This window comes from Bradyrhizobium sp. cir1, assembly GCF_014198245.1.
In the GTDB taxonomy this organism is placed as follows: Bacteria; Pseudomonadota; Alphaproteobacteria; order Rhizobiales; family Xanthobacteraceae; genus Bradyrhizobium.
On record NZ_JACIHE010000001.1, the window covers coordinates 113918 to 169956 of the forward strand.

Sequence of the window (56039 nt, forward strand, 5' to 3'; positions counted from 1 at the left end):
GTGCGTAGCGCCTGCATGCTGTCGGTTGGAGGAACGGGAAAGTACCCCTCTTTCGGGCGCGGCTTGTGGCCGAGATTCGGTCCTTCATCCGTGCCGGTGTTCCAGCTGCCTTCGCTGGAGTCGATTGCGTGCATGGCGAAGTTGATGCCCTGTCCGTAGCGGACTTCGTCGAAGACGAAGAACTCGGCCTCCGGGCCGAAATAGCTCGTATCGGCACGCCCGGTACCCTTAAGGTAGGTCTCGGCCTTCTGGGCGATGTAGCGGGGGTCCCGGCTATAGGATTGGCCGGTCACGGGGTCGCGGATGTTGCAGATGAGAACCAGGGTCTTGGCCGGACTATAGGGGTCGAAGAAGGCCGTCGTCGGATCCGGGACGACGAGCATGTCGCTTTCCTGGATCTCCTGGAAGCCGCGGATCGATGAGCCATCGAATCCAATGCCCTCATTGAGTGCATCGGCATTCACCGCGCTCGGCGGCACGGAAAAATGTTGCCACGTCCCCGGCAGGTCGGTGAACCGCAAATCGATCATCTGGACTTTCTCGTCCGTAATCGCCTTCACGAGGTCTTCGGTTGTCGTACATTTCGCAACCATGGCTTCGCTCCCAGGTCAGCGTCCCGAGATCGCGTAGCCGTTCGGCCGCAACCTAGCGGCTCGCGACGGACTGTGGTCCACGTTCGGCGTTGTCGCCGCAGTCAGGCAAGCTTTGCGCGCCGGCAGTCAGCTTTGGTGCGGCCCGCGCATCAGCTTCATCGCATCTTCGATGTGCCGCCAGGTTTTTGCCAATTCGAGCTCGCCCTTCTGCTCGAGGTCGATGGCGTTTTGAGCGGCTTCCGCAATGGCCTTGGGGCCATGGGCTTCCAGCAACTGCCGCGCATAGTCGTGGATTTCCATTTCTCGCATGGCGTCATCTCCCTCTGCTCCGGGCGCGAACTTCCGCGGCACCGGGAACGGTCGACATTGACACCTGTCTAGCGGCGACAGTCTGCATCCGGGTGCGCCGCACTCGCAAGGGCCCTCTCCGGGCATGGGCGGCTGGCCTTGGACGCCGGCTCCCGGACCGGCCCTCGCGGCAACACAACGCAGGCCGGACGGATGGTTCATCGTCGGTGCGCCCCCATATGAATACCAGAAGGGAGGTGAGCATCATGCGCATCCAACATTGGCAAGACGCTGCCAGCCTGTTGGTGGGCGTATGGCTGGTCCTGTCATCCTTTGTCCTCGGCTTGTCCGGGGCGGCGGTCTGGATCACCATCGCGCTCGGGCTCGGTGTCATGCTGTTTGCCGTAGAGGCCTTTGTCATCCCGTCCTACCTGGAAGAGTGGGGCGAAATGCTGCTGGGCCTGGCGCTTGTGCTGGTGCCTTGGACCATTGGCTATGACCAGGCAGCAGCCACGGCGAGCAGCGTATTGTCGGGCCTGCTGGTGATCTTGTTTGGTGGCTGGGAGCTGACGACCGATCGTGACTTCAGCGCCTGGTGGCACGATCGCTGGCATCACCCGGCCGGCTGACAAGAGCAATCGGTCAAACTCTCCGCCGACCGCTATTGGCTGGCGGCCGGAGGCGCACGCGAGGACAACGCCTGGGCGTGACGGGGTTCGAATGATCTCGTCGCGCTGATGGCTTGGTGCAGGCCTTGCGGATCCTACACCAAGACCTGCACCAAGACCTGCACAAGGCTATTCCGTCACGATGCGGTTCGGGGCTCGATCGGCTGCCAGATGCTGATCTTGCGCGTCTCCGGCATCAGGAACAGCGCGAGCAGGAAGCATACCGCGGGGACCGCGATCGGGTAGATCAACGCGTAGCCGATGCTGCCGGTCGCCGCGAATGCCGCCGACGTAATGAACGGCACCAATCCACCACCCCAGCCATTGCCAATGTGGTACGGCACCGATACCGACGTGTACCTGATCCTGCCCGGAAAGAATTCCGCCAGGAACGCACCGACCGGCCCGTAGACCATTCCAACGTAGCAAACGAGGATGAAGATGATGAAGATCGCGGTCGGATAGTTGATGTTGCCGGGCTGCGTGACCGCTCCCAGCCACAGATACAGCGGATAGTAGGTGATCGCGGCGAGCAGCATGCCGCCCAGGATTACCGGCTTGCGGCCGATCTGATCCGACAGCCAGCCGAAGAAAATCAGGCTCGGTGTCGCAATCAGCAGCGCGGCTCCCACGATGTAAGCGGAGTTCAGCGGGTCCACCTTCGAGACCTGCTGAAGGAAGTACAGCGCCCAGAACTGACCGCTGTACCAGACCACGCCCTGTCCGATCAGGACCACGATTGCGATCCCGATGAATTTGACGTTCGAACTGAGGAAGGCCTCCTTCCACGGATTCGCCGTCATCTGGCCGCGGGCCCTGATTTCCTGGAAGATCGGCGTCTCCTGGAGCTGGAGCCGAATGTAGATTGCGATGGCCACAAGCAGGAAGGACACCAGGAACGGAATGCGCCACGCCCATTCGTCGAACGCCTGATTGCCGGACCAGGTCCGTGTCAGGATGATCACGGCCAGGGACACGACGATGCCGAGAGTGGGAGAGGTCTGCAGCCAGCCGGTGTAGTAGCCGCGCTTGTCATCCGGAACATGCTCTGCGACATAGGTGATGGCGCCGCCATATTCGCCGCCCAAACACAGACCCTGAATCATGCGCAGACCGAACAAAAGGAACGCCGCCGTCAGACCGATGGACTGGTAGGTCGGGATCAATCCGATTGCTCCCGTACCCAGTCCCATTCCGCTCAGCGTGATGAGGAACGTATATTTTCGCCCGACCCGGTCGCCCATCCATCCAAAGAGGAAAGCTCCCAACGGACGGATCAGGAATCCTGCAGTGAACAGCGCGATCGTGCTGAGGAGGGCTGCAACCGGGTGGGACTGTTCGAAGAACTTGACCGACAGAACTGCGGCCAGGCTGCCAAAGATATAGAAATCATACCATTCGATGACGTTTCCCACCGACGCAGCAACAATCACGCGGCGAAAATCGCTTGGTACTTGAATTGCCATGTGCTGCTCCTGTCAAATTCGAGCGCTAATCTTGGCGCTTGTCAGCGCCCTTCGCTCGCGCAGTACGCTTGGTGCGTGACGCCACAGGCGAGATTTGCGAGTTGCGTCCGCAACGCCAAATCTCAGGGAGGCTTGAGCCACCTGAGAAAGAGCTCCAGCGGTCGTTTCGGTACCGCGAGCTATCACAACCTGCCCGTCTGCCGGGGAGGCGGAGAACCAGTGTAGTCCCGCCGGGGCTGGCGTCTTATGAGACTTTCGGCTCAATCGACCGAACCGGGGCTGCCCCGTCCTGAGATGGAACAGTCGCCCATCGCATCCGGCGGTTTTGTCACGAACGAACAGAAAGGCCTCTCAGGCGTTGTGTGGGCCAACGAGGATCCCACCATGCAGAACATCGCAGAGCATATGGAAGTCATCGGCGCCGACGGCGTCCATGTCGGCACAGTCGATCGCGTCGAGGGCAACCGCATCAAGCTGACTAGAAAGGACAGCGGCGAGGGCAGCCACAAGGGCCACCATCACTTCATCGACAAGGGCCTCGTCGCCGATGTCGAAGGCAACAAGGTCCGCCTGTCGGCCAAGGCGGCTGTCGCCGTGACGATGGAAGAGGAAAAGTAGGGTGCACCCTCTTCGTTCCTGATCTGTACCGCTATTCGGTCGCCTGCACGTTCCGGTAGCCTCTGCGCCTGTCGCGTATCTTAGGGGTTGCCAGGGAATGGCGGAGCCGGGCCGGCCGCAGCGTGTCTCGCAAGGGATCGCAGGAACCTGGCCGGCGGGCCGCAGCGCGTCGGCCGGCGGCTTTGCACCGGCGGGCTTTGGCGCCTGGTCCGCGCTCGTCGAGACGCTGCGCCAATGGGCGAGCGCCGAGGTTGGCGCTGGCCGGCTGTTGCCGTGGGTACCTGTCGCTTTCGGCAGCGGCATTGCGCTCTACTTTGCGGCCGATCACGAGCCGGTGCTGTGGGTGGCCGCCGCGACGGCCATGGCGCTGATGCTCGGCGCCGTCCTGTTGCGGCGGAGCCGGCTGTTTGCCCCCGCGATCATGATCGCGGCGGTCGCGGCAGGCTTTGCCATTGCGACCTGGAAGACGGCGCGCATTGCGCACACCGTCTTGGCGAAACCGCTCTATTCGGTGTCGCTGTCGGGCTTCGTCGAGACCCGCGACATCCGCGAGCGCACCGATCGCTTCGTGCTGCGCGTCACCGCGATGGAGGCGCAGCGCAGCGACGTCACGCTCGAGCGCGTGCGCCTGTCGGTGCGCAAGGGGACCGCGCCCGAGGTCGGCAGCTTCGTGCAGCTCAAGGCGCGGCTGATGCCGCCGATCTCGCCGGTGCGCCCCGGCAGCTATGATTTCTCGCGCGACATGTTCTTCCAGGGCATCGGTGCCTCCGGCTTCGTGATGGGCGCGATCACCGCCGCAGCGCCGCCGGATGCCGGCGGCTTGCGGCTGCGCTACGCCGCCTTCATGCAGGGCCTGCGCGATGCGATCGACGCGCGCATCCGCGCAACGCTCGAAGGCGACAACCGCGCGATCGCGACCGCGCTCCTGACCGGCCGGCGCGATGCGATCACTGCGCCCGTCAATGACGCGATGTTCGTCTCGGGGCTCGGCCACGTGCTTTCGATCTCGGGCTATCACATGGCTGTCGTCGCCGGCGTCGTGTTCTTCGCGGTGCGCGCGTTGCTGGCCTTGATCCCGGGACTGGCGGTTGGCTTCCCCATCAAGAAATGGTCGGCGGCCGCGGCGCTGGTTGCCGCCGCGTTCTACCTGCTGCTCTCGGGCGCGGAGGTCGCGACGCAACGCTCGTTCTTCATGACCGCGGTGGTGCTGATCGCCGTCATGGTCGATCGCCGCGCCATCACCTTCCGCACGCTGGCCGTGGCCGCGCTGATCGTGCTCGCGGTCGCGCCGGAGGCGCTGGTGCATCCGAGCTTCCAGATGTCGTTTGCGGCAACGCTCGGGCTGGTGGCGCTGGTGCAGATCGGCATGCCGAACCTGTTTGCTTCGCCTGACCATTCCGCGACCGCGCGCATCGCGCTGTGGGGCGGCCGCGAGATTGCCATGCTGTTCCTGGCCTCGCTGATCGCGGGGCTTGCGACCACGCCCTATGCCGCCTTCCACTTCCATCGCGTCACGCCGTACGGCGTGCTGGCCAATCTCGGCGCGATGCCGGTGGTCTCGGCGCTGGTGATGCCAGCCGGATTGCTCGGCCTGCTCGCTGCTCCCTTCGGGCTCGATGGCGTGTTCTGGTGGCTGATGGGGATCGGAATCGACTGGATGGTCGCGGTGTCGCGCTGGGTGGCGGCACTGCCGGGCGCGGTCGGGCGTCTCCCGGCGTTCGGCATCGCGCCGCTGATCGCGGCCAGCCTCGGCATCATTGTCATGGGCCTGTTGCGCACGCCGTTGCGCTGGTCAGGCGGGTTGGTGCTGCTGGCTGCGATCCTCTGGGGCCTGTCGGTGCGGCCGCCGGATATCCTGATCGCCGGGGACGGCCAGAGCGTTGCAGTGCGGGGCAGGGACGGGCGCCTCCACATGATCCGGGTGGGCAAGGACAGCTTTCTGCTGAAGGAGTGGCTGGCTGCCGATGCCGATCCGCGCGATGCGGGCAGTGCCGCGCTGGCCGACGGCGTGTCGTGCGACGAGGCCGGCTGCGTGACGCCGCTCGCCGACGGGCGCCTGGTCGCGCTGGCGTTGCGGATCGATGCGCTGGCGGACGATTGCAGCCGCGCCGCGCTGGTGGTGACGGCCCGGCCCGCTGCGCCGGATTGCGCGGCGATGGTGGTGGACCGGCAACGCCTCGCCGCGCAGGGCGCGCTCGCGCTGGCGCGGCAGGGCGACGGCTTTGCGGTGCAGGCGGTGAAGGCAAGAGGTGCTGACCGCCCGTGGGCACCGGCAACCGCTGGCGAGGGCGATTTCGGCGCGAGCCTTGCGCCACCGTCGGCAGCTCCCCGCAACCGGGATGCGACGCCGTCCGAGGCGGACATGCAGGCTGAGGATTGAGCGGACGAGCTACAGGTACCAGGCCAGCACGGCGTCGAGCCCGGCCTTCCCGATCACCGGCAAGGCCACCATCTGGCTCAGCCCGGACGCGCGCGCTTCAGTGGCCGCGATCGAATTGTCATGCGCCAGGTCATCGTTGAGGGCGGGCATCCCGGTGGCCCAGGCGCCGCCGATGCTGCCGTCGCTCCTTCCGATGGATTTGTCCGCATAGAGCGCGGCAAGATCGGTCTGGGCGCTGCAATCCCCGGCGCGGAAGACCAGCGCAGAACGGGCCTCGTTCGGCACCCAGATCTCGAAGCGCCGTGCAATCGGCGTCGCCTGCGCGGAGAGGAAGGTCAGCACCCAGGTCTGGTCGGTGCCGGTCCGGTAGGGCACGCCGACGCCGAGGTTGATCCCGACCTCGGCGGCGTCTTCCCAGCGCAGAAAGCTCTTGGCGTTGTGCAGATCCTTGATGATCAGCGGCAGGCCGGCTTTCCAGGTGCGTCCGGGCAGGCCGAAGCCGCGCGGAAACCTGGTGTGGCGCGAGTTGAACTCGAACATCTCGGCGGTGCCATAGTAACCGTCGACCAGTCCCATCTCGTGGGAGGTATCGGGATCGTTCTGCCAGAGCTCGATGGCGCCGACATGCGCTTCGTCGTCGCCGCAGAACAGCACCATCACGGCGTGCAGGAATTCGCCGGCAAATACTGGCACTGCCACGCCGCAGGTCAGGCCCGCCGCGAGCGCCTGGTCGGTCCGCTTGAAATAGGAGTTGGCGAATTTGGTGAGGATCACCGGGTGCCCAGCAGCCCAGGCCTTGCCCGGAAGGCCCTCGTCGTAGCCGAAGCGCAGCTCTTCACTTGCGGCCTTGAACGCGGACAGCCCTTCGCCGTAGAGGCCGCCGCCGAACTCCAGCCGCATACGCGTCCGGTCGGGCACCCAGAGTTCAACGACGCGAATGAAGGTCTTCATCGAACGTGCCCGCTGCCTCAAGCCTTTTGGCAGCATCGGCCATTTGCCTGCAGAACGGACGTTCAAAATTCAGGCAGGGCCGCGCAAACTTCGTGCGACGGAGAACTGCTGCGGGTGATCCGGCAAAGGTATTTTCGAAGATAACAAACCGCACCATCTCGCCGGCCACGGCCGGCGATGGCGATTTCATTCCTGGCCCCGACCCGTGAGCCGGGGTGCAGCTACGTCAGCCGATCGGCAGGCGTGTGATCGTCGGCCTGTCGGCGGTGATCTGCGGCTTGTGCTCGCGCTCACCAAGTGGCTGGGTCACCGGCAATTGCAGCACGGTTGCGCGCTGGCCTTCGACGAGCTGCGTCACCAGCACGTATTTGCCGTCGGGGAATTCGATCGCATCGTGATGGCGGTCCGGAATGTGCGGATCGATCTTGCCGAACTTGCCGACGCGCGAGTTGATGGTGCGCGTCCAGATCCAGCGATTGTCGTAACGGACGTTGTCGGCGAAAGCGAGCTCCGTTCCCGGCAGCAGGCATACCGCAACGGACATGTCGGCTTCGGAGGCGAAGCCGCGCGTCGAGGTGCCGCGGAATGTTGTCGTGACGATCGTCTCGCCGACTTCGGCGGGACGCGTCGCGACGGCGTGCAGGCTGTAGTCACACATCGGGGTGCTCCTCATTCGAAGATAGCAACCCACGCCTCTTTTCGAGGCGCAGGCCTCTATCAGAGTGGAAGCATACAACGGTCTGCTTGGTTGTGGGCAAATCTGCGGCTTGGGTCCGCAGCTCGCCATCACAATATCTTTTTCAGATGCACGAGGAACAAAGTCCGCTTCCGTGCATTCGGCATGCTTCTCCGTCAGTGGCCAGCAGGTGCCGACCAGCCCGAATACGGCCAGGTGGGTTGCGACGGCTGTGCAATGGCGTCGTGTGCATTGCGGAATTGCTCGCTCGTCGTCGCCGGCGTCGTCTTGCGGACATGATGCGGCCGTGCGGCGACGGCCTGTGACACTGACGTTGCGATCAGCGCCATCGTGACGGTGCTCAGGACGATCTGCGCATGATTATCTCCTCGGTTTCTCAAAGGCCCGCAAAGCGATGAGCGCCTTGCGCGGCGTGCCGAGGATCTAGAGCGGGAGAGGTGGCCGGATAATCTGTGCAGAACCAGAAAGACTATCCAGCCGGAGCGGACAATTGTCCGCTCCAACGGGGGTTGAACGATCGCGAGGTCGGCTCAGTACTTCCGGTACAGGCCGATCAGCTTGCCCTGAATCTTCACCCGGTTGGGCGGCAGGATGCGGACCTCATAGGCGGCGTTGGCGGGCTCGAGCGCGATCGAGGCGCCGCGGCGGCGGAAGCGCTTCAGCGTCGCTTCCTCGTCGTCGATCAGCGCCACCACGATGTCGCCGGTGTCGGCGCTCTCGTTGCGCTGGATCAGCGCCATGTCGCCGTCGAGGATGCCGGCCTCCACCATCGAATCGCCGCGCACCTCGAGCGCGTAGTGCTCGCCGGCGCCGAGCATGTCAGGCGGGACGCTGATGGTGTGGCTGCGGGTCTGCAGCGCCTCGATCGGCGTGCCGGCCGCGATACGGCCCATGACAGGTACGGCGACGGGACGCTCGCCCTCGTCGGCGGACGGGCTGGAAGTCGTGCGCACCTTGCCGAGATTGCCCTCGATGACGCTCGGCGTGAAGCCGCGGCGGCTGCCGGCAGCCGCCTGGAGCTCGGGCAGCTTGATGACTTCGATCGCGCGGGCGCGGTTGGGCAGGCGCCGGATGAAGCCGCGCTCCTCGAGCGCGGTGATCAGGCGGTGGATGCCCGATTTCGAGCGCAGGTCGAGCGCGTCCTTCATCTCGTCGAAGGAGGGCGGCACGCCGCTTTCCTTCAGACGCTCGCTGATGAATCGCAGAAGCTCGTATTGTTTGCGCGTTAACATCTCGACCAAATCCCCCGGTTGATGTCGTTCGATTCCGAGACGTTCACTTCAGCGGCGAGCCGCTAGATGCTCGAAACAAATCATGAACGGACACTATATGTTCGATATGTGTTCCGCAACTGCTTAATTTACCGTGAACGCGACAAACTTCGCGGAACACGTGTGGTGGCAGCGCTCAGACGGGCAGGAGCAGCACCTCGCAAGGCGTGCCGGCTGCGGCCTTGGGTGCGAACGGCGGGCGCACGAGAAGTACCTGTGCCGCAGCGAGATTCGCAAGCAGTGACGAATCCTGATGATTGACCGGCAGGGCGATCAGCGTGCCGTCGTCGCGCCGCTCCAGGCGCGCGCGAAGATAATCTTCGCGCTGGTCGTTGGCATTGAGGTCGCGGCCGAGCAGGGCGCGCTCGCGGCGATGGTGAATCGCCTGTTGGCCCGACAACGCGCGAATCAGCGGCACCATAAACAGGAAGCCGCACACATAGGATGACACGGGATTGCCGGGCAGGCCGATCACGCGCATCGCCCCTAACCGCCCGTGCATCATCGGCTTGCCCGGCCGCATCGCGATCTTCCAGAACGTCATCGCGATCCCCTCGGCCTTGAGCGCCTGCTGGACCAGATCGTGGTCGCCGACCGAGGCGCCGCCGGTCGTGATCAGGATGTCGGCGCCGCTCTCGCGGGCCCGGCGTATCCCGGCGGTGGTGGCTTCCAGCGTATCGGCGGCAATGCCGAGGTCGACGGTATCGGCGCCCTCCTGGCGCGCGAGCGCGTGCAGGGCATAGCCGTTGGAATAGACGATCTGGCCGGGGCCGGGCGCTGCCCCCGGCATCACCAGCTCGTCGCCGGTGGCGAGGATCGCGACCTTCGGACGGCGCTGGACGGGCAGGTGCGGGTGATTCATCCCGGCAGCGAGCGCCAGGTCGCGGTCGGTGAGCCGGGCTCCTTTCCGCAGCAGCACGTCGCCCTCGGCAAAATCGACCCCGGCGCGCCGGATGTGCCGTCCGGGAATCGCTGCTTCCTTGATCGTGATGCGCTTGCCGTCCGCGACCGTATCCTCCTGGATCACGACCGCGTCCGCGCCGGCGGGAACGACGCCGCCGGTGAAGATCCGGACCGCTTCGCCGGCGCCGACCGACCCGGCAAACGGCCGCCCGGCCGCGACCTCGCCGATGACCGTCAGCTGGGAATCGATCGTCGCCGCATCGGCCGCGCGCACGGCATAGCCGTCCATCGCCGACATCGCCTCCGGCGGCTGCGTCCGCCGCGCCGCGACGTCGCGGGCGAGCACGCGGTGGAAAGCTGCGTTGAGGGAGACCGTCTCCTCAGGCAGCGGCTCCGCGCCGGCAAGCACAGCGGCAAGCGCGTCAGAAACCGGCATCAAGGCCACGGGTGAAAACTCCTGCTGAGCACGTTCGGCAAATCGGCGGCGAGAGTTCTAGCCGAGTGCAGGCGCAGAGGCAAAACAGTGTGGATGCAGGATGATTCAGCCTGCGCCGTCAGCTCCGTCATGAAAGATAGACGTCAAATCCTCCGCGGCATGATCCGGAAGGCGAGACAGACCGGTACGAGGACGGCCATGGCAAGCACGAGAAGAACGAGCGCCACGGCCAGCATGGGTCAACTCCTGGCCGGGTCGTCCGGACTGACGTCCGGCGCTTTGGGGCCCTGGTCCTTGTCGGGCAGCGGGTCGGCCTGAGATTTCAGGTCGGCGGCCTTGCTGATCAGCTTGGCGGATAGGTCGGAATCCGAGGTGGTTCTGGCGAACTCGAGCAGGAGAGAGGCTTGCTTGGTGAGGTAGGATTTGCCCAGCACGTCGATCCGTCCAGTGTAGAAGTCCCCAACGGACTCAAGAGTCCGGAAGGACGGATTCCGTTCCCGGAACTCTGTACAAAAATGCACAAAGTGCTTTGGTTCCTCCTTTTTTGGCAGACGAGTTCCCGGAACCGCTCCTGCCGGGAGATGGATCCGTCAAATCCCGAGCTTTTTCAGCGCATCGCCGACGTCACGGGGCGAGGTCACATGCACCGCGGTCAATCCGCGCGCCCGTGCCCCTTCGATGTTCTCTGCGAGATCGTCGAAGAACACGATGCGGCTCGCCGGCACGCCCATGGCCGCCACGACATGGTCGAAGGCCTCCGCGTCCGGTTTGCGCAGGCCGATGCGGGACGACAGATAGAGCTCGCGGAAATGGCCGAGCAAGCCGGCATATTCCTTCGAGAAATGGTCGACATGCGGCCGGTTGGTGTTGGAGAAGGCGTAGAGCGGCATCTGCTTGGCCGCACGCGGCAACAGGTCGGCGATGTCAGGCATCTCGCCGGCGAAGATTGCGTTCCAGCCTTCCAGGAACTGCGCGTCGGAAATGGCGATCCCGAGTGAGTTGCGCAGCGAGGCGAAATAATCCTCGTCGCTGATCTTGCCGACCTCGTGCAGCCGGTAGGCTTCGCTGTCGCGCACATAGCGCGCGACGATGGCTTCGGGCTTGCAGCCGGCATGTCCCGCCCAGCAGGCGATCGCCCTGGAGAAATCGATGTCGAGCACCACGCGCCCGAGATCGAACAGAAGCGCATCTGCGCTGCCGGGAGAGAGCGGGGTCACCTGCATCCTTTCACTCAGTATCGATAGGGATCGTGGTCGAACAGCGGGAACGCGCTAAACACGCTCGGCGCGTTGGTCGCGATGGCCGGGTGCAGGCAGGACTTGCCGACCTCGGCGAACGAGGTGGCGCCCAGAAGGCCGAGACAGCGCAGCACCTCGTCTTCCAGCAGCTCCAGCATCCGCGTCACGCCGGCTTCGCCGGCCGCCGCCAGGGCCCAGCATTGCAGCCGGCCGATGCCGATGAGGTCGGCGCCGGCCGCAATCGCCTTGACGATGTCGGTGCCGCGGCAGAAGCCGCCATCGACCATGATCTTGGCGCGGCCTTTCACGGCGTCGACGATTTCAGGCAGCACATGCATGGCACCGCGCCCGTGATCGAGCTGGCGGCCGCCATGGTTGGAGACATAGATCCACTCGACGCCGTGATCGAGCGCGATCAACGCGTCCTCGGCGGTGGCGATGCCCTTCAGGATCAGAGGGATCTTGAACTTATCCTTGATCATCTTCACGGTCCGCCACTCCAGTCCCTTCTGGTAGTCGCCGCCGGTGGCGCGCAGGCGGCTCTCGCGAACATAGCGCTTGGCGATGTCACGTTCGCGACGGCTGTAATGGGCGGTGTCCACGGTCAGGCAGAAGGCGGCGTAGGCGTTCTTCTCGGCCCGGCTGACGACATCGGTGACGTAGGCGTCGTCGCCACGCACATAGAGCTGATAGAGACGCAACGCATCGGGGGCGGCCTCGGCGGTCTTCTCCAGGCCGGGCTCGGACACCGAGCTCAGCATGTGCGCCGCACCGAAGGTGCCGGCAGCACGCGCGACGCTCGCGGCGCCATCTGGATCGAAGATCTCGAGCGCGCCGACCGGGGCCAGCAACACCGGCAGGCGCATCTTGCGGCCGAACTGCTCGACGCTTCCGTCGACCTTGCGCACGTCGCGCAGCACGCGCGGGCGGAATGCGATCTCGTCCAGCGCCATGCGGTTGCGGCGCATCGTGGTTTCCGTCTCCGCGGCGCCGACGATGTAGTCCCAGGCGTTCTGGTTGAGGTTGGCGCGCGCCTTCCGGATGAATTCGTGCAGATTCTGGAACGGCTCGTTGCTGGCGCCGAGTTCGACGTTCCGTTCCGGCCGGATGCGGGGCGCTTCGTTCATTGTTACCCTCCCGAGAATTTGAAGCCTTGTGTCATCGCCTAACCCGTCCGGCTCTCCAAAACCATCCTAAAATCGCATAGCTGCGAGGCGCGGGCCGGCCGGCCGATTCCCGTCTTTCGCGCGAGACGGTTTCGGAACGTTGCCAAAAGTTTAGACCCGAACGAAGGGCTTTTTGCAGGTGCCCGCCGCCGTGGCAGGGCGGCCTTGAAGAAACCTGAATGGTGTTGTGAGAAGCGGGCTGGATCGCCATTTGCATGGCACCCCAAGCCCCGAGCAAAAAGGCAAGCCTATCCATGCGGAAAACCCTGCTGTTCCCCCTTGGCGCGCTCACCGGAGCGTGTCTGACCCTTCTGGTATCCGTTCCGCAGGGCGGGCTATGGGCGGCGAGGGCGGCGGCGGGCGCGGACGATGCCTATTCCAGGCTCAACCTGTTCGGCGAAGTGTTCGAGCGGGTGAAGGGGAACTACGTCGAGAAGCCTGATAATGCCAAGCTGATCGAAGGTGCGATCACCGGCATGGTGACCTCGCTCGATCCGCATTCGCGCTACATGAACGACAAGGCCTGGACCGAGATGCAGGAGACCACCTCCGGCGAGTTCGGCGGGCTCGGCATCGAGGTCACGATGGAGGAGGGCCTCGTCAAGGTCGTCTCGCCGATCGACGACACGCCGGCCTCGAAGGCCGGAATCATGTCCGGCGACCTCATCAGCAAGATCGACGGCGAGGCCGTGCAGGGCATGACGCTGGAGCAGGCGGTCAACAAGATGAAGGGCCCGGTCGACACCAAGACCAAGCTCACCATCGTGCGCAAGGGCGCGGACGCCCCGCTCGACGTCGCGATCACGCGTGAGATCATCCATGTGCGCCCGGTGCGCTTCCACGTCGAGAACGGCGACATCGGCTATATCCGCGTCACCTCGTTCAACGAGCAGACCACCGACGGCCTGAAGAAGGCGATCGCTGCGATCTCCAAGCAGGTGCCGCAGGAGAAGCTCGTCGGCTACGTGATGGACCTGCGCAATAATCCGGGCGGATTGCTCGACCAGGCCGTGTCGGTGTCGAGCGCCTTCCTGCAGCGCGGCGAGGTCGTCTCGACCCGCGGCCGCAATCCGGAAGAAACCCAGCGCTTCACCGCGCATGGCGGCGATCTCACCAAGGGCAAGCCGCTGGTGATTCTGGTCAATGGTGGCTCGGCTTCGGCCTCGGAGATCGTGGCCGGTGCGCTGCATGACCACAAGCGCGCCACGATCATCGGCACGCGCTCGTTCGGCAAGGGCTCGGTGCAGACCATCATCCCGCTCGGCTCCGGCAACGGCGCACTGGCGCTGACCACGGCGCGCTACTACACGCCGTCGGGCCGCTCGATCCAGGCCCAGGGCATCGCACCCGACATCGAGATCCTCCAGGACGTGCCGCCCGAGCTGAAGGGCCGGATGGACACCATGGCGGAGTCGCAGATGCGCGGCCATCTGCAAGCCGCCGACGGCACCGAGCAGACCGGATCGCAATCCTACGTCCCGCCGGAAGAGAAGGACGACAAGGCCCTGCACGCGGCCTATGACTTCCTGCACGGCGTCACCGCCAATGCGGTCGCCGCCAAGCCGGCGCCGAAGGCGGCGGTGCCGAACTAGAATTGTGACTCTCAGAGATCGCCCGGGAGCGGATCGCCGCTCCCGGGCGAATTCGTTTTGAGCTCAGTTCGGGTTCATGGCCGCAAAGGTCGCCTCGTAGCGGCCGTCGCGTTCGGCCCAGCGGCGGGCGCGGTCGCGCTCGACCAGCACTTCATCGCGGGGATGGACCCGCAACTCCAGTAATTGCATGACCTCCGCGATGTAGGCGGCGAGCGGCATGGCGCGCGCATCGCTTGCCTGCGCGGCGCCGGTGAGCTCGGTCTGCACATAGGGCGGCGTAAGCTCCAGCACCTCGATTGGGATCCTGCGGAGCTGATGCCGCAGCGACTGCAGCCAGGAATGCAGGAACGCCTTGCTGGCGCAGTAGGTCGGGAAGTCGGCGCGGGGCACGAAGGCAAGGTTCGAGCTGGTTGCGATGATCGTCGCGTTCGGCTGCTTCTTCAGAGCCGGCAGGAACGCCGCCGTGACGCGCAGCACGCCGAGAATGTTGGTCTCGACGATCGCCTCCGCGTCGGAGGCATCCCAGCCGGCCGCACTCATGTCCTCGGCTCGCGAGATGCCGGCGTTCGCGATCAGCACATTGAGCTCGGGAAATCGTGCGCGCATTTCGGCCGACAGGCGCGGCAGGCTCGCGGGATCGTCGAGGTCGAGCGACATGCCGATCAGGCCGGGGCGCCCAGCCGTGATCTGATCGAGCAGAGCTTGCCGTCGCCCGGTGACGATGACGCGGTTGCCGCGGTCGTGGAAGGCTTCAGCGAGCGCGCGGCCGATGCCGCTGGTGCCGCCGGTGACGAGGATCGTGTTGCCAGTCATCTTCATGGTTGCTGCCTTTCGGTGGAGGTGAAGGCCACGGCAACCCTGGGAGTCCCGATGGTGCGCGATCCGGCAAGACAACGAACATCCAGGCGTGGTTGGGCAGCGCCGGAATGGGCATCTTGAACGGGGGAGCGTCCGCAAACAGGACGAGTGATGGCATGACCGTGGCGTCTCGTGAATCGAGATCTCCCTGCTGGGATCCTCCCGACAAAGGACGCGTTGGATGACGGTAACGCCTACGGCAGCACCGTTTCGGCGGCTGCAATTCAGGAAATACGTTGGCCGGCCACGATCGTCAAGTCTGCAGCAACGGGAGTGGCTCGGCCCCGGGTTGATCTGGGAGGCGGTGATCCCGCAGCACGCAAGCCACGGGATCACGGCGCGATCGTCATTGCTCCTTCTTCGAGCCCATGTGATGCGGGACTTCGGTCTTCGGTCCGCCGCCGTAATGGTGGCTGCCGCCAGATCCGCTGGTCGAGCCGCCGTCGCCCTCCTTCTTGCCCATGTGGTGCGGGACCTCGGTCTTGGGCCCGCCCGAATAATGGTGGCCGTTCTTCTCGTCGGTCGTGCCCGTCGTGCTCGTCTGCGCCACGGCGGGCAACGCGACGAACGACATGATCGCGGCGGCGACGATCAGCTTGCGGTGACTCATTCTGGTTTCTCCTGTTTTGAACTTGTCGAGTTGGTGTCAATCAAGTCCCGGTGGCTTGATTGAGTGCAAGCAAACCCGGAGTGTGTTCGCGCAGGTTGAGCAAGATCAAATAGGAACGCGCGCGCTGGCGCGGGCCCTTGCGTAGATCGTCGAGTTGCAGCGGGCGACGAGAAGCATCGATCTTCTTACAGAAAAAAATTAATCCGCAGCGCGAAGTCGCGAGCGGCGCGCAGGGGCCTCGATCGTGCAGCGACATGGGCGCGAGATTGTCGTGGACGACAGGCGTCTCGATTCATTACGCGATTGAATCACAAAAAGATTTGGCTGGTGCCGCGATCGAGTTTGATGTCGGTCAAATCGGGATCAATGACACAACCTAGCGTGCCGACGCGAATGAGCGGCGACGAGGTTGCGATCCGAAAGGCCGACCGCAAAAAAGGAGAACGCGCCGTTGACTGACGAGACTATTCACGACCCTGGTCGGCCCCTGCAGATTGCGCTTCTTTTGCGTCGGCGTCTCTGGGAGACGATCACGATCAGGTCGGTGCTGGTCAAGTCCCGGCGCGACGTGCGGCTGGATCTGTTTCGCGGCCTCGCGAACTGGCTGATCTTCCTCGGACACATTCCGGATTCGGCGCTCGCCTGGTTCACGACGCGAAACTATGGCTTCAGCGATGGCGCCGACCTGTTCGTGCTGATCTCCGGCTATACCGCGACCTTCGTGTTCGGCTCGATGATGATGGAGCGCGGCTTCGTCATCGGAGCAACTCGGCTGCTGCGGCGGGTATGGCAGCTCTATGTCGCCCACCTGCTGTTGTTCCTGGTTTATCTCACGTCCGTGCACTACGTCGCGCACAATTTCGACGAACTTCATTTGATGGATCAGTTCAACGTCGCGCCGCTGATGAACTTTCCGGTCGAGACGCTCTCGCAAGGTCTGGTCCTCAAGTTCAAGCCGCTCAATCTCGACGTTCTACCGCTCTACATCGTGTTGATGGCAGCATTTCCCATCGTGCTCTGGTTCATGCTGCGATGGCGCAATGCGGTGATGACCGGCTCGCTTGGTCTCTATCTGGCCGCCCGACATTACGGCTTCAATCTGCCGTCCTATCCGGCTGGACTCTGGTATTTCAATCCGTTCGCGTGGCAGCTGCTCTTCGTATTTGGAGCCTGGCTGGCCTTGGGAGGGGCGGCAGCGAGCCGCTGGCTGCTGTCGTCCCGCACGCTGCTTGTCCTATGCGGTGGCTTCCTGCTCTTTGCGCTCGCGATGACGCTGGCTGAACGGATCCCGGGCCTCCGGGACTACATTCCCGGCGGGCTCGCCGCGATCTTCATTCCGAACGACAAAACCAATCTCGGGCCGTATCGCATCATCCATCTGGCGAGCCTGGTGCTCATCGTCGTCTCGCTCATTCCAATCGACTGGCCCGGTCTGAAGTCGCCGCTGCTCCAGCCCCTGATCAGATGCGGCCAGCAGTCGCTGTCCGTGTTCTGCGTCGGCCTCTTTCTGTCCTTCGTCGCGCATTTCGTGCTCGAGTCCGGATCTGAGGGACTATGGGCCCAGTTGCTGGTCGGTGCCGCAGGCCTCTGGATCATGACGATCGTCGCCTATTACCGAACGTGGTCGAAGGACGTCGACAGGAGCCGCTCGGTCGCGGAGGCGGGCGGATGATAAATTCCGAGCTGATCTTCACGGACGAGATTCAGGGCCTCGTTCTGCACGGCCTGCACTGGACCGCATCGACCATCGAGCTGCTCGGGGTGGTGGTGATCGTCTGCGGAGTGCCAACCTCGATGATCAGATGACCATCCGAATCAAACTTTGGAGAATGACCATGAACTGTTCGAGAAAAATCGCCATGAGCGCAGCCGCTTTTGCCGGCCTCGCCCTCGGGCCGGTCGGGTTGTCGCCCGCAATCGCCGCTGGTCTTACGCGGACCGCGATGATGGATGACGACAAGATGTCGAAGATGCCGAACCCGTCGGATTCCAGCGACAAGATGAACATGGGCCAGCCAGCGAGGCAGCCGCAGAACACGGGCGGCGGCCGGATGAACGACGACAAGATGAAGATGCCGCAGCAAGGCCAGATGCGGGACTGCCAAGGCGCCGGCTGTCAGGACAATTCCGGCATGACGCCGATGATGCAAATGATGGAGAAGATGATGCGCGGCCAGATGAGTTCATCCGGCAGCAGCGGCGCGATGAGCGGTCCTGTGGACGTGACCGAGCGGCTCGAGGGGCGGATCGCCTTTCTGAAGGCGGAGCTGCAGATCAGCGACAGGCAGACCGCGGATTGGAACAGTGTCGCAGACGCCTTGCGTTCGAGCCGGCAGCACTTGCTGGAAGCACGCAAGATGCTTGCAATGGATGACAGGCTCGGAAGTGCCGATCGTCTGGAGCATTACGAGCGGCACTTGTCCGAGCGTCTGGAGGCAATCAAATCGGCTCGCCTTGCCTTCACGCGGCTCTACGCGTCGTTGAACGAGAACCAGAAGCAGACCGCGGATACGATCCTGCTGCCACTGATTGCGTCGTTCTGACCGCTGAAGTGAACGCGGGATCATGTTCGCTTTGTCTCTTCGACAACGCTCCGGCGTGCTGGCCCTTGTTGTCCTGGCGAGCCAGCTTGCGGCGATTGCCGCGCCGGCGTCGGACGTCGGCCGCGGCGTAACGCATCCGGCCGGGCAAATCGCCCAGCGCTGGGAGGTGGCGGAGACAGAAGGCGACCACGCGGCGCACCATCCCGCAGCGTCCGGCTCCACAGGCGATGCGGCGCCGAAGGGGGAGGGATCAGCAGGGCCGAGCGAGCGCCAAGCCGCCGGCCCGCCGCCCAGCGGCGCCACGTCGGGAATGATGGGGGGCATGGACGGCATGATGGGCCGGCCGCGCAAGGAGTTCTATCCGGCATTGATGGACATGCCGGCGCTGTCTGCCGAGCAGCGGAGCAAGCTGGCGGTCCAGGCGCGCGCGCGGATCAGCGCCGAGGCCGATCGCCTGGCGGGTGCAGAAATGGATCTGCGGCACGCCATGGCCGCGGGCGACATCGTTGCCGCGGATCAGGCGTCGCGGCGGCTTCGCGAGTCCCTGAACACCGTCCAGAGCGGCGTGATCGCGCTGCGCTCGCTGCACGTGGGCAGGCCGCCGCAGCAAATCGCGCAGGCCTGGTTCAAATCGCAAATGAACCTGCTGCCTCAGCAAGGCGGTGCAGATGTCGATAACGGCGCGCCGGGAGTCTCGTGGTTTCACGTCACGACCATGGCGCTGTTGGCGCTGTTCGCGCTGGGGATGCTCGCGATTTACGTCGCGCGCATGCGCCGGGCGAACGCGCTGGTCGACCGGCTGACGCGCGCGGCGGTCGCGCCGGCTGCCGTCATGCCACTCGTGTCGATGCCAGCTGCCGGCTCGCCGAATGACAAGGTCGGGACGACATCTTCTTCTGAGACAAGCCGCCAACCGCGGCGCGATGAGGCGAGTAGCTTCTGGAAGGGCTCGCTGAGGATCTGCGCGATCTATCAGGAGACGCCAAACGTGAAGACCTTCCGTCTGCAAGCACCTGGCGGCGGGGCGATTCCGTTTGCGTTCCTGCCCGGCCAATTCCTGACCTACGCCATCGAAATTGGCGGAGCAACAGTCAGGCGCTCCTACACCATCGCATCATCCGCAGCCCAGACCGCCTATGTCGAGACCACGATCAAGCGCGAAGACGGCGGGCTTCTGTCCGACTACATGCATGGCCAGCTGAAGGAGGGAGACCTCGTCGAGGTTGCGGGCCCCTCCGGCGCCTTTACGTTCACGGGCTCGGAAGCTGACAGTGTCGTCCTGATCGGTGGCGGCGTCGGCATCACGCCGCTGATGGCGGCGATCCGGTATCTGTCGGACATCGCATGGCCCGGCCAGATCTACCTCGTCTATGGTGCGCAGACGACCGAGCAATTCATCTTCCGGGACGAGCTCGAGTATCTCCAGCGCAGGATGATCAATTTGCACGTCGCGGCCACGATGATGCGGGCCGCAGGCACGTCCTGGATGGGAAGCGAGGGTCAGATCACGGCCGAGTTCCTGACGCAGGCAGTGCCGGATCTTGCGAAACGGCGCGTTCATCTGTGTGGTCCGCCCGGAATGATGGAGGCGCTCCGGAAAACCCTGATCGGCCTCGGCGTGCCGCGCGAGCAGATCAAGACGGAGGCCTTCGGACCGGCCCGCGGAGCCGTTCCACCTCCTGGCAAAATCATCGCCGAAGCGCCGATGGCGCAAGGTGAGGGCGGCAATCGAGAAGCCGCGGCGGTCGGTCCTGCAACGGCCACGATCCACTTTGCGAGATCGGGCAAGGTGGCGGCGCTGCCTCCGGACAAGAGCGTCCTGGAGGTGGCTGAAAGCGCCGGCGTGTCGATCGACTATTCGTGCAGGGCCGGGGTCTGCGGCGTCTGCAAGACGCATCTTCTGCAAGGCTCCGTCACGATGGAAGTCCAGGACGCCCTGACTGCAGACGACAAGGCGAACGGTCTCATCCTGGCCTGCCAGGCAAGATCGGTCGGAGATCTCGTCGTCGAGGCCTGACATGATGAACGGAAGAGCGCGCCTGTTCGCCGACGTCACTCTGGCGGCCCTGTTGCTGCTGGTGCCGGCTTTCCTGCTTCACTCCGACGGCCGGTTTGCGGGAAGCCTGGCCGGCTTTGTGCTCGGGGCCGGTGCGGCGGCGCTGATGCTCCTCCTGCTCGTCTATCCCCTGGCGAAATACAGCACTGGCGTGAAGGCCCTGGTCACGCGATGGGTGTCGATGCCGACGCTCCTGGCGTTTCATGCCTATGCGGGAATCGTCGCAGCGTTCTTTGCGCTGCTGCATACCGGCCACAAATTTCAGAGTCCGCTCGGGATCGCCCTGGTGACGTGCATGCTGATCGTCGTCGTCACCGGATTTGTCGGGCGCTATTACCTGCCGCTAACCGCGCTGGAGCTCCGCCAGCGGCAGTCGTATCTGGCGACGTTGAGATCGGCGTATGAGTACACCGCAGCGGCCATGTCGTCGCCCGATCGGGCGGAGCGTGACGGGCCTGACATGCCTGCATTGGCCTTGCAGAATGTGCCGCTGCTGCAGCTCGTCGATAGCATTTCCGATCTCGAATCGGCCATCGGATCGAGTGAGGCGGTCAAGGCGATCTTCATGCAGTGGATCGGGCTGCATGTCTTGGCCGCGATCGTCATGTACGCGCTGCTGGCGGTGCATGTGTCGGCCGAGATCTATTACGGACTGTGGTGGCTCGCGTGACCATCCGGGGCGTGCTCTACGTCGTGGTCGCGACACTGGCGATCGCAAGTGCAGCGGTCGCGTCGATCGCCTTGTATCGGGGCAGCTCGGGAAGCGTCCCGGGCTGGACGAGGCTCGTCAGTCCCGGACCGCTTTCCGCAAAACATGCATTTCTGTCCGACAGATGCGAGAGCTGCCATACGCCGATCAAAGGCGTCGAGGCGGCCGCCTGTATCACCTGTCATGCGCCTTCCGCCGCGGATCTCGCCAAGCAATCGACGGCGTTTCACGCTGTGGTGGGCGGTCAATGCTCCGGCTGCCACCGCGAGCACTCTGGCGACTTGCGGCCGATCAGGATGAACCATGCGTCGCTGCTGCAAGTCACGATGCCCGCCTCCGGCAAGAAGGTGTTCGACCGGACCTCTGCCGACCAACTGAGGGCCGACCTGACGGAGTTTCTGGGCCTGCCAAGGTCCGACCGGCCGGAAAGAGCTGCGCTCGATTGCGCCAGCTGCCACAGCAATCGGGAACCGCACCGCGGATTGTTTGGACCGGAATGCGCGGATTGCCATGGGCTCGAGGCCTGGAAGATCGCAGGTTTCCTGCATCCCTCGCCGACCTCGAAGGACTGCGCCCAATGCCATCAGGCGCCGCCGAGCCACTACATGGGCCACTTCATCATGATGGATCGGATGATCGCGGGGCAGGAGCACGCATCGGTCGATCAATGCTTTCTGTGCCACAGGACGGACTCGTTCAACGACATCAAAGGCGTCGGCTGGATGAAGCATCATTGACCGGCGCTCGACGCAGACGGGCCTCCTACATTACAGGGACAGCGAAAAATATCTCACGAGCCACGCCGCCGGAGCATGATGGCTTTGCGTCGCCCGGAACCGTTGGACGAATGTGGCGCAGCGTCTGTCCCGACGCTGCCGGCTCGAGATGCATCGTTTTCTGTTGGCCGACAGTACAACCAGAGTTATATGTTCCACGGCGCGTAGCGGGAGCGGAAATGATTGGCTTGATCAGGCCAAGGCGAAGGTGGTGGGGATGGCTTGTCGCCATCGCCTATCTGCTTGCGTCGATGACGCCGTCTCTCGCGGTCTCGATCGTCCCCGTCACGGCGATTCCGTGCGAGCATCAACCTGCGCATGAGGCCGATGCCGGACCGGCGGTGCATTCGCACGACGTGGCGATGACCGGCGATTGTGACGACGACCGGGACGAGCCCAGGGATCGGCATGCGACCTGCTGCGGCTCGGTGCTGTGCTTCAGCGCCGTATCGCCTCAAGCTCCCGCGATTGCGGAGTTCGTGGTGCCGCACTCGCGCTGCGAGGCGCAGCCGGACGTGATCGGCGACGAAGGTGCGTTCCGTCGTCACTACCGGCCCCCCATCGCCTGAGATAGCTCCCAAAGACCGAACTGCGTCGCTCAGATCCGGGCGCGAAGCGACACGTCTGCGAAGGACACATGTCCAAGCAGACGGCGGCGATGCGCGCAAGGTCTCGCACGCGCAGGCGCGGCAGAGCCGGCCTCGCTCGCTGCTCGCGCGCGCTGCGCGTTGAGCGGGAGAGCGCCGAAATCGTGATCAGCACTTGCGGTAGCCAAGTTGGCCGCGTGAGTGCCGCCATAGCGGCGGCCTCTCGCGCCCCTTGTCCGGATTTGACCCGTTCCCGCCACCGTGAAGCGAGCTGCTGAAATGGCATGCAAGGACGATACGTCATGAAATCGCCGAACGAGAGTCTGCCGATGCAGACAGCCGATTCCCTGAACGCGCAGGACACGGTCGTTCGGGCCGCCCTCGTCGGCAGCTACGATCGCCTCCGCGGTTATCTGCAGCGACGCTTTGGTGGTCAGGCGGAAGCGGAGGAGGTGCTCCAGGCATTCATGTTGCGCGCACTGGAGCGCTCCGCCGACATCCGCGATGCGGATTCGGTTCGAGGCTGGCTGAGCAGGGTCCTGGCAACGACCATCGCCGACTTTCACCGCCAGGCATCAAGGAGCAGGACGCGGGAGGTGCCGTTCCCGAACGAGCTCAACGATCGTCTTGCGGCCGAGCAGGACGCCGCGGCGAATGCCGCGGTCTGCGAGTGTCTTCATACGCACCTTTCACTGCTGAAGCCGGAGCATGCCGAGGTCATCAGAAGGGTCGATCTCGGCGGTGAGCCGCGGGAGCTCGTTGCAGCCGATCTGGGGGTGACCGTGAACAACCTGACTGTCCGGCTTCATCGCGCGCGGCACGCACTGAAGGAGCGCCTCGAGCAGACCTGCGTCGTATGTCTCGAGGAGAGCTTCTGGGAGTGCCGCTGCGCCGACAACCGAGGTCCGACCTAACCGGCCTCGCGCCGGCGGCTCTCGCCGCCTTCGCGCCGGGCGAGCCGGCTGCGATGCAGCGCGAACAGCTCCAGCACCTTGTCGGCAGGCTTGGCGGCGCTGAACAGATAACCTTGCATCTCGGAGCATCCGAGCGCGCGGAGCAGGCGCTGCTGCTCCTCGGTCTCGACACCCTCGGCCGTTGTGGTCATGCGACGGGCGGCCGCCAGGTTGACGACGGCCTGGACGATGCTGGCGGAGCCGTCGGGACCGGCGATGTCGTCGACGAAGCAGCGGTCGATCTTGATCTTGTCGAACGGGAAGCGGTGCAGATAGCTCAGCGAGGAATAGCCGGTGCCGAAATCGTCGAGCGCGATACGCACGCCGATGGCGCGGAGCTGGTGCAGGATCGCGAGCGCCGCGTCGTCGTCGCGGATCAGCACCGCCTCGGTGATCTCGAGCTCGAGCCGGCTCGCCGGCAGATTGGAGGCGGCGAGCGCAGCCATGATCTTCAGCGCCAGCGTGCCGCTCTTGAACTGCACCGGCGAGACGTTGACGGCGAGGCGGATGTCGTCGGGCCAGCCGGCCGCATCCCGGCAGGCGGTCGCCAGCACCCATTCGCCGATCTCGTTGATCAGGCCGGTGTCTTCGGCGATCGGGATAAACTCGGCCGGCGAGACCATGCCGCGCTCCGGATGGCGCCAGCGCACCAGCGCCTCGCAGCCGGTGATGCGGTCGTCCTTCAGGGCGAGGCAGGGCTGGTAGTAGACCTCGAGGCCGCCTTCGAGCCCCCCTTGGGCGATGGCGTGGCGCAGGTCGATCTCGAGCTGACGCCGCTCGCGGACCTTGGCATCCATCTCGGGCTCGAAGAAGCGATAGGTGCGGCGTCCGGCGGATTTGGCGGCGTACATCGCAAGGTCGGCGTTCTTCAGGATCTGGTCCAGCGCCGTGCCGTGTCCCGGCGCCAGCGCGATGCCGATGCTGGCGTCGCTGGTGAGATGGTGGCCCATGCAGTCGAACGGGGTGCGGATGGCCTGGAAGACCCGGGCGACGAGATCGTTGACCTGATCCGGCGAGGTCACCGCGCTCTGCACGATGGCAAATTCGTCGCCGCCGAGCCGCGCCACGAAATCCGTCGGGCCGGCGGAGCGGCTGAGGCTCGTTGCGACCGATTTCAGCAGCTCGTCGCCGACGAGATGGCCGAGCGCATCGTTGACGCCCTTGAACTCGTCGATGTCGATGTAGTGCACCGCGACCTCTTCGCCATGGGCGATGGCGGCCAGCTCCTGCCGCAGATGCTCGTGGAACATGGCGCGGTTGGGCAGGTCGGTCAGCGCGTCGTAGTGGGCGAGGTGGGTGATGCGCTCTTCGATGCGCCGGCGCTCGGTGATGTCCTCGTGCGTCGCCACCCAGCCGCCGTCGGCGAGCGGTTCATTGAGGATTTGGATCGAGCGGCCATCCGCGGTGTCCACCACCATGGAATTGCGTACATGTATGTCGCGCAGCACGCGTTCGGTATATTGATCGACATCGCCGGTGAACGAGCCGGTCATCTTGCGATGAGCGATGACGTCGCGGAAGCTGCAGCCCGGCGTCACCACGGCGGCCGACAGGCCGTACATGTCGATGTAGCGCTGATTGCACACCACGAGCCGCCGGTCCGCGTCGAACAACAGCAAGCCCTGGGTCATGTTGTTGACGGCGCGGTCGAGACGTTGCTTCTCCAGCATCAGCCTTTCCCGCGAGAGGCGGTGCTGCTCCAGCAGCTTGCGCACGATCGCGATCAGCACGCCGGCGATGGCGAGCGCGGAAGAGGCGGCGACCGAGATCAGGATGCCGATCTGCTCGCGCCAGTCTGTCAGCGCCGCCGCGCGTGTCGTGGTCGCCATCATCAGGATCGGGAAGTGGGGCAGGGCGTGCGAGGCGATCAGGCGGTCCTCGCCGTCGACCGGGCTCATGAAGCGTCCGGCGAAGTGATCGAGCCCGAAGACCCGCTGCTGCTCGAACGGGCCGGTCTTGAAATTCCGCCCCATCAACTCGCTGGAATGGGGATAGCGGGCGAGCAGCGTGCCGTCACGGTGCAACATCGAGATCGTCGCGCCTTCGCCGAGCACCACGGATTCGAAGAACTTCTCGAAATTGGCGGGCTCGATGCCGCGCCCGACCACGCCGATGAACTCGCCGTTCGGGCCCACGATCTTGCGGACGATCAGGATGGTCCAGGCGCCGGAGATGCGACTGTGCAGCGGCTCGATCAGGACATCGGGCGAATAGGGGTCGTATTTGAAAGTGCGGAAATAGGCGCGATCGGCAACGTTCACCTTGGGGGCCGGCCATGCCGTCGACGAGTTGATCAGATTGCCGTCGGCATCGATGACATTGACGCCGCCCATATAGGGCAGCGCCTCGATCTTCGAGCGCAGCATCCGATGGATGTCCTGCCCGGAGAGGCGCTTGCGATAGTCTTCCGCGCTGGCAATGCCGGTCGCGCGGACGTGGTCGACGAAATCCTTCTGGATGACCGCGAAATCCTGCAATTGCTGATCGAAATGATGGGCCAGCATCAGCACGGTGTTTTCCAGCTCGCGGCCGGAATTGCGCAGCGCGCGTTCGCGGAAATTCTGCGCCATCAGCGTCGCGCCGACCGCGATCGCGGCGATCAGCAGCGTGCCGCCCACGACCAGCCAGCGGATCGGTCCGCTGCGCACGAAGGCCTGGTCGAAAAGGCGACTGCCGTATTTCGTCATCATGTCGGTTGTTGCCGCGCACACGCCAGGATCAATTCTTGATCCTCAAAACATCCGTTGGTTTACGGGAACGGTATGGAGGCGAAGTTAGGAAGCGCGGTTAACGCGACATGAATCGTTAAGCACAAAAGCGATCGATGCGCGCGGGTGCAAGCCGTGCAGGAATTTCCGCAAGCCACCTGCGCTGCCGGTCAGTTCCTGCCGGTCAGGCGACGATCAACCAAGGCTTAACCATCTAAGGTGTTGGCGATCCTCAAGCCGCCATTGGCACGTGAATTGCGAAACATGCCTGCCAACGACACAGTGAGGAGTTGATCGTGAAAACCGTTTTGAAGAACTTCATTGCCGACGAAGCCGGTGCGACGGCGATCGAATACGGCCTGATCGCCGCCGGCATCGCGCTTGCGATCATCGCCGCGGTCAACAATCTCGGCTCGACGCTGAAGCTGAAATTCGGATCGATCAGCACCTCGCTGAAGTAGCAGCCGCTCCCGAGCGAGTGCTAGGCGCGGTAATGGCCGGACTTGCCGCCGAGCTTCTCGATGAGGTGGATGCCCTCGATGCGGACGCCGCGCTCGACCGCCTTGATCATGTCGTAGATGGTGAGGCAGGCGACCGACACGGCCGTGAGCGCCTCCATCTCGACACCGGTCGGGCCCGTGACCTTGACGCTGGCACGGACAAGGCAGCCCGGCAGCTTGGCGTCGGGCTCGATGTCGACGGTGACCTTGGACAGCGCGAGCGGATGACAGAGCGGGATCAGCTCGGATGTGCGCTTCGCCGCCATGATGCCGGCGATGCGCGCGGTGCCGAGCACGTCGCCCTTCTTGGCGTTGCCGGACACGATCAGGTCGAGCGTTGCCCTGGTCATGACGACGCGGCCTTCAGCGACCGCGAGCCGCTCGGTCGCGGGCTTGGCCGACACGTCCACCATCCGCGCCTCGCCGGAGGCGCCGATATGGGTAAGGGCAGGGCCTGCTTTCTTCGAAGGCCTGGTCGTGGAAGGCTTGCGCGCCATGTCAGCGCGTACCGGTCGCGCGCGCGCTGGTCTCGCGCGCGAGCAGTGCGCGCGTTGCGGCGGTGACGTCGGCCTGCCGCATCAGGCTCTCGCCGACGAGGAAAGTCGACATGCCGACGCGCTCGAGCCGGGCGAGATCGGCAGGGGTGAAGATGCCGCTTTCGCCGACCATTAGCCGCCCCTCGGGGATCAGCGGCGCCAATGCCTCGCTGGTCGCGAGCGTCGTCTCGAAGGTGCGCAAATTGCGGTTGTTGACGCCGATCATCGGCGAATGCAGTTTCAGCGCGCGATCAAGCTCGGCCCGGTCGTGGATCTCGATCAGCACGTCCATGCCATAGGCGAGAGCAGCGTCTTCGAGGTCCTTGGCGGTGGCATCGTGGAGCGCGGCCATGATGATGAGGATGCAATCGGCGCCATGCGCGCGCGCTTCCGCCACCTGATAGGTGTCGAACATGAAATCCTTGCGCAGCACCGGCAGCGAGGTCGCCGCGCGCGCGGCCACCATGAAGTCGAGATGGCCCTGGAACGAGGGCGTGTCGGTCAGCACCGAGAGACAGGCGGCGCCGCCGGCCTCATAGGCCTTGGCGAGATCAGGCGGATCGAAATCGGCGCGGATCAATCCTTTCGACGGCGAGGCCTTCTTGACCTCGGCGATCAGCGCGTAATCGCCATTGGCATGCTTGGCCCGGATCGCGCGCACGAAGCCGCGCGGAGCGGGCTGCGCCTTGGCCTTCGCCTCCACCGCCGACAGCGGCTGCGCGCGCTTGGCGGCGGCGATCTCCTCGCGCTTGTACGCCTCGATCTTGGTCAGGATGTCCGACATGTCAGGCTCAGCCGTTGGAGACTGCGATCAGGTGTTTCAGCCGCGCGTTCGCCGCGCCGCTGTCGAGCGATTTCGCGCCGATCGCGACACCCTCCTTGAGATCCTTGGCACGTCCGGCCACGACCAGCGCGGCGGCGGCGTTCATCAGGGCCACGTCGCGGTACGGACTCGGCTTGCCGTTGAGCACGCTTTGCAGCGCAATCGCATTGGCGTCGGCATCGCCGCCCTTCAGCGCACCGGTCTCGCAGCGCGAGAGCCCGGCTTCCTCCGGCGTCACCTCGAAATTCCGGATCTCGCCATTGTGGAGCGCGGACACGAAAGTCGGGCCGGTGAGGGTGATCTCGTCGAGGCCGTCGGAGCCATGCACGACCCAGGCGGATTCGGAGCCGAGGTTCTTGAGCACCTGCGCCAGCGGCTGCACCCATTGCCTGGAGAACACGCCGACCATCTGCCGCTTCACGCCGGCCGGGTTGGACAGGGGGCCGAGCAGGTTGAAGATCGTGCGCGTCGCCAGCTCGACACGGGTCGGGCCGACGTTCTTCATCGCGGGATGGTGGGCGGGGGCGAACATGAAGCCGATGCCGCATTCGCGCACACAGCGGCCGACTTGCTCCGGCTTGAGGTCGATCTTCACCCCGAGCGAAGCCAGCACGTCGGCGGCGCCCGAGCGCGACGACAGCGCGCGGTTGCCGTGCTTGGCCACCGGCACGCCCGCGCCCGCGACGATGAAGGAGGCGCAGGTCGAGACGTTGACCGAGCCGGAGCCGTCGCCGCCGGTGCCGACGATGTCGACGGCGTCGGGCGGTGCCGTCACGGTCAGCATCTTGGAACGCATCGCTGTGACTGCGCCGGTGATCTCGTCCACGGTCTCGCCGCGCACCCGCAGCGCCATCAACAGACCGCCCATCTGCGAGGGCGTTGCTTCACCCGACATCATGGCATCGAAGGCGGATGCGGCTTCGTCACGCGACAGGCTGGCGCCGGTCGCCACTTTTCCAATGATCGATTTCAGGTCGTCCATCGCGTGCTTTCAACTCACTGGTTCGCGCCGGTCACCTGCGCGAAGGCGGCCTGATTAATGGTGGTTCCGATGTCGGTTTCAAGCTTGTTGACGTAGGAGGCGACCTGCTCCTCGGTCTGGGCGCGGTCGAGGCTGTCCTTCAGCTTCTTGACCGCGTCGGAGGCGGCATCGACCGCGGGATCGATGATGTCGGTGACGCGAAACACGATCACCTCGCTGCCGCCGCTCACGGGCGTCTGTCCGACGCCGTCCTTGGCAGTGCGGAACGCGGCCGCCACGACGGTGCCGGGCACGCCGGCGGGCGAGTCGTCGCGCTTGAAGCCGGTCGCGGTCTCGACCTTGGCGCCGACCGCTGCCGCCTCATCCGCGAGCTTGCCGCCCGCTTCGAGCTTCTGCACCATCTCGGTCGCCTTGGCCTTCAGCTTGGTCGCGATCTGGTCCTGGCGCCAGCGTGCCTCGACCTGGTCGCGGACCTCGTCGAGGTTGCGATCGCGCGACGGCGTGATTGCAATCACGTCGTACCAGACATAACCGCCCTTGAACGAGATCGCGTCGTTGTCGACGCCGACATCGGTGTTGAAGGCCTGCGACACCACGTCGAGGCCCTGCGGGATGTTGGCGACCGGCTGGCCGTTCGGGGCGCGACCGGAGCGGTCGACGGCGTCGATGGTCACGGCGGTGAGGCCGAGCTTCTGCGCCGCGTCGATCACGCTGGAGCCGCCACCGCGCTCGTCTTCCATCTTGTCGCGGAGGTCGGCGACCTTGACGCGCGCGCGCTCAGTCGCGATCTCGCGCTTGATGTCGCCGGCAAGCTTCGCGTAGTCGGCCTCATTGCCCGGCTCGATCTTGTCGACCTTGACGATGGAGGTGCCGAGGGCGCCCTGGATCGGCTGGCTGATCTCACCTGCGGGCAGCGCGAAGGCGGCATTGCCGACCGCGGAGTCGAGCGAGGACTTGGTCACCAGCCCGAGGTCGACGTCGGAGGCGCTGAGCCCGCGCTCCTTGCCGAGATCCTCGAACGACATTCCGCCGGCGAGACGCTCGCGCGCAGCCTGCGCCTCGGCGACGTTGGGAAACACAAGCTGCTGGATCTGGCGCTTCTCCGGCGTGCCGAGCCGGTCCTTGCGCTGCTCGAACACTTTCTTGGCGTCCTCGTCGGAGACCTCGGTCCATTTGCCGATCTCTTCCGGCGAGATCACGACGAAGGCGACCTTGCGATATTCGGGGGCGCGGAACTGGACCTTGTGATCCTCGAAATAGGCGGCGAGCGCCTCGGGCGAGGGCGCGTCGATGGTGCCTGCCTGAGCTGCATCCAGCCTGACGAACTCGATGGAGCGCTGCTCGTTCTGGAAGCGCGTCAGCACGTCGAGCATGGCCTTCGGAGGCTCTAGGCCGGCGCCGATCGTGCCGGTGATTTGCCGGCGCAGCGATACCTTGCGCTGCTCGGCGACGTAGCGCTGCTCGGTGTAGCCGAAATTGCGGATCATCGCCTGGAAGCGGTTCGCATCGAAGTTGCCGCCGACGCCCTTGAAGTTGGGGTCGTTCATGATGACCTGGCGGATCTGCTCGTCGGACTGGCCGAGGCCGAGCCGGCGCGCCTCTTCGTCGAGAGCGGCTTCCGCGATCGTTTGTTGCAGCACCTGCCGGTCGAGGCCGAAGGCGCGGGCTTGGTCGGGCGTCAGCGGCCGGCCGAACTGGCGGCTGATCTGCTGCAGGCGGTCGGTGTAGATCTGCCGGAACTCGTTCAGCGAAATCTCGGTGCGGCCGATCTTGGCCACCGTGGACTGTCCGAAGCCGCGGAAGATGTCGGCGATGCCCCAAATGCCGAAACTCACGATCAACACGCCCATCACCACGGCCATAATGGTTTTGCCGAGCCAGTTTGATGAGGCCTTGCGCATTCCTCGAAGCATTTGGTCCAACTTGTTTGGTCAGGAGGGGAACGGGAGCGCGTCTTAATGCAGATTCCGCAAAAGCGCGTCACCAAATTGATAGATCATCATAAAGTGGCGGCTTTCCCCCCGCAACCTCAGGCCATGCGACGGCGAGAAGCTGCGGTTAAAAGCCTCAAAGCGTTTTCCAGCGAAGTGGACCCCGGTTCGCGTCAAGAAAACGCGTCAGAACAAGAATCTGGAACTGCGGCAGGTCCTCTGCTAGCGCATGAACAAACCTCATATCGCTGGAAACTGACATGACCGACGCCATCCGACCGCTGATCGCCGGCAACTGGAAAATGAACGGCCTGAAGGGGTCGATTGCCGAATTCGACGCCATGCTCAATGGCGCGGCAGAGGTGGCCGGCAAGGCCGACCTGCTGGTCTGCCCGCCGGTGACCCTGGTCGCGGGTTTTGCCGAGAAGGTGCGCGGCAAGAAAGTTGCGGTGGGGGCGCAGGATTGCCATCCGAAGGCCTCCGGTGCCCATACCGGCGATATCGCCGCCGAAATGCTGGCGGATGCGGGCGCGACCGCCATCATCGTCGGCCATTCCGAGCGCCGCGCCGATCACGGCGAGAGCGACATTCTGGTCAAGCAGAAGGCGGAGGCGGCCTGGCGTGCCGGGGTGACGGCGATCGTCTGTATCGGCGAGACGCAGGGCCAGCGCGACGCCGGCCAGACCCTCGACATCCTGCATGGTCAGCTCAATCTGTCGCTACCGGACGGCTCCACCGCCGCCAACCTGGTCGTGGCCTATGAGCCGGTCTGGGCAATCGGCACCGGCCTGACCCCGACGGTCCAGGATGTCGAGCAGATTCATGGGTTTATCCGGGAACTCCTGACCTCCAGGTTCAGCGACGAGGGGGCCAGGATGCGGATCCTCTATGGCGGCTCGGTCAAGCCGTCGAACGCAGCCGAGCTGATGGCCGTGAAGAACGTCAACGGCGCGCTGGTCGGCGGCGCCAGCCTGAAAGCGGCCGATTTCCTTGCCATTGCCAAGGGCTGCCCCTAGCTAACCCAAACCGTTGGCAGTTCTAAGCTAGGTTATTGGCCCGATCGGGGGTGGCAATACCCCCTCCGATCGTGTAACACCGCGCAACTTCAGGAAAACCCGCGAAGCGCGATCGGCCGCCGTCAGGCGCCGCCCGCTTGTGACGGAAGGATACTATGCAGACTGTTGTCATCGTTATCCACCTCATGATCGTCGCCGTCATGATCGGCGCCGTCCTACTGCAGAAGTCGGAAGGCGGCGGCCTTGGCATGGGGGGAGGCGCCGGCTTCATGTCGAGCCGCGGCACCGCGAACCTCCTGACGCGGACGACCGCGATCCTGGCTGGGCTCTTCTTCCTCACCAGCATGTTCCTGTCCTGGCACGCGGGCTACAGCCGCGCGCCGTCGTCGATCATTGGCTCGCCGGCGTCCCAGACCCAGCCGGCCGGCGGATCGCCGATCGCGCCGCCGACCTCGGGCGGCATCCTGGATTCGCTGAAGAAGGCCGACGAACAGCAGCAGGCGCCGGCTCCGACCGGCCCGCAGGTGCCACGTTCGCAATAAAGCAGGGGGGCCATGCAGGGCGGCCGCTACCGTCCTGCATCAACAATCCCCATCAAGGCACTGTCACCACTCTTAGTTCTGGCTCACCCACAGGCCCGCAAAATCTTTGGGGCGGAATACGAATCGCTTTGGCGAATCGAATTCGAGGGATTAGAGGTTAAGTCCCATGGCGCGGTACATATTCATCACCGGCGGCGTGGTTTCTTCGCTCGGCAAGGGTCTGGCTTCAGCGGCACTCGGTGCCCTGCTGCAGGCCCGGGGCTACAAGGTCCGCCTCCGCAAGCTCGACCCCTATCTCAACCTCGATCCCGGAACGATGTCGCCGTATCAGCACGGCGAAGTGTTCGTGACCGATGACGGCGCGGAGACCGATCTCGATCTCGGTCACTACGAGCGCTTCACCGGGCGGCCGGCGACCAAGGCCGACAACATCACGACGGGGCGCATCTACCAGGACATCATTACCAAGGAGCGCCGCGGCGATTATCTCGGCGCGACCATCCAGGTGGTTCCGCACGTCACCAACGCCATCAAGGAATTCGTCCTCGACGGCAATGACGATTACGACTTCGTGCTGGTCGAGATCGGCGGCACCGTCGGCGACATCGAGGGCCTGCCGTTCTTCGAGGCGATCCGCCAGCTCAAGAACGAGCTGCCGCGCGATCACGCCGTCTATATCCACCTCACGCTGCTGCCCTACATTCCGAGCGCCGGCGAATTGAAGACCAAGCCAACGCAGCACTCCGTGAAGGAGCTGCGCTCGATCGGCATCCAGCCCGACATCCTGCTCTGCCGCACCGATCGCGAGATCCCGAAGGAAGAGCGGCGCAAGCTCGGGCTGTTCTGCAATGTGCGCGAAAGCGCCGTGATCGAGGCGCGCGACGTCGACAACATCTATGCCGTCCCCGAGGCCTACCACAACGCGGGCCTCGACGACGAAGTGCTCGCCGCCTTCGGCATCGGCTCGCGGATTCCGCCGGTGCTGCAGAGCTGGCAGCAGATCAACGAGCGCATCCGCAATCCCGAAGGCAACGTCACCATCGCCATCGTCGGCAAGTACACCGGCATGAAGGATGCGTATAAGTCGCTGATCGAGGCGCTGTCGCATGGCGGCATCGCCAACAAGGTTAAGGTCAATCTCGACTGGATCGAGAGCGAGATCTTCGAGAAGGAAGATCCCGCGCCATTCCTCGAGCACGTCAACGGCATTCTGGTGCCGGGCGGATTCGGCCAGCGCGGTGCGGAGGGCAAGATCAAGGCTGCGCAGTTCGCGCGCGAGCGCGACGTGCCGTATTTCGGCATCTGCTTCGGCATGCAGATGGCGGTGATCGAGGCCGCGCGAAATCTCGTCGGCATCGAGGACGCCAACTCCACCGAGTTCGGCCCGACCAAGGAGCCGCTGGTCGGCCTGATGACGGAATGGCTGCGCGGCAACGAGCTCGAGAAGCGCACGCAGGCCGGCGATCTCGGCGGCACGATGCGACTTGGTGCCTATCCCGCCGCGCTCAATCGCGGTAGCCGTGTCTCGCAGGTCTATGGCGGCGCGACCGAGATTTCCGAGCGCCACCGCCACCGCTATGAAGTGAACACCGCCTACAAGGACCGCCTCGAGCAGCATGGCCTGAAATTCTCGGGCCTTTCGCCCGACGGCGTGCTGCCTGAAATCGTCGAGTACGAGGATCATCCCTGGTTCATCGGCGTCCAGTTCCACCCCGAGCTGAAGTCGCGGCCGTTCGAGCCGCACCCGCTGTTCGCCTCGTTCATTCAGGCGGCGATGGTGCAGAGCCGGCTGGTCTGACGGTTCAGCGCGCGGCCGAATAGTCGCGCGCGTGATGCATCGGCGCCAACGCGACCCGCGCGGATGGTTCAGGCGCAAGCGATCCCGTGATCAGCTTCATCTGCGGCCGCCGCGTCAGCTTGTAGACCGCGGCCGGCGGCACGTTCAGCAGGGCGCGATCCACGAGCCTTGCGCGCAGGCCCAGCCGGTCGAGCACGGGCCGCGGCACTGGGCAGCTCATGCCGTAGGTGAACTGGTAGAAGGCGCCGCCGGGGCGGACATAGCTGAACGCGCCGCTGAGGATCGAGATCACCTTGCGCCTGCTCATGTTGAGCAGCGGCAGGCCGCTCACGACCGCGCCGACGGGAGCGCCGTCATAGAGGCGCTCGGTCGCAAGCCGCGCCGCGTCCATCCACAGCACGCGCGACCCGGGAAAGCGCATCTGCAGAAGCTTCATGAAGTCGGAGCCGTATTCGATCAGCGTGAGATCCTGCGGCCGGACGCCGCGTTTGAGCAGCTTGTAGGTGAACGCGCCGGTGCCGGGACCGAGCTCGAGGATCGGGCCCGTCGTTGCACTGATCTCGCGCGTGATGAGATCGGCGAGCGCCGTACCCGATGGTGCGATCGCGCCGACCCGACGCGGGGACGACATCCAGGACAGGAAGAAGGAAAGGAAATCGTTGGGCATGCGCACTCCGGGATCTTGGTTCGCACCTCAATGGAGGTGCGGCGCATGCAGTGTCGCGGGAGCGCATTGCGACAGCATTGCGCTGCCGGACCCGAATGCGAATTGAATCAGCTCTGCCGCACTTCCGGCAGCGTCATCCGGAAACAGGCGCCGCCCTCCGGCCCGTCCGCCACCGAGACGTGGCCGCCATGCAGCTGCACGATCTCGCGCACCATGTTGAGGCCGAGGCCGGCACCGCGATCGAGCGGCGTCAGCCGATAGAACGGCTCGAAGATCTGCTCGCGCTGATCGGCGGGAATGCCGGCGCCTTCATCGGTGACCTCGATATTCGCGGGCTTGCTGACGCGAATCCCGATCGTGCCGCGGCGAGGGCCGTGCTGGATCGCGTTCTGCACGAGATTGGTCAGGGCGCGCTCCAGCGCCGCCGCATCGCCGATCGTCTCGATCGGCGTCGCCGGCGCATCGAGGGCCAGCTCGTAGCCCGCGGCAATCGCCAGCGGGGCGAGGTCGGCGGCGACACTTTGCGCAACGGCGACGAGATTGACGCGCATGAAGGGATGGCCACAGCGGTCGAGCCGCTGGATATCGAGCAATTGCTCGGCAAGCGTCGCCAGCCGCGCGGCATCCTCCAGCAGACGGGTCTTGTCCGGGCCGGGGCTAAGTGACTCCAGCCGCGTGTTCAGGATCGCGATCGGCGTGCGAAGCTCGTGCGCGGCGTCGGCGACGAAGCGCTTGTGGCGGGCATAGCCCTGGTCGAGCCGTGCCAGCGCGTCGTTGATCGCAGTCACGAGCGGCACGACCTCCAGCGGAATCCGCTCCACCGGCAGCCGCGCGCCGCGCTGATGGATATCGATGCGCCGGGCCTCGTCCGCCGCAGTATCGAGCCCCCTGAACGCGCGCCGTACGATCATCGGCGTCGCGATGAATGTCGCCGTTCCCATCAGCAGCAGGCCGGGCAGGGCAATGCCGAGGAACGCAAGGGACGTCGTGAACAGCGCTTTGGCGCCGGTCAGATGTCCTTGTGTCGCCGTGATGATCTGCACATTGCCCGCATCGGTATCGACCCGTTTCAGCCGCGCCGCCGGCTTGCGCGGATCGTCCTCGAACATCTGCCAGCCGAGCCGCGCCTGGCTGATCTGGTCGAGGCCGTTGCCGATCGCGGCGAACTCGGCTGGCACGGTGCCTTCGCTGAGCGAATGTCCCTGCTTGTCGCGCACCAGGAACCAGAGGTCCGGCGTCTCGCTGCGCAATTGCTGCAGCTCGGGCGTCGACCGCAAGGCCAGTCCGCCTTGCGCGTCGCGCGTGAGTGCGCGCTGGACGACATCGATGACGCGGTCCTCGTCGCGCTCGGCCAGCACGAAGCCCGACGCGCAAAGCCCGGTCAGGACCACGGCCACCAGCGCAACCAGGATCGCGGCCTGGAGCGAGAGCAGGCGCCAGCTCAAGCGCGAGCGCAGGCAATAGGGATCGTCGTGTTTGCTCATGTTAGCTTCTTCAGGCTGGCAGCTTCTTGAGGAGATAGCCGACGCCGCGAATGCCGTGGATCTCGATGCCGGCGTCGGCGTCCCCGAGCTTTCGCCGCAGACGCGAGACATGCGTGTCGAGCGCGTTGGACTGGATCTCGTCATCGAAATTGTAGACCGCCTCTTCCAGCGCCGAGCGCAGCACGGTCCGGCCCATGCGGCGGACCAACGCTTCGAGCACCAGGAGCTCGCGGCGGGGCAGCTCGAACGGCTCGCCGTCGATGCTGGCTTCGCGATGACCGAGGTCGAAGGCGAGGCGGCCGGCGCGGATGATTTCGGGAGAGAGGCCCGCGGGCCGCCGCAGCACGGCGCGCAGCCGTGCCAGCAGTTCCTCGACTGCAAACGGTTTTGCCAGATAGTCGTCGGCGCCGCTGTCGAGCCCGGCGATGCGGTCGGCGAGCTCGCCCCGCGCAGTCAGGACGATGATCGGCACGCCGTCGGCGCGCGCGCGGAGCTTTGGGATCAAGGCGAGGCCATCGCCGTCAGGAAGCTGGCGGTCGAGCAGGACCGCGGCATGGACGTCGGCGGAAATGGCCTCCGCCGCCTCCGCAAGCGTCGGCGCGTGGTCCACTACCATGTCGTAGCGCTTCAGCGCCGAGGCCAGCGCGCCGGCCATCTCCGCTTCATCCTCGACCAGCAAAATCCGCATGTAACAGCCACCTGAACCGCAACTGAGCCTTTCTAGCGGCCCGATCATTGCGGCAGCATTGCGGGAGTCTGGCCGCGCCGGAAGCTCAAGCCATGCGCAGAACGCCACAGGGGCGAGCGGGCGGGGCTCAAGACACCATCTGGGGCAGCCGCTATAACCGCCGGACCTGTTCAGGGAGGAACATGAATGATCTACGAAATGCGTCAGTATCGCTGCGTGCCGGGCCGCCTGCCGGCGCTCTTGAAGCGGTTCGAGACGGTGACGCTGAAGATCTGGGAAAAGCACGGCATCAAGCAGGCCGGCTTCTTCACCACGCTGATCGGCGAATCCCACCAGGAGCTGACCTATTTCCTGGCCTGGGAGTCGCTTGCCGAGCGCGAGACGAAGTGGGGCAAGTTCACGACCGATCCGGACTGGCTCGAGGGGCGGGCGAAGTCGGAGGCCGATGGCCAGATCGTTGCCAACATCGTAAGCCAGATTCTGGCGCCGACCGCCTTTTCGGCCGTGAAGTAAGGGGCTGCCGGCGCAAAAGGCGGCGGGGAGCCCGGGCGCAACCCTGATATTCTGACGGCCCGGGCCGAATAGGGTTGATCCGACCCTCATGGCGGCTATGGTCGCGCCGAAAACGAGGGATTTGCCTTGAGCTCTTCGACGTCAACTGCGCCGGTCGTCACCATCGGCAAGGTCAAGTTCGGCAATGATCTGCCGATCTCGATCATTGCGGGCCCCTGTCAACTCGAAAGCCGCCAGCATGCGCTGGAGGTGGCTTCCGCGCTGAAGGAGATCGCGGCGCGGCTGAACATCGGCCTCGTCTACAAGACCTCATTCGACAAGGCCAACCGTACCAGCGCGTCGGCGGCGCGCGGGCTGGGCTTGGCGCAGTCGCTGCCGATCTTCGCCGAGATCCGATCCTCGCTCGGCCTGCCGGTGCTGACCGACGTGCACGAAGCCACGCAATGCGCCGAGGTGGCGCAGGCCGTGGACGTCCTGCAGATTCCGGCCTTCCTGTGCCGGCAGACCGATCTGCTGCTGGCGGCGGCCGCGACCGGCAAGGTCGTCAACGTCAAGAAGGGGCAGTTCCTGGCGCCGTGGGATATGGCGAACGTGGTCGCGAAGATCACCAGCGCCAACAATCCCAACGTCCTCGTTACCGAGCGCGGTGCGTCCTTCGGCTACAACACGCTGGTCTCCGACATGCGCGCGCTGCCGATCTTGGCGCGCACCACCGGTGCGCCCGTGATCTTCGACGCCACCCATTCGGTACAGCAGCCGGGCGGGAAGGGGACCTCGTCGGGCGGTGAGCGCGAATTCGTGCCGGTGCTGGCACGCGCGGCTGTCGCGGTCGGCGTTGCCGGCGTCTTCATCGAGACCCATCCCGATCCTGATCGCGCGCCCTCCGACGGTCCCAACATGGTGCCGCTGCGCGAGTTCGAGGGACTGATCGCCAAGCTGATGGCGTTCGACGCGCTCGCAAAGAACCAGCGCTGATGCAGCAAGGCGAGGCGCGGCCGCACGATCACGGCTTGCCGGCAGCGCTCTATGTCATTTCCGGGGCAAGCTTCGCCGCAGCGCTCTCGGCGCGCGCGCTCGATCCGGTGCTGCCGCATGTCGCCGAGGATTTCGGCGTCAGCATCGCGGCCGCGGCGGGCTTTGCCGCCGTGTTCGCCTTCACCTTCTCGATCATCCAGCCGGTGATCGGCGCGGCCGCCGATCTGTTCGGCAAGACGCGGCTGATGATCGCATGTCTCGCGTTGCTGGGCCTTGCCAACATCCTGGGCGCGTTCTCGACTTCGTTCTCGGTGCTGTTTGCCACGCGCATCCTCGCCGGCATCGGCTCCGGCGGCGTGTTTCCGGTGGCGCTGAGCCTGACCAGCGATCTGGTCGGGCCGGAGAAGCGTCAGGTCGCGATCAGCCGCACGCTCGCCGGCGCCATGACCGGCAATCTGCTCGGCGCCTCGGCTTCCGGCCTGATCGGCGATTTCCTCGGCTGGCGCGGCGTGCTGGCGGTGCTCGGCGTGCTCGTCATCGTCGCCTCGATCGCGGTCGCCGCCGGCTTTCGCGGCGCGAAGGTCAAGCATCCGCCGAAGACGAGCCTGTCCGCGCTGAAGGCGGGCTATCGCACCATCTTCACCAATCCCAATGCCTACGTGTGCTACTCGGCCGTGTTCGTCGAGGGCTGCTGCGTGCTCGGCCTGTTTCCCTATATCGCCTCGTTCCTGTTCGAGCTCGGGCAGACGTCGCTGTCGATCGCCGGCATCGTCATCGCGGGCTTTGCGGTCGGCGGCCTGTTCTACACGCTGACGGTGTCGCGGCTGCTGCCGTGGCTCGGCATGAAGGGAATGATGATCGCGGGCATGACCCTGGTGGCCTCGCAGCTCGTCGCCGTCGCCTTTGGTCCGCGCTGGGAGGTTCAGGCGCTGAGCCTCGTCGTCATGGGCTGGGGGTTCTATATTGCCCACGGCTGCCTTCAGGTGTTCGCCAGCGAACTGTCGATCGGGGCGCGGGCGACGGCGATGTCGCTGCATTCCTTCTTCTTCTTCATGGGGCAGACTGTGGGGCCAATCGCCTATGGCCTCGGTCTCCAGCATGGCGGCAAGGTTCCGACGCTGCTCGTGAGCGCTGCAATCATGGTGGTGCTGGGCCTGGTCTGCGCCCGGCTGCTCAGGCAGCGGGCACCGTCCGACGCGCTGGCCTGACGGACGGCGACCCGATGCATATCCGGTTCGCAGGACTCGGTGGAGGAGGCTAGCTCACGCAGTTCTTGCGATACTCGGCCGGCGTGACGTTCATGTGTCTGCGGAAAATCCGATTGAGATGGCTTTGATCGGAAAATCCGCTCAAGAGCGCAATTTCCTTCAGGGCGAGCCGATCCTTGCGCAGATGTTGGCGGGCGCGCTCCACCTTGCGGCTCAGGACATAGGCATGCGGCCGCATGCCATAGTGCACCTGGAACTTGCGCGCGAACTGCACCGGCGAGCAGTTGCAGATATTGGCTAGCTCCTCGAGCGTGATGTTCCTGGAGATGTTCTGTTCGACATAGTCCTCGATCAGCCTTGCATGCGCTGGCCTGAAGCGCCCCTGCGGACAGGGCAGCTTGAATTCCACCGAGGCATATTTTCGCAAGATGTGCACGCTCGCCTGAAGTGCCAGCGCATCGTAGCAGAGCCGGCCGCCCGGACCGCCTTCGGACACTTCCTGCACCATCCGGTCGCCGATCCAGGTCAGCACGGGATCTTCGATCCTGAGCAGATCGTGGAGTTCGACGCTTCCTGAGTCGCGGTCGAATGCCTCGCTCGCGGTCTTCGTCATCAGGCTCGGCGAGATGTAGAAATGGCTGACTTCGAGGTCATTGCTCCAGCGCCAGTTCGAAGGCTCCGCACGTGTCAGCAGGGTTGTGACGCCGCGTCCGACGTGATCCTGCTTCCAGGCGCCGGTCACACGGCGGTTCATCGACGTTGTGCCTTCGCGGTAGACGACGATCAGGAAATTCTCGGAAGGCGGCACCCAGATGTCGGACGGCGCATAGCGGAAGACGCGCAGCCGAAAGTCAGTCTTGCCCACCGCCGAACTGTCCAGCATCAATTGGCCGGGAGCGTAACGTGGCAGCTCTTCGACCGTGATGAATTGGCCCATCGCGCGAGACTCCTTCCCTGAATTCTAAGGCGCGGTTGACCGCTTCTGCTTCTCATTGGCCGAACGGCGGCGACGAGCATAAGCCGGTTTTGCCATTTGCCAAGCGAGCCGTCTTGCCGAACTGCAGTACCGGCGAGGGAGCGTGCGGCTTCGTTCAAAGAATTGTCCGATTTGTTCAAGCTCCAGCCGCCGGAATACTCATAGCTTTCCCCCATCCCGTACTGACGGGATCAACAATGACGCGCTGCACCACCATCCGATCGCATGATGGGTGGGGAAGGTCGTGCGCACTCAAAAACCACCGAGGAGGAAAAAATGGCGGAAGCCCTGACCAAATCCAATGGAAGCAACGGTTCGCATGGAACAGTGAGGTTCGATGCCGTGGTTGTCGGAGCCGGCGTCGCCGGGCTCTATCAACTCTATCGTCTGCGCGAGCAGGGATTAAGCGTCAGGGGGATCGACGCCGCGTCAGGCGTCGGCGGAACCTGGTATTGGAATCGATATCCCGGCGCGCGCTTCGACTCCGAGGCCTACATCTATCAGTATCTTTTCTCCGAGGAGCTCTACAAGGGTTGGAGCTGGAGCGAGAAGTTTCCGGGTCAGCCCGAAATCGAACGCTGGATGAACTACGTCGCCGACCGTCTCGATCTGCGCAAGGACATCCAGTTCAGCACGACGGTCAAGAGCGCGCATTTCAACGAGGCCACGCAGCGCTGGCTGGTCACGACCGACCGGGGCGACGTGATCGACACCCAGTTTCTGGTCACCTGCTGCGGCATGCTGTCGGCTCCCTACGTGTCGTTTCCGGGGCAGGAGACCTTCAAGGGGCAGTTGTTCCATACGGCGCGCTGGCCGAAGCAGCCTGTCGACCTCGCAGGCAAGCGCGTCGGAGTCATCGGCAACGGTGCGACCGGCATCCAGGTCATCCAGACGATCGGCGGCGATGTCGGCCATCTCAAGGTGTTCATCCGCACGCCGCAATACATCATCCCGATGAAGAATCCGAAATTTGGAGCCGCGGATGTCGAGGACTACAAGTCGAGGTTCAAGTCGCTCACCGAACGCCTGCCGCGCACTTTCACCGGCTTTGAATACGACTTCGAGCACGCCTGGGCAGACCTCACGCCGGAGCGCCGCCGCGCGGTGATCGAGGCTTGCTGGAATGACGGTTCCCTGAAGCTATGGATATCCTCGTTCGCCGAGCTGTTCTTCGACCCGGAGGTCAATGCCGAGATCTCCGAATTCGTGCGCGGGAAGATGCGCGAGCGGCTCGGGGATCCGAAACTGTGCGATGCTTTGATTCCTGCCGAATATGGGTTCGGAACGCACCGTGTACCGCTCGAGCAGAACTTCCTCGAGGTCTTCCATCGTCCCAACGTCGAGATCGTCAGCGTCAAGAGCAATCCGATCGATCGCGTAACGCCCACGGGTATTCAGACCGCTGACGGTACGGTTCATGAGCTGGATATCATTGTCCTTGCAACCGGCTTCGACGCCGGCACCGGTGCCTTGACGCGCATCGATATCAGGGGCCGCGGCGGTCGCTCGCTGAGGGAGGACTGGGGCAGGGACATCCGCACCACGATGGGCCTGCAGGTTCACGGCTATCCCAACCTGTTCACGACCGCCGTTCCGCTCGCTCCGTCGGCCGCGCTGTGCAACATGACCACGTGCCTGCAGCAGCAGGTCGAATGGATCGATGACTGCATCAAGTACATGCGCAGCAAGGATCTGAAGGTGGTCGAGCCGACAAAGGACGCCCAGGACAGCTGGGTGGCCCATCACGACGAGATCGCGAACGCGACGCTGATCGCGAAAACCAATTCCTGGTACCTGGGCTCGAACGTCGAAGGCAAGCCGCGCCGTGTCTTGTCGTACTGCGGCGGCGTCGGCGCGTATCGGCAGAAGTGCGACGAGGTCGCGATGAACGGTTACGAGGGCTTCGTGATGCAGTGAGCGCTCGCGACGCGAGCATCGACCACATCAATCAATCCAGCACGGGAAGCACAATCATGATCATGAATTTTGACGCGACGGCAGATGCCGTTCTCGACGGCGTCGTCACATCCACGCCGCGTGTGCCCGGCGTTGTCGCAATGGTGACGGACCGCCGGCGCAACATCTATGAAGGCGCGGCCGGCAAACGCCGCCTCGATCAGCCAGCGGACATGACCACCGACAGTGTCTTTGCCATTTTCTCCACGACCAAGGCGATTACCGGCACGGCCGTTCTGCAACTCGTCGAGGAGGGCAAGCTCGATCTCGATGCGCCCGCGAAGCGCTACGCGAACGAGATCGGAAAGCTGCAGGTGATCGAGGGCTTCGATGCAGCGGGCGAGCCGATCCTGCGTGCACCGAAGCGCGATGTTACCACGCGCATGCTGATGACCCACACGGCGGGCCTGAGCTACGATTTCATCAACCACACCTATAACCGACTGGCCCAGGAGAAGGGGCAGCCCAGCGTGATCACCGCGACCAAGGCCTGCCTGATGACCCCGCTGCTGTTCGATCCCGGCGAGCGCTGGGACTATGGGACAAATCTCGACTGGTGCGGCCAGATCGTCGAGGCCATCACGGGCAAGCGACTCGGTGAAGTCTTCAAGACGCGCATCTTCGAACCGCTCGGGATCAAGGACATGACCTTCGAGCTGACCGACGCGATGCGCCAGAAACTGGCCGGCATCCACGCGCGAAACGCCGACGGGTCGCTGACGCCGATGGATTTCGAGCTTCCGGCAAAGCCCGAAGTCCATATGGGCGGCCACGGCCTGTACGGCACGGTCGGCGACTACATGCGATTCATCCGCATGTGGCTGAATGACGGGGCTGGCGAGCACGGCCGCGTGCTGAAAGCCGAAACCGTCCGGATGGCGGAGAAGAACCATCTGGGCGACAGGAAGGTAACGCCTATCACGGGTGTCATCCCGTCGCTGTGCAACGACGCGGAATTCTTTCCGGGCCAATCCAAATCCTGGGCGCTGAGCTTCATGGTCAACGACGAGGAAGCCCCGACGGGACGTCCCGCCGGCGCGCTGGGCTGGGCCGGGCTTGCCAACTTGTTCTATTGGATCGATCGGCAGAACAACGTCGGCGGGTTCTGGGCCACCCAGATTCTGCCCTTCGGCGATCCGATATCGTTCATCGGCTATATGAACTTCGAGACGGCGTTCTACCAGAGCCTGAGGCAGCGCTTGGCTAGCTAGGACCATGATGCGAGAGCGGCCTCGTCGCTGTCGGCCGAGGCCGTTTTCTCTCGACGGTCAACGTGACCGAGCTATGCCCTGGGCCCGCCCGCGAGACGGCGCGTCGCCTTGCTCGGGGCACCTCGCAACTCGTCGCCGTGGCCTTTGGCCCGCGCCGGGAGGTTCAGGCGCTGAACCCCGTCGCCATGGGCTAGGGGTTCTGCATCGCCCATGACTGCCTCCAGGTCTTCGCCAGCGAGCTGTCGGTCGAGGCGCGCGCGACCGCGCTGTCGCTGCATTCGTTCTTCTTCTTCATGGGGCAGACGGTCGGGCCGCTCGCCTACGGCTTTGGGCTTCAGCACGCCGGTAAGTTGCGACCTTGCTCGCGAGCGCCGCGATCATGGTGGTGCTGGGTCTCGTCTGCGCGCGGCTGCTCAAGCAGCGGGCGCCCTCCGACGCGCGTTGAAGTCCGTTCGGTGACTTGAGCGGGGCGTCGTCCCTCACCACGACACCTCCGCCAGCGTATGCATGGCACGCGAATTGCTTTGATTTTGGGCAAATCGAGGTGTGAGATCGTGGACGCCCAGACCAGCCGTTCCGCCAGCGCAGCCAGCACGCCCCGCTTGACCGGATATCTCACCAAGCCACCGCTGCGGCGTTTCCTCACCGATTGCCACGCCGAATTCCGGACCGACAATTCCGGCGAGCTCGCCGACTACATCCCCGAGCTGAAGCGCGCCAATCCCGCTCATTTCGGCATCGCGCTCGTCACCATCGACGGCCATGTCTACGAGGTCGGCGACAGCGACGTGCCGTTCACGATCCAGTCGGTGTCCAAAGCCTTCGTCTTCGCGCTGGCGCTGGAGATGGTCGGTGAGGAGCGTGTCGCGGCCACCATCGGCGTCGAGCCGAGCGGCGAAGCCTTCAACTCGATCCGGCTCACCAACGACAACCGTCCTTTCAATCCCATGGTCAATGCCGGCGCCATCGCCTGCTCGGGCCTGATCTATGAGGTGGACGGGAAGGGCGCCTTCGAGCGTGTCCGCGCCAAGCTCAGCCAGTTCGCCGGGCGCGAGCTCGGCGTCGATGAGGCCGTGCATGCCTCGGAGACCGCGACCGGCAACCGCAACCGGGCGATTGCCTGGCTGCTGCGGAATTACGCGGTGCTGCCCGACGACGTCGATGCCGTGCTCGACGTCTATTTCCGCCAATGCGCGATCCTCGTCACCGCCCGCGACCTCGCCGTGATGGCGGCAACGCTCGCCAATCGCGGCATCAATCCAGTGACAGGTGTCCAGGTCATCACGCCGAACATCGTCGCGCGCACGCTGTCGGTGATGACGAGCTCGGGCATGTACGACTATGCCGGCGAGTGGACCTATCGCGTCGGCATTCCCGCCAAGAGCGGCGTCGGTGGCGGCATCGTCGCGGCGCTGCCCTCGCAGCTTGGCCTCGGCACCTTCTCGCCGCTGCTCGACAACCATTTCAACAGCGTGCGCGGCCTGAAGGTCTGCGAGGCGCTGTCGGCGCGGTTCGACCTGCACATGCTCAACCGCAACGCGGACGTGCGTACCAGCATCATGGCGGACTACGACGTCTACGGCATCTCTTCGCGCCGCAGCCGCCAGCCGCACGAGCAGCAGATCCTCGACGAACGCCACAGCGACATCCGCGTGCTGGAGCTGGTCGGTGCGATGAATTTCGGTACGATCGACTACGTCACGCGAAGGCTCACCAGCGAGCCGCCGAATGCGCCGCTCCTGATCATCGATTTCCGCCGCGTCCCCGACATCACCGCGGCCGGCGCCGAGCTGCTCGGCGAGACGCTGACCGCGCTCGGCAATTCCGGCGTCACCGCCATCCTGTCCGGCTTCGAGGAGAGCTCCGCGGTGTGGACGGCGATCGCCGCGCGCACGGCCGAGCCGCGCCGGCTGCGCCACTTCGCGCTGCTCGATGATGCCATCGAATGGGCCGAGGACCAGGTGATATACCGCTTCGGCGGCTTCACCGACGTCAAGGAGAGCGCGCATCTCGGCGAGCAGGCGCTACTCGCCGAGCTCGACGCGGAGGAGATCGCCGCCATCGTCAAGCTCTCGACCACGCGGCATTACGCGGCCGGCCAGCGCATCATCGCCGTCGGCGAGCCGGCCAATTCGCTGTTCTTTCTCCAGAGCGGCATGGTCAGCGTGAAGCTGCGCAGCGGCGTGCGCCTCGCATCTCTCGGTCCCGGCATGGAGTTCGGCGAGATGGCGATCCTGGAGCAAAGCCGCAGCGCCGACGTTCTCGCCGATACGCCCGTCACCTGCCTCGAGCTGCCGCTCGACAGCTTTGCCGACTACCGCCGCCTGCACCCGGAGACGTCGCTGAAGATCATGCGCAATCTCGCCGCGATCCTGGCGCGGCGGCTGGTTGCAGCCAATGCGAAGGTCGATCTCCTGAGCGCGTATTAGGGCGTACCGAGAGCCGCGCTATTTCGCTCCGCCAGCCGGGATCGGCTCCATTCCGCTCGCGATGATCGCTTCGCGTGCGGCGGGGGAGGCGAGGAAGTTTATCAAAGCGCGGCCGGCTTCGGGCTCCTTCGAACCGGTCGCGATCCCGGCCGAGAAGATCGTGATCTTCTGCAATTCGTTCGGCAGGGGACCTACGATGTCGATGCCCTTCACGGGCTTCAGTTCGCTGATCTGCTGAAAGCCGAGTTCGGCCTCGCCATGCGCGATGATCTCGCCGACCGGCGTTGCCGGAATCTTGCGCGCCTTGTCCTTCATGATTTCGGCAATGCCGAGCTTGTCGAACATCTCGGTCGAGACGTAGACGCCGCTGGCGCTGTCGGAATAGGCGATCGTCTTCGCCGCCAGCAGCGCGCGCTTGACCGCGTCGACCGAGCTGATGTCCGGCTTCGGCGCGCCCGATTTCACGGCGATCCCGATCGGTGACCTCGTGAGATCGACCTGGCTGCCGGCCACGACCTTGCCCTTGCTCGCGAGGTCGTTGAGGGCATAGCCAACCATGATCAGGACATCGGCCGGCTCGCCGCGTTCGAGCCGGACCGGAATTGCATTGGTGGTGGTGCCCATCGAGGGCCCGAACGCCGTCAGCACCTTGTTGCCGGTGGCCTTCTCGAACTCCGGCACGAGCGCCTGATAGGCCGCCGTCAATCCGCCCGAGATCATCACGCGGACCTCGGCAGCGTCAGACGCGCCGGAGAGCCACAGGACGCCCAGAACGCCCAGGGCGACGTTGCGGAATGTTGCTGACATCGTTTTCATTGTTGTTCTTCTCTTACTAGCCTCGCCCGCGATAGGGCGCGACGCCTTGCTCGGGCACCCACAGGCCCTTCGGCACGCGGCCGGTCTGCCAGAACACGTCGATCGGGATGCCGCCGCGCGGATACCAGTAGCCGCCGATGCGGAGCCATTTCGGCTTGATCTCCGAGGCAATGCGCTTGCCGATCATGACAGTGCAATCCTCATGGAAGGCACCGTGATTGCGGAAGCTCGCGATGTAGAGTTTCAGCGACTTCGATTCCAGCAGCCATTGGCCGGGCGCGTAGTCGATCATCAGATGCGCGAAATCCGGCTGGCCCGTGACCGGGCAGAGCGAGGTGAATTCCGGCACGGTGAAGCGGACCAGATAGTCCGTGCCCTTTTGCGGATTGGGCACGCGGTCGAGCTGGGCTTCTTCCGGTGTGTGCGGCCATTCGACCGCGCGGCCGAGCTGGAGGGTCTTCTTCGCCATCGTCGTCACATCCTTTCGAGCATGATCCGGACCCGAAGGGCCGCGTTAGCGCAAAGTGGGCACCGGTTTTCCGAAAGATCATGCTCAACTAGAAACCGGAGCGCGATGAGATCGCGCTCCAGAGGATGTCGGGATGGACGCAATCGCGGCTGTCGTCAACCCGAGGCGATCGTCCGGATCATGACGATCCGGTCGTTGCCGGACTCGCAGCCCCACAGCTCGCCCGGACGGCCGTCGAGCTGGCGGACATTGGCGTTGGCCTTGTCGCTGGCGAAGACGTTGAACTTCTCGGTGGCAGGATCGAAACGCACGATGGCATTGGCCGAAAAATCTGTCAGCCAGACCTTGTCCTTGTCGTCGACATAGACCGCGTAGGCGCTGGGACGCTCGCCCGGCAGCTTCCATGTCTTCCAGGATCCGTCGGCGGGATAGTGCACCGAGACGTGGCCGCTGTTCCACTCGCTGACCCAGATCCGGCTCTTCGAATCCGACCAGACCCGCCGCGCGCCCTGGTTTGGCGTCGGCGGCTCGACGACATGGGCGCTGCCCGTCGCGAGGTCGATCCTGGCGATATGGCTGCCGGCGAGCGAGGCGTACCAGACATCGCCCTTGGGCGTCACGGTGATGCCGTAGGGTCCGATGCCCTTCGGTGCCCTGAACACGTTCATCTCGCCCGACTTCGGCGCGAGGCGGCCGTAGTAACCGGACTGGCCGGTGAACCAGTAGGTACCGGTCTTGTCGAACACGCCGGTGTTGAGATTGGCATAGGCGAACTTTTCCGGCAGGCGGAACAGCGTGACCTTGAGATCGCCAGGATCGACCCGCGCAATCGCGTTCTGGCCGCCTTCGGTGATCCAGGGGGCGCCGTCAGGGCCGATCGTGACGCCGTGCGGGGCGGCGCCCTGGCCGAGGCTGACCGTCTTGAAACTGCCATCCCGGGGATCGAGCCTGCCGAGCAGGCCCTTGCCCTGGGCGGTGAACCAGACCGTGCCGTCAGAGGCGGGCGTGAGATCGTGCAAGCCAATGCCGGCGCTGATCGGGAAATATTTTGTCCGGAACGGGGCCTCCTGCGCAAGACTTGGGCGGGCGGCAAGGACGGCGGCGCTCGAAGCAAGAAACTGGCGGCGATTCATGGCGTTACCTCGGCTTCTTGGGATTGAGGATGGACGCGCAGACCCAGCGTTCTCAAGTTTAGTCTTGGGTGCTTCACGCGTCAGCCGAAGCCGGGCGTCCAAGCGTTCACATTTGCTTGCGGCCCGTGTAAGACCCGCGGCACCGATCAGCCCTAACGAACGGAAGTGCACATCATGACCGCCATCATCGACATCATCGGCCGCGAAATTCTCGATAGCCGGGGCAATCCCACCGTCGAGGTCGACGTCGTGCTGGAAGATGGCGCGCTCGGCCGCGCCGCTGTGCCGTCGGGTGCCTCGACCGGCGCCCATGAGGCAGTGGAACTGCGCGACGGCGACAAGGCCCGCTATCTCGGCAAGGGCGTCACCAAGGCGGTTGGCTCCGTCAACGGCGAGATCTTCGAGGCCCTGAGCGGCCTCGATGTCGAGCAGCAGGCCCAGATCGACCAGATCATGATCGAGCTCGACGGTACGCCGAACAAGAGCCGGCTGGGCGCCAACGCCATCCTCGGCGTGTCGCTGGCCTGTGCCAAGGCCGCCGCGAACTCGCTCGACATGCCGCTCTACCGTTACGTCGGCGGCACCTCGGCGCGCCTGTTGCCGGTGCCGATGATGAACATCATCAATGGCGGCGTTCATGCCGACAACCCGATCGACTTCCAGGAGTTCATGATCCTCCCGGTCGGCGCGTCGTCCTTCGCCGAGGGCCTGCGCTACGGCGCGGAGGTATTCCACACGCTGAAGTCGGAGCTCAAGAAGGCCGGCCACAACACCAATGTCGGCGACGAAGGCGGCTTCGCGCCGAACCTGCCGTCGGCCGACGCCGCGCTCGAGTTCGTCATGAACGCGATCGGCAAGGCCGGCTTCAAGGCGGGCACTGACATCGTGCTCGGCCTCGACTGCGCCTCGACCGAGTTCTTCAAGGACGGCAAGTACGTCTATGAAGGCGAGGGCAAGACCCGCTCGATCTCCGAGCAGGCCAAGTATCTCGGCGATCTCGTCTCGCGCTATCCGATCGTGACCATCGAGGACGGCATGTCGGAAGACGACATGGACGGCTGGAAGGAGCTCACCGACCTCATCGGCAAGAAGTGCCAGCTCGTGGGCGACGACCTGTTCGTCACCAACGTCAAGCGTCTCGCCGAAGGCATCAAGGCGGGCCGGGCCAACTCGATCCTGATCAAGGTCAACCAGATCGGCACGCTGACCGAGACGCTCGCCGCCGTCGAGATGGCGCACAAGTCGGGCTACACCTCGGTGATGTCGCACCGCTCCGGCGAGACCGAGGATTCCACCATCGCCGATCTCGCGGTCGCCACCAATTGCGGTCAGATCAAGACCGGCTCCCTTGCGCGTTCCGACCGCACCGCCAAATACAACCAGCTCCTGCGCATCGAGCAGCAGCTCGGCAAGCAGGCGCTCTACGGCGGCAAGGCGTCACTGAAGGCGCTGGCATAAGCCAGCGCTTCAACAAGACAAGGGGAGGATCGACATGAGCGACGGCAACACCGGACTGCAACTGCGTTCGCTGATCAAGGCGAGCGGCGAGCTCGAGATCTCGCTCGTCGACGTGCCGACCCCCGAGCCCGCGGACGACGAGGTCGTCGTCCGCGTCGAGGCGGCGCCGATCAATCCGTCTGACCTCGGCCTGCTCGTCGGCGCCGCCGATATGAGCACGGCCAAGTCCTCGGGCACCAAGCAGGCGCCCGTCATCACGGCAACCGTCCCGCAAGGCGCGATGCGCGCGATGGGGGCGCGCATCGACCAGTCCCTGCCGGTCGGCAATGAAGGCGCCGGCGTCGTCATCAAGGCCGGCGCGTCGGATGCTGCGAAGGCGCTGATGGGCAAGACCGTTGCGATGATCGGCGGCGCCATGTATTCGCAGTACCGGACCATGAAGGTCAGGGATTGCCAGCCGCTGCCCGAGGGCACGACGGCGACGGAGGGCGCGTCCTGGTTCGTCAATCCGCTCACCGCGCTCGGCATGACCGAGACGATGCAGCGTGAGGGCCACAAGGCTCTGGTGCACACCGCGGCCGCCTCCAATCTCGGCCAGATGCTGAACAAGATCTGCATCAAGGATGGCATCCCGCTCGTCAACATCGTGCGCAGCAAGGAGCAGGCGGAGATCCTGAAGAAGATCGGCGCCAAATACGTCGTCGACTCCAGCGTGCCGAGCTTTCTCGACGATCTCACGGCCGCGTTGGTCGAGACCGGCGCTACCATCGCCTTCGACGCCATTGGCGGCGGCAAGCTTGCCGGCGACATCCTCAACTGCATGGAAATCGCGATCAACAAGACCGCCAAGGAATATAGCCGCTACGGCTCCAGCGTGCACAAGCAGGTCTATGTCTACGGCGCGCTCGATGTCCGTCCGATCGAGCTGCCGCGCGGCTTCGGCATGGCCTGGGGCGTCGGCGGCTGGCTGCTGACGCCGTTCCTCCAGAAGATCGGTCCGGCCGATATCGGACGGCTGCGCCAACGCGTCGTGAACGAACTGAAGACCACGTTCGCCAGTCACTACACCAAGGTGGTGTCGCTTCAGGAGGCACTCGATCCCGCCAACATCGCGGTGTACGCCAAACGCGCCACCGGCGAAAAATTCCTCATCAACCCAAATAAGTCGTGACGCGCGACGGCGCGGCACCGCGTTCACTGGGTATCTTCGGGAAACTCAGCGTTTCCAAACCGGACGGTTCATGCACTTGCATCCATTGGTCCGGATCGCTTAAGTGCCGCCCGGCACTTCCGCTCAAGTTTCTGAAGGACACCCCATGGCCTACAATATCGTCGTTATCGCCGGCAGCCTGCGCAAGGACAGCTTTTCGCTGAAGATCGCCAATGCGCTGGCCAAGCTCGCGCCGGCCTCGCTCAAGCTCGAGGTCATCACGCCGGCGGGCATCTCCTTCTTCAATCAGGACCTCGAGGCCGCGCCGCCCGCGGACTGGCTGGCCTTCCGCGACAAGCTCCAGAAGTCCGACGGCGTCATCTTCATCACCCCCGAATACAACCGCGCCATTCCGGGCGCGCTGAAGAACGCCATCGACGTCGCCTCGCGGCCCTATGGCAAGAGCTCGTTCAATGGCAAGCCGGTCGGCATCATCTCGAACTCGCCGGGACCGCTCGGCGGTGTCAGCGCCGCCAAGACGCTGCAGCACATCCTGCCGGGCATTTCCGGCCCGATCATGCAGCAGCCCGAGACCTACCTGAACGCCGTCGGCGATGCCTTCGATGCGGAGGGCAACCTCACCAAGGACTCGCTCAAGACGGTGCTCCAGGCCTACATCGACGCCTTCGCCGCCCACGTGGCGAAGCATCACGGCTGAGCACACGCTTTCATCATGGCCGGGCTTGACCCGGCCATGACTACGACGCGGGTAGGGGCGGGTGCGTTAGCGCTCCCTTAACCAAGCTGCCCCATCTTCCCGAGATGGTCTCCCGCGCGCGCCTGAAATCGATCCTGACCGGTCTCGCCCTCTATGCGATGGCGGCCGCCATCGTTGGCTATTTTGGCGTCAACGCCTATACCGGCAAATACGGCCTCAACGCCCGTCAGGAACTCGACCAGGAGATCATCGCGCTGACGAGCGAACTGGCGCAGCTCAAGCGCGAGCGTGCCAGGAGCGAGCAGCGCGTCTCGCTGCTGCGCACCTCGAGGATCGATCCTGATATGCTGGACGAGCGGGCCCGGTTCCAGCTCGACTATGTCAATCCGCATGATCTCGTCCGGATGATCCCCCCGAACTAGCGCTTTCGCGCGATTCGAAACCGGCATCGAAAGTCGGCGCCGGGACTGACAGTTCGCCGTTCCATCACTCGAAGGTCGTAAGGCGGCAGCCGCTTGCCGCCTTGACGGGGCTGCGCCGGCGGGGGCATGGCTTGTGCGGTGCGCTCCCCGCAAGATTGACGGAGATCAATAAGGCCGCGCCGGCACGTCTTAAGGATGCCACCCGGAGGAAACGGTGATGAATGGGCAAGCCCCCCAGCATCACGCGGCTCGCGTTGAGGCCGCCATCGCATCAGGCCAGGCGGCTCGCTCCGCGCTCGTGGCCTCCTGGCGCCGTTCCTCCCGATTGCATCATCTCGACCCCTCCGGCCGCGGCTTGCCGAAACGGCTGACGGAGGCGGAACTGCGCGAGGCGCGCGAGCGCATCGCGCCGCTGCTCGCCGCCGCGCAGGGCGCCATGGACCGGCTCTATCAGGCGGTGGGCGCGGCCGGCTGCTGCGTGCTGCTCGCCGACGGCGAGGGGGTGCCGGTCGACCGTCGCGGCACGCCCGCGGACGATGCGACGTTCCAATCCTGGGGCCTGTGGACCGGTGCGCTCTGGAGCGAGGAGCACGAGGGCACCAACGGCATCGGCACCTGCGTCGTCGAGCAGCGGCCGCTGACGATCGACCGTGACCAGCATTTCTTCACCCGCAACACGCTTCTGAGCTGCACTGCGGTTCCGATCTACGACCACGACGCGGCCTTTGCCGGTGTGCTCGACGTCTCCTCCTGCCGCGCCGACCGCACCGATGCGTTTTCCAGTCTGATCGCGCTGGCGGCGGGCGAGGCGGCCAAGCGCATCGAGGCCGACATGTTCCGCCGCGCCTTCGCCCATGCCCGCATCGTGCTGACGCCGGCTGCGGACGGCCAGTGCGGCGGCCTCGTGGCCGTCGATGCGGACGATCTCGTGATCGGCGCGACCCGCTCCGCCCGGGTGGGACTTGGCATTGGACTTGGGATCGCGCCCGGCCGCCCGTTGCGGCCAGTGCCCGCGGCCGATCTGCTCGGCGGCGATATCGCGCGCGACCACCTTGCCGGAGGTCAGCGTGCGGTGTTGCAGCGGGCACTGCTCCGCGCGGGCGGCAATGTTTCCGCCGCCGCCAAGGCCCTCGGCGTCAGCCGCGCCACGCTGCACCGCAAGCTCAAGCGGTTCGAGCTGAACCACTGAGCCGCTGTCTTCTCTGCCGTCATTGCGAGCGCAGCGAACAATCCAGAGTCCCTCCGCGGTCGCAGCCTGGATTGCTTCGCTGCGCTCGCAATGACGATGTGGAGGCTGCGAGCACCCCATCTCGCGCTTGCCTCGCCCACGACTGTCGCAGAACTGCGACAGGTCCACTCCGCCATCGCTCTCCCCCGGGCTGACAGAAAACGCCTCCCGCATCATCGTCGGCGCAAGTCGTGAACAGACGACGACAAGCGCAAACAGCAACATGGGAGTGATCAATGAACAAGGTGGAATTCCTGGGTATCACCCAGCATCCGTTCGCCGAACGTTATGACAATTTCATCGGCGGCAAGTTCGTCGCGCCGGCCGCCGGCAAATATTTCGACAATGCCTCGCCGGTGAACGGCCAGATCGTCTGCAAGATCGCGCGCTCCGACGCGCAGGACGTCGAGGCAGCGCTCGATGCGGCGCATGCCGCGAAGGGCGCCTGGGGCCGCACCAGCGTCGGCGAGCGCGCCGCGATCCTGAACAAGATCGCCGACCGCATGGAAGAGAATCTCGAGCGCCTGGCCGTTGCCGAGACCTGGGACAACGGCAAGCCGATCCGCGAGACCCGCGCCGCCGACCTGCCGCTCGCGATCGATCATTTCCGCTATTTCGCCGGCGTGGTGCGCGCCCAGGAAGGCTCGATCGGCGAGATCGATCACGACACCATCGCCTATCATTTCCATGAGCCGCTCGGCGTGGTCGGCCAGATCATTCCCTGGAACTTCCCCCTGCTGATGGCCTGCTGGAAGCTCGCGCCTGCGCTCGCCGCCGGCAACTGCGTGGTGCTCAAGCCCGCTGAGCAGACCCCGGCCTCGATCATGGTCTGGGCCGAGATCATCGCCGACCTGCTGCCGGCAGGCGTGCTCAACATCGTCAACGGTTTCGGTCTCGAGGCCGGCAAGCCGCTGGCATCCAGCCCGCGCATTGCGAAGATCGCCTTCACCGGCGAGACCACGACGGGCCGGCTGATCATGCAATATGCCAGCCAGAACCTCATCCCGGTCACGCTGGAACTCGGCGGCAAGTCGCCCAACATCTTCTTCAAGGACGTCACAGCCGAAGACGACGACTTCTTCGACAAGGCGATCGAGGGCTTCGTCATGTTCGCGCTGAACCAGGGCGAGGTTTGCACCTGTCCCAGCCGGGCGCTGGTCCATGCCGACATCTACGACCGCTTCATGGAGCGGGCGCTGAAGCGCGTCGCCGCGATCAAGCAGGGCGATCCGCGCGTGGCCGACACCATGATCGGCGCGCAGGCATCGAGCGAGCAGCTCGCAAAGATCCTCTCCTATATCGACATCGGCAAGCAGGAGGGGGCCAAGGTGCTGGCGGGCGGCGGTCGCGCCGAGCTCGGCGGCGACCTCGCGAAGGGCTTCTACGTCCAGCCCACGGTGTTCGAGGGCCACAACAAGATGCGCATCTTCCAGGAGGAGATTTTTGGCCCCGTCGTCTCGGTCACGACCTTCAAGACCGATGACGAAGCGCTCGCGATCGCCAACGACACGCTCTATGGCCTCGGGGCCGGCGTCTGGAGCCGCGATGCCAACCGCTGCTACCGCTTCGGCCGGGCGATCCAGGCCGGCCGGGTCTGGACCAATTGCTACCATGCCTATCCCGCACATGCGGCCTTCGGCGGCTACAAGCAGTCGGGTGTCGGTCGCGAGACCCACAAGATGATGCTCGATCACTACCAGCAGACCAAGAACCTCCTGGTCAGCTACAGCCCGAAGAAGCTCGGCTTCTTCTGATCGGCAAGATCTGATCGGAGGAGAGGGCGGCGCCGTTTCGGCGTCGCCCGTTCCTAATGTCGGGTCTTGGTTGACCGGGCGTTTCTTGACGCGGCCACGAATCTGCGCGTGCCGTCCCCCGGGCAGCGATTTGTTGCCCGATCGGCGCCAAACATTTTGCAATATTACGATCACGTTGCAGTGCGGCATAATGAAAGTCGTGCCATGTCACCTGTCATGTCGCCGCGGTGCTTTCCAAGGGCGTTTGACTTGGGTTAGAGAAGGCGAAAGTTTTCTCTGACCCGGAATTCCCATGGCCGCACCCAAGAAAGCCGCCGCAAGCACTCCACAGGACAAGACCGACGGCGGTTCGCCGCCGGAATTCACGAGGGAGCAGGAGCTCAAGGCGCTCCGCGACATGCTCCTGATCCGGCGGTTCGAGGAAAAGGCCGGCCAGCTCTACGGCATGGGCGCCATCGGCGGCTTCTGCCACCTCTATATCGGCCAGGAGGCCGTGGTGGTCGGCATGCAGATGGCCCTGAAGGAGGGCGATCAGGTCATCACCGGCTATCGCGACCACGGTCACATGCTTGCGACCGGTATGGATGCC

Annotated in this window: 55 protein-coding genes and 1 pseudogene (2 of these 56 running past the window's edge); 30 read left to right on the plus strand and 26 right to left on the minus strand. The window is 64.8% G+C overall.

Going from position 1 to position 56039, the window contains the following annotated elements; translation table 11 throughout:
• Positions 1-593, minus strand: the 5' portion of a protein-coding gene (gene glnA / locus GGD63_RS00530) for a type I glutamate--ammonia ligase (RefSeq protein ID WP_183238971.1). Its footprint begins 838 nt before the window's first position; the window shows 593 of its 1431 coding nt (coding positions 1-593); the start codon lies at positions 591-593; the stop codon falls past the left edge of the window.
• A 126-nt stretch (positions 594-719) separates the two neighbouring features.
• A complete protein-coding gene (locus GGD63_RS00535) occupies positions 720-902 on the minus strand; it encodes a hypothetical protein (protein WP_028171775.1) in 183 nt (60 codons plus the stop codon).
• A gap of 245 nt (positions 903-1147) precedes the next feature.
• Between GGD63_RS00535 and GGD63_RS00540 the strand changes: the two genes are divergently transcribed.
• Positions 1148-1510, plus strand: coding sequence for an SPW repeat protein (locus GGD63_RS00540; RefSeq protein ID WP_183238972.1), 363 nt, complete (start codon positions 1148-1150; stop codon positions 1508-1510).
• A gap of 176 nt (positions 1511-1686) precedes the next feature.
• Here GGD63_RS00540 and GGD63_RS00545 read toward each other — a convergent pair whose 3' ends face one another.
• A complete protein-coding gene (locus GGD63_RS00545; protein ID WP_183238973.1) occupies positions 1687-3015 on the minus strand; it encodes an MFS transporter in 1329 nt (442 codons plus the stop codon).
• A gap of 384 nt (positions 3016-3399) precedes the next feature.
• Here GGD63_RS00545 and GGD63_RS00550 point away from each other — a divergent pair, with 384 nt between their 5' ends.
• Positions 3400-3633, plus strand: coding sequence for a DUF2171 domain-containing protein (locus GGD63_RS00550; RefSeq protein WP_183238974.1), 234 nt, complete (start codon positions 3400-3402; stop codon positions 3631-3633).
• Positions 3634-3730: 97 nt separating this feature from the next.
• Positions 3731-6013 carry a ComEC/Rec2 family competence protein gene (locus tag GGD63_RS00555; RefSeq protein ID WP_183238975.1) on the plus strand — a complete coding sequence of 761 codons (2283 nt, stop codon included), beginning with the start codon at positions 3731-3733 and terminating at the stop codon, positions 6011-6013.
• 9 nt (positions 6014-6022) lie between these two features.
• Here the strand turns inward: GGD63_RS00555 and GGD63_RS00560 are convergent, their stop codons facing one another.
• The 8 genes from GGD63_RS00560 to GGD63_RS00595 form a co-directional block, all read right to left on the minus strand.
• Positions 6023-6964 carry a GAF domain-containing protein gene (locus tag GGD63_RS00560; RefSeq protein ID WP_183238976.1) on the minus strand — a complete coding sequence of 314 codons (942 nt, stop codon included), beginning with the start codon at positions 6962-6964 and terminating at the stop codon, positions 6023-6025.
• Positions 6939-7154, minus strand: coding sequence for a hypothetical protein (locus tag GGD63_RS00565; protein ID WP_183238977.1), 216 nt, complete (start codon positions 7152-7154; stop codon positions 6939-6941). Before GGD63_RS00565 ends, GGD63_RS00560 begins: the two co-directional genes overlap by 26 nt.
• A 36-nt stretch (positions 7155-7190) precedes the next feature.
• A complete protein-coding gene (locus tag GGD63_RS00570) occupies positions 7191-7622 on the minus strand; it encodes a hypothetical protein (RefSeq protein WP_183238978.1) in 432 nt (143 codons plus the stop codon).
• 569 nt (positions 7623-8191) lie between these two features.
• Entirely contained in the window at positions 8192-8893 is a 702-nt protein-coding gene (gene lexA, locus GGD63_RS00575; RefSeq protein WP_183238979.1) for a transcriptional repressor LexA, read from the minus strand.
• 175 nt (positions 8894-9068) lie between these two features.
• A complete protein-coding gene (glp, locus tag GGD63_RS00580; protein WP_183238980.1) occupies positions 9069-10280 on the minus strand; it encodes a gephyrin-like molybdotransferase Glp in 1212 nt (403 codons plus the stop codon).
• 230 nt (positions 10281-10510) lie between these two features.
• Positions 10511-10705, minus strand: a complete 195-nt coding sequence (locus tag GGD63_RS00585; RefSeq protein WP_183238981.1) for a hypothetical protein — start codon at positions 10703-10705, stop codon at positions 10511-10513.
• A 156-nt stretch (positions 10706-10861) separates the two neighbouring features.
• Positions 10862-11494 (minus strand): HAD family phosphatase, encoded by a 633-nt coding sequence (locus tag GGD63_RS00590; protein WP_183238982.1) that lies wholly within the window; start codon positions 11492-11494, stop codon positions 10862-10864.
• Positions 11495-11502: 8 nt separating this feature from the next.
• A complete protein-coding gene (locus GGD63_RS00595) occupies positions 11503-12636 on the minus strand; it encodes an alpha-hydroxy acid oxidase (protein ID WP_183238983.1) in 1134 nt (377 codons plus the stop codon).
• Between the two features lie 293 nt (positions 12637-12929).
• Between GGD63_RS00595 and GGD63_RS00600 the strand changes: the two genes are divergently transcribed.
• Positions 12930-14267: a S41 family peptidase gene (locus GGD63_RS00600; protein ID WP_183238984.1), complete on the plus strand. Its 1338-nt coding sequence runs from the start codon at positions 12930-12932 to the stop codon at positions 14265-14267.
• A 63-nt stretch (positions 14268-14330) separates the two neighbouring features.
• On the opposite strand, the gene GGD63_RS00605 is transcribed toward GGD63_RS00600, so the two are convergent.
• From GGD63_RS00605 to GGD63_RS00615, 3 genes are all read right to left on the minus strand, one after another.
• Complete coding sequence (locus GGD63_RS00605) at positions 14331-15086, minus strand: SDR family oxidoreductase (RefSeq protein ID WP_183238985.1); 756 nt, start codon at positions 15084-15086, stop codon at positions 14331-14333.
• Between the two features lie 385 nt (positions 15087-15471).
• Positions 15472-15735, minus strand: a complete 264-nt coding sequence (locus tag GGD63_RS00610; RefSeq protein ID WP_183238986.1) for a hypothetical protein — start codon at positions 15733-15735, stop codon at positions 15472-15474.
• A 40-nt stretch (positions 15736-15775) separates the two neighbouring features.
• Entirely contained in the window at positions 15776-15991 is a 216-nt protein-coding gene (locus GGD63_RS00615; protein WP_183238987.1) for a hypothetical protein, read from the minus strand.
• 195 nt (positions 15992-16186) lie between these two features.
• Between GGD63_RS00615 and GGD63_RS00620 the strand changes: the two genes are divergently transcribed.
• The 8 genes from GGD63_RS00620 to GGD63_RS00655 all read left to right on the plus strand — a co-directional run bounded on the left by GGD63_RS00620 (position 16187) and on the right by GGD63_RS00655 (position 23320).
• Positions 16187-17407, plus strand: coding sequence for an OpgC domain-containing protein (locus GGD63_RS00620; protein WP_183238988.1), 1221 nt, complete (start codon positions 16187-16189; stop codon positions 17405-17407).
• The gene (locus GGD63_RS00625) at positions 17404-17541 is read left to right on the plus strand and encodes a hypothetical protein (protein WP_246785329.1); all 138 of its coding nucleotides are present in this window, start codon (positions 17404-17406) and stop codon (positions 17539-17541) included. The genes GGD63_RS00620 and GGD63_RS00625 overlap by 4 nt, the downstream gene beginning before the upstream one ends.
• 53 nt (positions 17542-17594) lie before the next feature.
• Positions 17595-18278, plus strand: a complete 684-nt coding sequence (locus GGD63_RS00630; RefSeq protein WP_246785330.1) for a Spy/CpxP family protein refolding chaperone — start codon at positions 17595-17597, stop codon at positions 18276-18278.
• Positions 18279-18300: 22 nt separating this feature from the next.
• Positions 18301-20295 carry a 2Fe-2S iron-sulfur cluster-binding protein gene (locus GGD63_RS00635; protein WP_183238990.1) on the plus strand — a complete coding sequence of 665 codons (1995 nt, stop codon included), beginning with the start codon at positions 18301-18303 and terminating at the stop codon, positions 20293-20295.
• 1 nt (position 20296) lies between these two features.
• Positions 20297-21004 carry an iron reductase gene (locus GGD63_RS00640; RefSeq protein WP_183238991.1) on the plus strand — a complete coding sequence of 236 codons (708 nt, stop codon included), beginning with the start codon at positions 20297-20299 and terminating at the stop codon, positions 21002-21004.
• Entirely contained in the window at positions 20905-21780 is an 876-nt protein-coding gene (locus GGD63_RS00645) for a cytochrome c3 family protein (RefSeq protein WP_312013019.1), read from the plus strand. The genes GGD63_RS00640 and GGD63_RS00645 overlap by 100 nt, the downstream gene beginning before the upstream one ends.
• A 218-nt stretch (positions 21781-21998) precedes the next feature.
• Complete coding sequence (locus GGD63_RS00650) at positions 21999-22388, plus strand: hypothetical protein (RefSeq protein ID WP_183238993.1); 390 nt, start codon at positions 21999-22001, stop codon at positions 22386-22388.
• Between the two features lie 320 nt (positions 22389-22708).
• Positions 22709-23320, plus strand: a complete 612-nt coding sequence (locus GGD63_RS00655) for an RNA polymerase sigma factor (protein ID WP_183238994.1) — start codon at positions 22709-22711, stop codon at positions 23318-23320.
• Here GGD63_RS00655 and GGD63_RS00660 read toward each other — a convergent pair.
• On the minus strand, positions 23317-26049 hold the full coding sequence (locus GGD63_RS00660; protein ID WP_183239660.1) for an EAL domain-containing protein: 2733 nt from the start codon (positions 26047-26049) through the stop codon (positions 23317-23319). The genes GGD63_RS00655 and GGD63_RS00660 overlap by 4 nt on opposite strands.
• Before the next feature lie 314 nt (positions 26050-26363).
• On the opposite strand from GGD63_RS00660, the gene GGD63_RS00665 reads away from it, so the two are divergent.
• Positions 26364-26528: a Flp family type IVb pilin gene (locus tag GGD63_RS00665; RefSeq protein ID WP_183238995.1), complete on the plus strand. Its 165-nt coding sequence runs from the start codon at positions 26364-26366 to the stop codon at positions 26526-26528.
• 20 nt (positions 26529-26548) lie between these two features.
• Here the strand turns inward: GGD63_RS00665 and moaC are convergent, their stop codons facing one another.
• From moaC to GGD63_RS00685, 4 genes are read right to left on the minus strand one after another with little or no spacing between them, the layout of a single operon-like run.
• A complete protein-coding gene (moaC, locus tag GGD63_RS00670) occupies positions 26549-27064 on the minus strand; it encodes a cyclic pyranopterin monophosphate synthase MoaC (protein WP_183238996.1) in 516 nt (171 codons plus the stop codon).
• A gap of 1 nt (position 27065) precedes the next feature.
• Complete coding sequence (trpC, locus tag GGD63_RS00675) at positions 27066-27887, minus strand: indole-3-glycerol phosphate synthase TrpC (RefSeq protein ID WP_183238997.1); 822 nt, start codon at positions 27885-27887, stop codon at positions 27066-27068.
• Between the two features lie 7 nt (positions 27888-27894).
• Positions 27895-28908, minus strand: coding sequence for an anthranilate phosphoribosyltransferase (gene trpD / locus GGD63_RS00680; RefSeq protein ID WP_183238998.1), 1014 nt, complete (start codon positions 28906-28908; stop codon positions 27895-27897).
• Between the two features lie 14 nt (positions 28909-28922).
• A complete protein-coding gene (locus tag GGD63_RS00685) occupies positions 28923-30821 on the minus strand; it encodes a SurA N-terminal domain-containing protein (RefSeq protein WP_183238999.1) in 1899 nt (632 codons plus the stop codon).
• A gap of 278 nt (positions 30822-31099) precedes the next feature.
• Here GGD63_RS00685 and tpiA point away from each other — a divergent pair, with 278 nt between their 5' ends.
• The 3 genes from tpiA (at position 31100) to GGD63_RS00700 (ending at position 34195) form a co-directional block, all read left to right on the plus strand.
• A complete protein-coding gene (tpiA, locus tag GGD63_RS00690) occupies positions 31100-31855 on the plus strand; it encodes a triose-phosphate isomerase (RefSeq protein WP_183239000.1) in 756 nt (251 codons plus the stop codon).
• Positions 31856-32010: 155 nt separating this feature from the next.
• Complete coding sequence (gene secG / locus GGD63_RS00695; RefSeq protein ID WP_183239001.1) at positions 32011-32397, plus strand: preprotein translocase subunit SecG; 387 nt, start codon at positions 32011-32013, stop codon at positions 32395-32397.
• A 166-nt stretch (positions 32398-32563) separates the two neighbouring features.
• Entirely contained in the window at positions 32564-34195 is a 1632-nt protein-coding gene (locus GGD63_RS00700; RefSeq protein WP_183239002.1) for a CTP synthase, read from the plus strand.
• 4 nt (positions 34196-34199) lie between these two features.
• Here GGD63_RS00700 and GGD63_RS00705 read toward each other — a convergent pair whose 3' ends face one another.
• From GGD63_RS00705 to GGD63_RS00715, 3 genes are all read right to left on the minus strand, one after another.
• Positions 34200-34862 carry a class I SAM-dependent methyltransferase gene (locus GGD63_RS00705; RefSeq protein WP_183239003.1) on the minus strand — a complete coding sequence of 221 codons (663 nt, stop codon included), beginning with the start codon at positions 34860-34862 and terminating at the stop codon, positions 34200-34202.
• 107 nt (positions 34863-34969) lie between these two features.
• Positions 34970-36346, minus strand: a complete 1377-nt coding sequence (locus GGD63_RS00710) for a HAMP domain-containing sensor histidine kinase (protein ID WP_183239004.1) — start codon at positions 36344-36346, stop codon at positions 34970-34972.
• Positions 36347-36356: 10 nt separating this feature from the next.
• Entirely contained in the window at positions 36357-37034 is a 678-nt protein-coding gene (locus GGD63_RS00715; protein ID WP_183239005.1) for a response regulator transcription factor, read from the minus strand.
• Between the two features lie 186 nt (positions 37035-37220).
• On the opposite strand from GGD63_RS00715, the gene GGD63_RS00720 reads away from it, so the two are divergent.
• The 3 genes from GGD63_RS00720 (at position 37221) to GGD63_RS00730 (ending at position 39730) form a co-directional block, all read left to right on the plus strand.
• On the plus strand, positions 37221-37547 hold the full coding sequence (locus GGD63_RS00720; protein WP_183239006.1) for an NIPSNAP family protein: 327 nt from the start codon (positions 37221-37223) through the stop codon (positions 37545-37547).
• Between the two features lie 126 nt (positions 37548-37673).
• A complete protein-coding gene (kdsA, locus tag GGD63_RS00725; protein ID WP_183239007.1) occupies positions 37674-38522 on the plus strand; it encodes a 3-deoxy-8-phosphooctulonate synthase in 849 nt (282 codons plus the stop codon).
• Positions 38522-39730: an MFS transporter gene (locus GGD63_RS00730; protein ID WP_183239008.1), complete on the plus strand. Its 1209-nt coding sequence runs from the start codon at positions 38522-38524 to the stop codon at positions 39728-39730. Before kdsA ends, GGD63_RS00730 begins: the two co-directional genes overlap by 1 nt.
• Before the next feature lie 49 nt (positions 39731-39779).
• Here the strand turns inward: GGD63_RS00730 and GGD63_RS00735 are convergent, their stop codons facing one another.
• Positions 39780-40667: a helix-turn-helix domain-containing protein gene (locus GGD63_RS00735; RefSeq protein WP_141935810.1), complete on the minus strand. Its 888-nt coding sequence runs from the start codon at positions 40665-40667 to the stop codon at positions 39780-39782.
• 315 nt (positions 40668-40982) lie between these two features.
• On the opposite strand from GGD63_RS00735, the gene GGD63_RS00740 reads away from it, so the two are divergent.
• From GGD63_RS00740 to glsA, 4 genes and pseudogenes are all read left to right on the plus strand, one after another.
• Positions 40983-42623 (plus strand): NAD(P)/FAD-dependent oxidoreductase, encoded by a 1641-nt coding sequence (locus tag GGD63_RS00740; RefSeq protein WP_183239009.1) that lies wholly within the window; start codon positions 40983-40985, stop codon positions 42621-42623.
• A gap of 56 nt (positions 42624-42679) precedes the next feature.
• Complete coding sequence (locus GGD63_RS00745; RefSeq protein WP_183239010.1) at positions 42680-43873, plus strand: serine hydrolase; 1194 nt, start codon at positions 42680-42682, stop codon at positions 43871-43873.
• A gap of 119 nt (positions 43874-43992) precedes the next feature.
• Positions 43993-44318 (plus strand): annotated as a pseudogene (locus GGD63_RS40025) (MFS transporter); the annotation flags it as partial.
• 109 nt (positions 44319-44427) lie between these two features.
• Positions 44428-46302 carry a glutaminase A gene (gene glsA, locus GGD63_RS00750; protein ID WP_183239011.1) on the plus strand — a complete coding sequence of 625 codons (1875 nt, stop codon included), beginning with the start codon at positions 44428-44430 and terminating at the stop codon, positions 46300-46302.
• Between the two features lie 18 nt (positions 46303-46320).
• Here glsA and GGD63_RS00755 read toward each other — a convergent pair whose 3' ends face one another.
• The 3 genes from GGD63_RS00755 to GGD63_RS00765 all read right to left on the minus strand — a co-directional run bounded on the left by GGD63_RS00755 (position 46321) and on the right by GGD63_RS00765 (position 48720).
• Positions 46321-47118: a substrate-binding domain-containing protein gene (locus GGD63_RS00755; protein ID WP_183239012.1), complete on the minus strand. Its 798-nt coding sequence runs from the start codon at positions 47116-47118 to the stop codon at positions 46321-46323.
• A 16-nt stretch (positions 47119-47134) separates the two neighbouring features.
• The gene (gene queF, locus GGD63_RS00760; protein ID WP_183239013.1) at positions 47135-47587 is read right to left on the minus strand and encodes a preQ(1) synthase; all 453 of its coding nucleotides are present in this window, start codon (positions 47585-47587) and stop codon (positions 47135-47137) included.
• Between the two features lie 155 nt (positions 47588-47742).
• A complete protein-coding gene (locus tag GGD63_RS00765) occupies positions 47743-48720 on the minus strand; it encodes a lyase (protein WP_183239014.1) in 978 nt (325 codons plus the stop codon).
• A 174-nt stretch (positions 48721-48894) separates the two neighbouring features.
• Here GGD63_RS00765 and eno point away from each other — a divergent pair, with 174 nt between their 5' ends.
• The 7 genes from eno to pdhA all read left to right on the plus strand — a co-directional run.
• Entirely contained in the window at positions 48895-50178 is a 1284-nt protein-coding gene (eno, locus tag GGD63_RS00770; protein WP_183239015.1) for a phosphopyruvate hydratase, read from the plus strand.
• A gap of 34 nt (positions 50179-50212) precedes the next feature.
• A complete protein-coding gene (locus GGD63_RS00775) occupies positions 50213-51349 on the plus strand; it encodes a zinc-binding dehydrogenase (RefSeq protein WP_183239016.1) in 1137 nt (378 codons plus the stop codon).
• A gap of 145 nt (positions 51350-51494) precedes the next feature.
• Positions 51495-52046, plus strand: a complete 552-nt coding sequence (locus GGD63_RS00780; protein WP_183239017.1) for an NADPH-dependent FMN reductase — start codon at positions 51495-51497, stop codon at positions 52044-52046.
• Positions 52047-52150: 104 nt separating this feature from the next.
• The gene (locus GGD63_RS00785) at positions 52151-52468 is read left to right on the plus strand and encodes a septum formation initiator family protein (protein WP_130366516.1); all 318 of its coding nucleotides are present in this window, start codon (positions 52151-52153) and stop codon (positions 52466-52468) included.
• Positions 52469-52685: 217 nt separating this feature from the next.
• Complete coding sequence (locus GGD63_RS00790) at positions 52686-53657, plus strand: GAF domain-containing protein (RefSeq protein WP_183239018.1); 972 nt, start codon at positions 52686-52688, stop codon at positions 53655-53657.
• A 275-nt stretch (positions 53658-53932) separates the two neighbouring features.
• Positions 53933-55450: an aldehyde dehydrogenase gene (adh, locus tag GGD63_RS00795; RefSeq protein WP_183239019.1), complete on the plus strand. Its 1518-nt coding sequence runs from the start codon at positions 53933-53935 to the stop codon at positions 55448-55450.
• Between the two features lie 292 nt (positions 55451-55742).
• Positions 55743-56039 carry the 5' portion of a pyruvate dehydrogenase (acetyl-transferring) E1 component subunit alpha gene (pdhA, locus tag GGD63_RS00800; RefSeq protein ID WP_183239020.1) on the plus strand. The gene runs 726 nt beyond the window's last position, so the window shows 297 of its 1023 coding nt (coding positions 1-297); its start codon is at positions 55743-55745; its stop codon lies off the right edge, out of view.

Excerpts from the sequence above, each read along its gene's own strand:
- GGD63_RS00535 (WP_028171775.1), bottom strand. The coding sequence starts at position 902 with ATGCGAGAAATGGAAATCCACGACTATGCGCGGCAGTTGCTGGAAGCC.
- GGD63_RS00540 (WP_183238972.1), top strand. The coding sequence starts at position 1,148 with ATGCGCATCCAACATTGGCAAGACGCTGCCAGCCTGTTGGTGGGCGTA.
- GGD63_RS00545 (WP_183238973.1), bottom strand. The coding sequence starts at position 3,015 with ATGGCAATTCAAGTACCAAGCGATTTTCGCCGCGTGATTGTTGCTGCG.
- GGD63_RS00550 (WP_183238974.1), top strand. The coding sequence starts at position 3,400 with ATGCAGAACATCGCAGAGCATATGGAAGTCATCGGCGCCGACGGCGTC.
- GGD63_RS00555 (WP_183238975.1), top strand. The coding sequence starts at position 3,731 with ATGGCGGAGCCGGGCCGGCCGCAGCGTGTCTCGCAAGGGATCGCAGGA.
- GGD63_RS00560 (WP_183238976.1), bottom strand. The coding sequence starts at position 6,964 with ATGAAGACCTTCATTCGCGTCGTTGAACTCTGGGTGCCCGACCGGACG.
- GGD63_RS00565 (WP_183238977.1), bottom strand. The coding sequence starts at position 7,154 with ATGAAATCGCCATCGCCGGCCGTGGCCGGCGAGATGGTGCGGTTTGTT.
- GGD63_RS00570 (WP_183238978.1), bottom strand. The coding sequence starts at position 7,622 with ATGTGTGACTACAGCCTGCACGCCGTCGCGACGCGTCCCGCCGAAGTC.
- lexA (WP_183238979.1), bottom strand. The coding sequence starts at position 8,893 with ATGTTAACGCGCAAACAATACGAGCTTCTGCGATTCATCAGCGAGCGT.
- GGD63_RS00590 (WP_183238982.1), bottom strand. The coding sequence starts at position 11,494 with ATGCAGGTGACCCCGCTCTCTCCCGGCAGCGCAGATGCGCTTCTGTTC.
- GGD63_RS00595 (WP_183238983.1), bottom strand. The coding sequence starts at position 12,636 with ATGAACGAAGCGCCCCGCATCCGGCCGGAACGGAACGTCGAACTCGGC.
- GGD63_RS00600 (WP_183238984.1), top strand. The coding sequence starts at position 12,930 with ATGCGGAAAACCCTGCTGTTCCCCCTTGGCGCGCTCACCGGAGCGTGT.
- GGD63_RS00605 (WP_183238985.1), bottom strand. The coding sequence starts at position 15,086 with ATGAAGATGACTGGCAACACGATCCTCGTCACCGGCGGCACCAGCGGC.
- GGD63_RS00610 (WP_183238986.1), bottom strand. The coding sequence starts at position 15,735 with ATGAGTCACCGCAAGCTGATCGTCGCCGCCGCGATCATGTCGTTCGTC.
- GGD63_RS00615 (WP_183238987.1), bottom strand. The coding sequence starts at position 15,991 with ATGTCGCTGCACGATCGAGGCCCCTGCGCGCCGCTCGCGACTTCGCGC.
- GGD63_RS00625 (WP_246785329.1), top strand. The coding sequence starts at position 17,404 with ATGATAAATTCCGAGCTGATCTTCACGGACGAGATTCAGGGCCTCGTT.
- GGD63_RS00630 (WP_246785330.1), top strand. The coding sequence starts at position 17,595 with ATGAGCGCAGCCGCTTTTGCCGGCCTCGCCCTCGGGCCGGTCGGGTTG.
- GGD63_RS00635 (WP_183238990.1), top strand. The coding sequence starts at position 18,301 with ATGTTCGCTTTGTCTCTTCGACAACGCTCCGGCGTGCTGGCCCTTGTT.
- GGD63_RS00640 (WP_183238991.1), top strand. The coding sequence starts at position 20,297 with ATGATGAACGGAAGAGCGCGCCTGTTCGCCGACGTCACTCTGGCGGCC.
- GGD63_RS00650 (WP_183238993.1), top strand. The coding sequence starts at position 21,999 with ATGATTGGCTTGATCAGGCCAAGGCGAAGGTGGTGGGGATGGCTTGTC.
- GGD63_RS00655 (WP_183238994.1), top strand. The coding sequence starts at position 22,709 with ATGAAATCGCCGAACGAGAGTCTGCCGATGCAGACAGCCGATTCCCTG.
- GGD63_RS00660 (WP_183239660.1), bottom strand. The coding sequence starts at position 26,049 with ATGATGACGAAATACGGCAGTCGCCTTTTCGACCAGGCCTTCGTGCGC.
- moaC (WP_183238996.1), bottom strand. The coding sequence starts at position 27,064 with ATGGCGCGCAAGCCTTCCACGACCAGGCCTTCGAAGAAAGCAGGCCCT.
- trpC (WP_183238997.1), bottom strand. The coding sequence starts at position 27,887 with ATGTCGGACATCCTGACCAAGATCGAGGCGTACAAGCGCGAGGAGATC.
- trpD (WP_183238998.1), bottom strand. The coding sequence starts at position 28,908 with ATGGACGACCTGAAATCGATCATTGGAAAAGTGGCGACCGGCGCCAGC.
- GGD63_RS00685 (WP_183238999.1), bottom strand. The coding sequence starts at position 30,821 with ATGCTTCGAGGAATGCGCAAGGCCTCATCAAACTGGCTCGGCAAAACC.
- tpiA (WP_183239000.1), top strand. The coding sequence starts at position 31,100 with ATGACCGACGCCATCCGACCGCTGATCGCCGGCAACTGGAAAATGAAC.
- secG (WP_183239001.1), top strand. The coding sequence starts at position 32,011 with ATGCAGACTGTTGTCATCGTTATCCACCTCATGATCGTCGCCGTCATG.
- GGD63_RS00700 (WP_183239002.1), top strand. The coding sequence starts at position 32,564 with ATGGCGCGGTACATATTCATCACCGGCGGCGTGGTTTCTTCGCTCGGC.
- GGD63_RS00705 (WP_183239003.1), bottom strand. The coding sequence starts at position 34,862 with ATGCCCAACGATTTCCTTTCCTTCTTCCTGTCCTGGATGTCGTCCCCG.
- GGD63_RS00710 (WP_183239004.1), bottom strand. The coding sequence starts at position 36,346 with ATGAGCAAACACGACGATCCCTATTGCCTGCGCTCGCGCTTGAGCTGG.
- GGD63_RS00715 (WP_183239005.1), bottom strand. The coding sequence starts at position 37,034 with ATGCGGATTTTGCTGGTCGAGGATGAAGCGGAGATGGCCGGCGCGCTG.
- GGD63_RS00720 (WP_183239006.1), top strand. The coding sequence starts at position 37,221 with ATGATCTACGAAATGCGTCAGTATCGCTGCGTGCCGGGCCGCCTGCCG.
- GGD63_RS00730 (WP_183239008.1), top strand. The coding sequence starts at position 38,522 with ATGCAGCAAGGCGAGGCGCGGCCGCACGATCACGGCTTGCCGGCAGCG.
- GGD63_RS00735 (WP_141935810.1), bottom strand. The coding sequence starts at position 40,667 with ATGGGCCAATTCATCACGGTCGAAGAGCTGCCACGTTACGCTCCCGGC.
- GGD63_RS00740 (WP_183239009.1), top strand. The coding sequence starts at position 40,983 with ATGGCGGAAGCCCTGACCAAATCCAATGGAAGCAACGGTTCGCATGGA.
- GGD63_RS00745 (WP_183239010.1), top strand. The coding sequence starts at position 42,680 with ATGATCATGAATTTTGACGCGACGGCAGATGCCGTTCTCGACGGCGTC.
- GGD63_RS00755 (WP_183239012.1), bottom strand. The coding sequence starts at position 47,118 with ATGAAAACGATGTCAGCAACATTCCGCAACGTCGCCCTGGGCGTTCTG.
- queF (WP_183239013.1), bottom strand. The coding sequence starts at position 47,587 with ATGGCGAAGAAGACCCTCCAGCTCGGCCGCGCGGTCGAATGGCCGCAC.
- GGD63_RS00765 (WP_183239014.1), bottom strand. The coding sequence starts at position 48,720 with ATGAATCGCCGCCAGTTTCTTGCTTCGAGCGCCGCCGTCCTTGCCGCC.
- eno (WP_183239015.1), top strand. The coding sequence starts at position 48,895 with ATGACCGCCATCATCGACATCATCGGCCGCGAAATTCTCGATAGCCGG.
- GGD63_RS00775 (WP_183239016.1), top strand. The coding sequence starts at position 50,213 with ATGAGCGACGGCAACACCGGACTGCAACTGCGTTCGCTGATCAAGGCG.
- GGD63_RS00780 (WP_183239017.1), top strand. The coding sequence starts at position 51,495 with ATGGCCTACAATATCGTCGTTATCGCCGGCAGCCTGCGCAAGGACAGC.
- GGD63_RS00785 (WP_130366516.1), top strand. The coding sequence starts at position 52,151 with ATGGTCTCCCGCGCGCGCCTGAAATCGATCCTGACCGGTCTCGCCCTC.
- GGD63_RS00790 (WP_183239018.1), top strand. The coding sequence starts at position 52,686 with ATGAATGGGCAAGCCCCCCAGCATCACGCGGCTCGCGTTGAGGCCGCC.
- adh (WP_183239019.1), top strand. The coding sequence starts at position 53,933 with ATGAACAAGGTGGAATTCCTGGGTATCACCCAGCATCCGTTCGCCGAA.